Annotated in this window: 49 protein-coding genes, 1 tRNA gene and 1 riboswitch (1 of these 51 running past the window's edge); of the genes, 27 read left to right on the forward strand and 23 right to left on the reverse strand. The window is 72.2% G+C overall.

Translation table 11 applies throughout. From position 1 onward, the window contains the following. Positions 1-336: 336 nt before the first annotated feature. From AC1DUE_RS15365 to AC1DUE_RS15385, 5 genes are all read left to right on the forward strand, one after another. Positions 337-804 carry a hypothetical protein gene (locus AC1DUE_RS15365; protein WP_477040284.1) on the forward strand — a complete coding sequence of 156 codons (468 nt, stop codon included), beginning with the start codon at positions 337-339 and terminating at the stop codon, positions 802-804. 312 nt (positions 805-1,116) lie between these two features. Next, complete coding sequence (locus tag AC1DUE_RS15370; RefSeq protein WP_477040285.1) at positions 1,117-1,362, forward strand: hypothetical protein; 246 nt, start codon at positions 1,117-1,119, stop codon at positions 1,360-1,362. A 248-nt stretch (positions 1,363-1,610) separates the two neighbouring features. Then, positions 1,611-4,499: a MobF family relaxase gene (gene mobF / locus AC1DUE_RS15375; RefSeq protein ID WP_477040286.1), complete on the forward strand. Its 2,889-nt coding sequence runs from the start codon at positions 1,611-1,613 to the stop codon at positions 4,497-4,499. Between the two features lie 36 nt (positions 4,500-4,535). After that, positions 4,536-4,754, forward strand: a complete 219-nt coding sequence (locus AC1DUE_RS15380; protein ID WP_477040287.1) for a helix-turn-helix domain-containing protein — start codon at positions 4,536-4,538, stop codon at positions 4,752-4,754. A gap of 35 nt (positions 4,755-4,789) precedes the next feature. Then, on the forward strand, positions 4,790-5,887 hold the full coding sequence (locus tag AC1DUE_RS15385; RefSeq protein WP_477040288.1) for a tyrosine-type recombinase/integrase: 1,098 nt from the start codon (positions 4,790-4,792) through the stop codon (positions 5,885-5,887). A gap of 76 nt (positions 5,888-5,963) precedes the next feature. Here the strand turns inward: AC1DUE_RS15385 and AC1DUE_RS15390 are convergent, their stop codons facing one another. Both AC1DUE_RS15390 and AC1DUE_RS15395 read right to left on the reverse strand, forming a co-directional pair. After that, complete coding sequence (locus AC1DUE_RS15390) at positions 5,964-6,461, reverse strand: hypothetical protein (protein WP_477040289.1); 498 nt, start codon at positions 6,459-6,461, stop codon at positions 5,964-5,966. A 128-nt stretch (positions 6,462-6,589) separates the two neighbouring features. Further along, on the reverse strand, positions 6,590-6,913 hold the full coding sequence (locus AC1DUE_RS15395; RefSeq protein WP_477040290.1) for a hypothetical protein: 324 nt from the start codon (positions 6,911-6,913) through the stop codon (positions 6,590-6,592). 283 nt (positions 6,914-7,196) lie between these two features. On the opposite strand from AC1DUE_RS15395, the gene AC1DUE_RS15400 reads away from it, so the two are divergent. Beyond that, the gene (locus tag AC1DUE_RS15400; RefSeq protein WP_477040291.1) at positions 7,197-7,514 is read left to right on the forward strand and encodes a DUF6966 domain-containing protein; all 318 of its coding nucleotides are present in this window, start codon (positions 7,197-7,199) and stop codon (positions 7,512-7,514) included. A 54-nt stretch (positions 7,515-7,568) separates the two neighbouring features. Here the strand turns inward: AC1DUE_RS15400 and AC1DUE_RS15405 are convergent, their stop codons facing one another. Together AC1DUE_RS15405 and AC1DUE_RS15410 are read right to left on the reverse strand one after the other, a co-directional pair. Then, positions 7,569-7,925, reverse strand: a complete 357-nt coding sequence (locus AC1DUE_RS15405; RefSeq protein WP_477040292.1) for a hypothetical protein — start codon at positions 7,923-7,925, stop codon at positions 7,569-7,571. Between the two features lie 179 nt (positions 7,926-8,104). Then, positions 8,105-8,177, reverse strand: a tRNA-Arg gene (locus tag AC1DUE_RS15410). Positions 8,178-8,341: 164 nt separating this feature from the next. Between AC1DUE_RS15410 and AC1DUE_RS15415 the strand changes: the two genes are divergently transcribed. After that, complete coding sequence (locus AC1DUE_RS15415) at positions 8,342-9,664, forward strand: FAD-binding oxidoreductase (protein ID WP_477040293.1); 1,323 nt, start codon at positions 8,342-8,344, stop codon at positions 9,662-9,664. A gap of 114 nt (positions 9,665-9,778) precedes the next feature. Here AC1DUE_RS15415 and AC1DUE_RS15420 read toward each other — a convergent pair whose 3' ends face one another. Both AC1DUE_RS15420 and AC1DUE_RS15425 read right to left on the reverse strand, forming a co-directional pair. Next, positions 9,779-10,594, reverse strand: coding sequence for an LPXTG cell wall anchor domain-containing protein (locus AC1DUE_RS15420; protein ID WP_477040294.1), 816 nt, complete (start codon positions 10,592-10,594; stop codon positions 9,779-9,781). A 462-nt stretch (positions 10,595-11,056) separates the two neighbouring features. Then, a complete protein-coding gene (locus tag AC1DUE_RS15425; protein ID WP_477040295.1) occupies positions 11,057-13,699 on the reverse strand; it encodes a helix-turn-helix transcriptional regulator in 2,643 nt (880 codons plus the stop codon). A 253-nt stretch (positions 13,700-13,952) separates the two neighbouring features. On the opposite strand from AC1DUE_RS15425, the gene AC1DUE_RS15430 reads away from it, so the two are divergent. From AC1DUE_RS15430 to AC1DUE_RS15485, 12 genes are all read left to right on the forward strand, one after another. Next, complete coding sequence (locus AC1DUE_RS15430; protein ID WP_477040296.1) at positions 13,953-15,521, forward strand: phage tail sheath family protein; 1,569 nt, start codon at positions 13,953-13,955, stop codon at positions 15,519-15,521. A gap of 32 nt (positions 15,522-15,553) precedes the next feature. Then, a complete protein-coding gene (locus tag AC1DUE_RS15435) occupies positions 15,554-16,033 on the forward strand; it encodes a phage tail protein (protein WP_477040297.1) in 480 nt (159 codons plus the stop codon). Positions 16,034-16,110: 77 nt separating this feature from the next. Continuing rightward, entirely contained in the window at positions 16,111-16,524 is a 414-nt protein-coding gene (locus tag AC1DUE_RS15440) for a hypothetical protein (RefSeq protein ID WP_477040298.1), read from the forward strand. A 9-nt stretch (positions 16,525-16,533) separates the two neighbouring features. Continuing rightward, positions 16,534-16,707, forward strand: a complete 174-nt coding sequence (locus AC1DUE_RS15445) for a DUF6760 family protein (protein ID WP_196804605.1) — start codon at positions 16,534-16,536, stop codon at positions 16,705-16,707. Continuing rightward, positions 16,700-17,164, forward strand: a complete 465-nt coding sequence (locus AC1DUE_RS15450; RefSeq protein ID WP_477040299.1) for a phage tail protein — start codon at positions 16,700-16,702, stop codon at positions 17,162-17,164. Before AC1DUE_RS15445 ends, AC1DUE_RS15450 begins: the two co-directional genes overlap by 8 nt. Then, the gene (locus tag AC1DUE_RS15455) at positions 17,161-20,718 is read left to right on the forward strand and encodes a hypothetical protein (RefSeq protein ID WP_477040300.1); all 3,558 of its coding nucleotides are present in this window, start codon (positions 17,161-17,163) and stop codon (positions 20,716-20,718) included. Before AC1DUE_RS15450 ends, AC1DUE_RS15455 begins: the two co-directional genes overlap by 4 nt. After that, positions 20,718-21,407 carry a CIS tube protein gene (locus AC1DUE_RS15460; RefSeq protein ID WP_477040301.1) on the forward strand — a complete coding sequence of 230 codons (690 nt, stop codon included), beginning with the start codon at positions 20,718-20,720 and terminating at the stop codon, positions 21,405-21,407. The genes AC1DUE_RS15455 and AC1DUE_RS15460 overlap by 1 nt, the downstream gene beginning before the upstream one ends. Further along, on the forward strand, positions 21,404-23,170 hold the full coding sequence (locus AC1DUE_RS15465) for a phage baseplate assembly protein V (RefSeq protein ID WP_477040302.1): 1,767 nt from the start codon (positions 21,404-21,406) through the stop codon (positions 23,168-23,170). The genes AC1DUE_RS15460 and AC1DUE_RS15465 overlap by 4 nt, the downstream gene beginning before the upstream one ends. Continuing rightward, a complete protein-coding gene (locus AC1DUE_RS15470; RefSeq protein ID WP_477040303.1) occupies positions 23,167-23,595 on the forward strand; it encodes a GPW/gp25 family protein in 429 nt (142 codons plus the stop codon). Before AC1DUE_RS15465 ends, AC1DUE_RS15470 begins: the two co-directional genes overlap by 4 nt. After that, a complete protein-coding gene (locus AC1DUE_RS15475) occupies positions 23,595-25,541 on the forward strand; it encodes a putative baseplate assembly protein (protein ID WP_477040304.1) in 1,947 nt (648 codons plus the stop codon). The genes AC1DUE_RS15470 and AC1DUE_RS15475 overlap by 1 nt, the downstream gene beginning before the upstream one ends. 25 nt (positions 25,542-25,566) lie before the next feature. Beyond that, positions 25,567-26,115: a phage tail protein gene (locus tag AC1DUE_RS15480; protein WP_477040305.1), complete on the forward strand. Its 549-nt coding sequence runs from the start codon at positions 25,567-25,569 to the stop codon at positions 26,113-26,115. Continuing rightward, positions 26,112-26,609 carry a hypothetical protein gene (locus AC1DUE_RS15485; protein ID WP_477040306.1) on the forward strand — a complete coding sequence of 166 codons (498 nt, stop codon included), beginning with the start codon at positions 26,112-26,114 and terminating at the stop codon, positions 26,607-26,609. The genes AC1DUE_RS15480 and AC1DUE_RS15485 overlap by 4 nt, the downstream gene beginning before the upstream one ends. 18 nt (positions 26,610-26,627) lie before the next feature. Here the strand turns inward: AC1DUE_RS15485 and AC1DUE_RS15490 are convergent, their stop codons facing one another. The 6 genes from AC1DUE_RS15490 to AC1DUE_RS15515 form a co-directional block, all read right to left on the reverse strand. Then, positions 26,628-32,597 (reverse strand): carboxypeptidase regulatory-like domain-containing protein, encoded by a 5,970-nt coding sequence (locus AC1DUE_RS15490; RefSeq protein WP_477040307.1) that lies wholly within the window; start codon positions 32,595-32,597, stop codon positions 26,628-26,630. A 95-nt stretch (positions 32,598-32,692) separates the two neighbouring features. Then, complete coding sequence (locus AC1DUE_RS15495) at positions 32,693-35,218, reverse strand: carboxypeptidase regulatory-like domain-containing protein (protein WP_477040308.1); 2,526 nt, start codon at positions 35,216-35,218, stop codon at positions 32,693-32,695. 3 nt (positions 35,219-35,221) lie between these two features. Further along, positions 35,222-37,450, reverse strand: coding sequence for a carboxypeptidase regulatory-like domain-containing protein (locus AC1DUE_RS15500; protein WP_477040309.1), 2,229 nt, complete (start codon positions 37,448-37,450; stop codon positions 35,222-35,224). Then, positions 37,447-38,019, reverse strand: a complete 573-nt coding sequence (locus tag AC1DUE_RS15505; protein ID WP_477040310.1) for a Pvc16 family protein — start codon at positions 38,017-38,019, stop codon at positions 37,447-37,449. Before AC1DUE_RS15505 ends, AC1DUE_RS15500 begins: the two co-directional genes overlap by 4 nt. 178 nt (positions 38,020-38,197) lie before the next feature. Next, positions 38,198-38,590 (reverse strand): DUF4280 domain-containing protein, encoded by a 393-nt coding sequence (locus tag AC1DUE_RS15510; protein WP_477040311.1) that lies wholly within the window; start codon positions 38,588-38,590, stop codon positions 38,198-38,200. Between the two features lie 12 nt (positions 38,591-38,602). Further along, complete coding sequence (locus AC1DUE_RS15515; protein ID WP_477040312.1) at positions 38,603-39,085, reverse strand: septum formation family protein; 483 nt, start codon at positions 39,083-39,085, stop codon at positions 38,603-38,605. A 142-nt stretch (positions 39,086-39,227) separates the two neighbouring features. Here AC1DUE_RS15515 and AC1DUE_RS15520 point away from each other — a divergent pair, with 142 nt between their 5' ends. Beyond that, positions 39,228-39,695, forward strand: a complete 468-nt coding sequence (locus AC1DUE_RS15520) for an OsmC family protein (RefSeq protein ID WP_477040313.1) — start codon at positions 39,228-39,230, stop codon at positions 39,693-39,695. A 4-nt stretch (positions 39,696-39,699) separates the two neighbouring features. Further along, positions 39,700-40,488, forward strand: a complete 789-nt coding sequence (locus tag AC1DUE_RS15525; RefSeq protein WP_477040314.1) for a hypothetical protein — start codon at positions 39,700-39,702, stop codon at positions 40,486-40,488. A 1-nt stretch (position 40,489) separates the two neighbouring features. Here AC1DUE_RS15525 and AC1DUE_RS15530 read toward each other — a convergent pair whose 3' ends face one another. Continuing rightward, positions 40,490-41,482, reverse strand: a complete 993-nt coding sequence (locus tag AC1DUE_RS15530; RefSeq protein WP_477040315.1) for an aldo/keto reductase — start codon at positions 41,480-41,482, stop codon at positions 40,490-40,492. Positions 41,483-41,515: 33 nt separating this feature from the next. Between AC1DUE_RS15530 and AC1DUE_RS15535 the strand changes: the two genes are divergently transcribed. The 3 genes from AC1DUE_RS15535 to rocD all read left to right on the forward strand — a co-directional run bounded on the left by AC1DUE_RS15535 (position 41,516) and on the right by rocD (position 44,176). Next, positions 41,516-41,989 carry an SRPBCC family protein gene (locus AC1DUE_RS15535; RefSeq protein ID WP_477040316.1) on the forward strand — a complete coding sequence of 158 codons (474 nt, stop codon included), beginning with the start codon at positions 41,516-41,518 and terminating at the stop codon, positions 41,987-41,989. Between the two features lie 109 nt (positions 41,990-42,098). Further along, complete coding sequence (ddaH, locus tag AC1DUE_RS15540) at positions 42,099-42,932, forward strand: dimethylargininase (protein WP_477040317.1); 834 nt, start codon at positions 42,099-42,101, stop codon at positions 42,930-42,932. After that, positions 42,929-44,176 carry an ornithine--oxo-acid transaminase gene (gene rocD, locus AC1DUE_RS15545; protein WP_477040318.1) on the forward strand — a complete coding sequence of 416 codons (1,248 nt, stop codon included), beginning with the start codon at positions 42,929-42,931 and terminating at the stop codon, positions 44,174-44,176. The genes ddaH and rocD overlap by 4 nt, the downstream gene beginning before the upstream one ends. Positions 44,177-44,330: 154 nt before the next feature. On the opposite strand, the gene AC1DUE_RS15550 is transcribed toward rocD, so the two are convergent. Next, the gene (locus tag AC1DUE_RS15550; RefSeq protein WP_477040319.1) at positions 44,331-45,620 is read right to left on the reverse strand and encodes a CAP domain-containing protein; all 1,290 of its coding nucleotides are present in this window, start codon (positions 45,618-45,620) and stop codon (positions 44,331-44,333) included. Positions 45,621-45,773: 153 nt separating this feature from the next. Between AC1DUE_RS15550 and AC1DUE_RS15555 the strand changes: the two genes are divergently transcribed. Beyond that, complete coding sequence (locus AC1DUE_RS15555) at positions 45,774-46,247, forward strand: Lrp/AsnC family transcriptional regulator (protein WP_477040320.1); 474 nt, start codon at positions 45,774-45,776, stop codon at positions 46,245-46,247. 17 nt (positions 46,248-46,264) lie between these two features. Here the strand turns inward: AC1DUE_RS15555 and AC1DUE_RS15560 are convergent, their stop codons facing one another. The 4 genes from AC1DUE_RS15560 to AC1DUE_RS15575 all read right to left on the reverse strand — a co-directional run bounded on the left by AC1DUE_RS15560 (position 46,265) and on the right by AC1DUE_RS15575 (position 49,928). Next, complete coding sequence (locus AC1DUE_RS15560) at positions 46,265-47,203, reverse strand: universal stress protein (protein ID WP_477040342.1); 939 nt, start codon at positions 47,201-47,203, stop codon at positions 46,265-46,267. Between the two features lie 29 nt (positions 47,204-47,232). Then, the gene (locus AC1DUE_RS15565) at positions 47,233-47,694 is read right to left on the reverse strand and encodes an HNH endonuclease (protein ID WP_477040321.1); all 462 of its coding nucleotides are present in this window, start codon (positions 47,692-47,694) and stop codon (positions 47,233-47,235) included. A gap of 297 nt (positions 47,695-47,991) precedes the next feature. Continuing rightward, entirely contained in the window at positions 47,992-48,633 is a 642-nt protein-coding gene (locus tag AC1DUE_RS15570) for a C40 family peptidase (RefSeq protein ID WP_477040322.1), read from the reverse strand. A gap of 122 nt (positions 48,634-48,755) precedes the next feature. Then, positions 48,756-48,921: riboswitch (cyclic di-AMP (ydaO/yuaA leader) on the reverse strand. A gap of 302 nt (positions 48,922-49,223) precedes the next feature. Then, positions 49,224-49,928: an iron-dependent transcriptional repressor DtxR gene (locus tag AC1DUE_RS15575; protein WP_477040323.1), complete on the reverse strand. Its 705-nt coding sequence runs from the start codon at positions 49,926-49,928 to the stop codon at positions 49,224-49,226. Positions 49,929-50,021: 93 nt separating this feature from the next. On the opposite strand from AC1DUE_RS15575, the gene serC reads away from it, so the two are divergent. Further along, a complete protein-coding gene (serC, locus tag AC1DUE_RS15580) occupies positions 50,022-51,158 on the forward strand; it encodes a phosphoserine transaminase (protein ID WP_477040324.1) in 1,137 nt (378 codons plus the stop codon). A gap of 69 nt (positions 51,159-51,227) precedes the next feature. Here the strand turns inward: serC and AC1DUE_RS15585 are convergent, their stop codons facing one another. The 5 genes from AC1DUE_RS15585 to AC1DUE_RS15605 all read right to left on the reverse strand — a co-directional run bounded on the left by AC1DUE_RS15585 (position 51,228) and on the right by AC1DUE_RS15605 (position 57,204). Then, positions 51,228-51,953 (reverse strand): peptidase, encoded by a 726-nt coding sequence (locus AC1DUE_RS15585; protein WP_477040325.1) that lies wholly within the window; start codon positions 51,951-51,953, stop codon positions 51,228-51,230. A 192-nt stretch (positions 51,954-52,145) separates the two neighbouring features. Continuing rightward, complete coding sequence (locus tag AC1DUE_RS15590) at positions 52,146-53,972, reverse strand: DUF4012 domain-containing protein (RefSeq protein ID WP_477040326.1); 1,827 nt, start codon at positions 53,970-53,972, stop codon at positions 52,146-52,148. A 62-nt stretch (positions 53,973-54,034) separates the two neighbouring features. Beyond that, on the reverse strand, positions 54,035-55,360 hold the full coding sequence (locus AC1DUE_RS15595) for an MFS transporter (RefSeq protein ID WP_477040327.1): 1,326 nt from the start codon (positions 55,358-55,360) through the stop codon (positions 54,035-54,037). Beyond that, entirely contained in the window at positions 55,357-55,779 is a 423-nt protein-coding gene (locus AC1DUE_RS15600) for a MarR family winged helix-turn-helix transcriptional regulator (protein ID WP_477040328.1), read from the reverse strand. Before AC1DUE_RS15600 ends, AC1DUE_RS15595 begins: the two co-directional genes overlap by 4 nt. Before the next feature lie 99 nt (positions 55,780-55,878). After that, positions 55,879-57,204 carry a UDP-glucose dehydrogenase family protein gene (locus AC1DUE_RS15605; protein WP_477040329.1) on the reverse strand — a complete coding sequence of 442 codons (1,326 nt, stop codon included), beginning with the start codon at positions 57,202-57,204 and terminating at the stop codon, positions 55,879-55,881. Between the two features lie 116 nt (positions 57,205-57,320). On the opposite strand from AC1DUE_RS15605, the gene AC1DUE_RS15610 reads away from it, so the two are divergent. Continuing rightward, positions 57,321-57,671, forward strand: partial view of a VanZ family protein gene (locus AC1DUE_RS15610; protein WP_477040330.1) — the 5' portion only. Its footprint extends 93 nt past the window's final position; 351 of the gene's 444 nt are visible here — the first part of the coding sequence; it begins with the start codon at positions 57,321-57,323; the stop codon falls past the right edge of the window.

Genomic DNA, 57,671 nt, shown 5'->3' on the forward strand with positions numbered 1-57,671 from the left:
CAACGCTGCCTCGTCAGCGCTGACGGGACGGTGTGGCTTTTCGGTGCATTCGGATGTCGACGCGGTGGTCGCCGGGGTCGAGTCGCTTGACTCGGCCGTGGCAGCACACCCTGCTGCAAACGCGAGCGTGAGTGCGGCGCTGGCCAACGCGGCTACCAGCGGGTTCGTTCCCATGCGCACGGACGATATAGGTAGACCATGCTTCCCGCGGTCGGGGACGGCTCGGGACGCGGCTGGAGTCCGCTCGGCGGGAGAGGCCGATCCAGCTTGCCGGCGGACCAGTGGACTCGACGAAGCCGTTGAGCAACTGACGGGATGCGGACGAGGGTCGGGCTCATGCACTCGGCCCTGCCCTTCTCCGGCGACGCGGACGACGGCACCCAGGGACGAATCCAGTTCAGGCCGCCCGACAACGAGGCACGCACCCCTGTCAACGTGAGCGGAGCCATCGGGCGCTCCGCAGACGCGGGAGTCCTCCTTGTCGGCCTTGCTCGCTACACAATCGGACTCCAGATCGAGCTGGCCGACCGGTGTCGCATCGATCCCGATCTCGGCGATCGCAAGCACTCGACAGTCGACGCGGGACTGCTCCCCGGAGTGGGATTCGCCTACGGACGTACCGCCGTAGTCGCCGGGCGGCGCTACAGCTTGAAGCACTGGCCGGCGGCAAGCGAGCTGGTGCTCACCTCCTTGAGTGGTAGTGGTAGTGGCAGTGGCGGCGAGTGGTCGAGCGCCCCGTGGTTCACCCCAGCACCGCCGCTCGGAGACCTGGTGCTCACCGTCGCCGACCGGCCTCGGCGCTGACAAGTCGACTTTCACCGTGGATGCCGAAGCATTTTGAACTGCGGTCGAGACGGTCGAGGTCTTGTGACCGAGCGAGCCTTGTCAGGCGTATCCGACCATTCAGCCGCCGCCGCTCGATGTACCGCCCGGCGGCTAGTTCGCACGGGCACTTCCGACGGTGAAGCGCGACGAGACCAGCGCACCCTGCGGCAGAGCCGTGGTCCCCCTCTGCAATTGCGGTGAGATAGCTGCGGCACGCCGACGACTGTCGCCGCAAGCCCAGTGGTCCGCGCCTCCCGGCATCCCTTCGCCGGTAGTGCCACAGTGACCGACGTGACGAACGAGGAGCGCGGCCCGGAGGTGGTTGTACGGCTGACGCCGGATGAAGCCCTCGTGCTCCACGCCTGGCTTGCGGACAACAACGAACGCCGCGCTCTTCCCATCGGCGACCAGTCCGAACAGCGCGTTCTCTGGGACCTTGAGTCTGCGCTCGAGCCACAGCTTCCCGTGCTGTTCGGTCCTACCTACCAACAGGACCTCGGCATCGCCCGCGCCGCTCTGCGCGACCCGGAGGAGTAGCCACCCGCGGCAGAGCACCCTGGCTTTCCGGGGAAAGCTCGGGCGCGATCGGTGAAAGCTTCCGGGCCCACACACCGGAACCGCTCTTTCCGCGCTGCTTGATGGCGACGAAGGTTCGGGGACCTGTACTCGTCGCACCCACGGCAGTGGTTGCGCGCCGGTGGAGTCTCCCTCGCGTCTTGCACACATTTCCGCACACCTGTAGGTAGGAGCGCTCGCGCGAGGTGCTTCCACGGGAGGTGCTTGCGATGCTGTCGATGCACAAACTGACCGTCGGCGACGGGTACGCCTACCTGACACGGCACGTCGCGGCCGGCGACGCGGGGCTGTCCGCTGCAGACTCACTGACCGCGTACTACGAGCAGACGGGCAACCCGACGGGCCGGTGGATCGGCGGCGGTCTGCACGCGCTCGGCGGCGAGCGGCTTGAGGTCGGCGCGGCTGTGTCCGAGGCAGCGATGACGGCGGTCTTCCGTGACGGGCGCGACCCGGTCACGCTTGAGCCGTTGGGCACGCCGTACAAGCGGTTCGTGCCCGGCGAGAGCCGGCACACCGTCGCCGGGTACGACCTCACCTTCACGGCGCCGAAGTCTGTCTCGGTCCTGTGGGGGTTGGCCGACGACCGGACGCGAGCCACGCTCTACGACGCGCACCGCGCCGCCCTCTCCTCGGCTCTGCGGTTCGTGGAGCACTCGGTGATCCGGACGCGGGTCGGTGCGGCTGGCTGCCGGCAGGTCCGGACGCGTGGCATGGTCGCTGCCGCGTTCGATCACTGGGACTCCCGTGCCGGCGACCCCAACTTGCACACGCACGTGGTCGTCGCGAACAAGGCCCAGGGGCCTGACGGTGCGTGGCGGTCGGTGGATGGCCGCACGTTGCATGCCGCCGTGGTGACGGTCTCCGAGCTGTACGACGCGTTGCTTGCCGACGAGGTCTCGCGCCGGCTGGGTGCGACATGGTCGACGCGATCACGTGGAGAGCGTCGCAACCCGGCGTTCGAGGTGGACGGCGTCGACGAGGACCTGCTGGCCGAGTTCTCCGCACGGTCCGAGCAGATCCACTGCGCGGAGCAGCGCTGGGCCGACGAGTTCGCTGAGCAGCGTGGCCGGGTGCCCTCACGCGTCGAGACGACGAGGGCGCGCCAGCACCTGACCCGCGAGACTCGTCCCCCGAAGGTCGTCCGAGCGCTGCATGAGCTGCTGACCGACTGGGCGAGCCGAGCCCGTGCGGTGACCGGCGTCGAGCCGGTCGACCTGGCCGCCCGCGCGCTAGCCGGCCGCTACAGCCGTCCGCTGCGTGCCGGCGATGTCGGGCCGGAGGTCCGCGCCGCGATCGTCGCACAGGTCCTCGAGGACGTCTCGGCCCGCCGATCGGTCTGGTCGACCTGGAACCTAGGTGCGGCCGCGCTCCGGTCCTCCCTGGCGCTGCGCATGGCCTCATCCGAGGACCGGCTCCAAATGACCAACACGCTCGTGACCGAGGCCCGCAAGGCATGCGTTCGCCTCGACGACGACACCGAGCCGACTCGCCGGCGCGTCGGGGAGGAGACGTTCACGTCGGTCGAGCTGTTGGAGGCGGAGCGGACGTTGCTCGACGCCGCTGAGGCGACCGTGCCGCTGGGCATCCACCCGCTGGCTGCGCGTCTTGCAGACCGGCACATGGAGCACCTGTCCGACGACCAACGGGAGGCCGCCAAGTTTGTGCTGCTCTCGCCGCAGCAGCTCGACGTGCTCGTCGGGCCGGCCGGCACTGGCAAGACCACCACGCTGGCGGCGCTGGCCGACGAGTGGCGACAGACGCGCGGGACCGTCGTCGGACTCGCACCGTCGGCCAGCGCGGCCGCGACGCTCTCGACGGCTCTGGGGGCACGGTGCGAGACCGCGGCCAAGTGGATTTACGAGTCGGTCGGCGATGGGGCGGCGCAACGCACCGTGCGGTACGCGGCCGACCGGGCCGTACTGACGGATCCGACCGCGATGTACGGGGATCGGCGCGCAGCGAACGAGCGCTGCTACACGCTCGCTGCCGACCAGGAGCATTGGCGGTTCCGACGTGGAGATCTGGTCATCGTCGACGAAGCGTCCATGGCCGACACCCGCACCCTGGCCGGCCTCGTCGACCAAGCCAAAGAGGCCGAGGCGAAGGTGCTACTGGTCGGAGATCACCTGCAACGGGGAGCGGTTGATGCCGGCGGGGCGTTCGGGATGCTCGCCCGCCGGGGACCGACTGCCGAGCTGCGCACCCTGTGGCGGTTCAGCCAGCCCTGGGAAGCCCGGGCCACCCTCGAGCTGCGCCACGGCGACCCGTCCGCCCTCGACGCCTACGCCCGGCACGATCGGATCAGCCACGGCGCGCACGACGACATGCTCGACGACGCCCTCACCGCCGCGGCTGCGGCCGAGGACAAAGGACGGATCGTGCTGCTCGCTGCGGCGGACCGGCGCACCGTCAACGAACTCAACGCTCGCAGCCGTGCCGATCGCGTCCGCGTCGGCGAGGTTGGCACCACCGGGATCCCCCTGAGCGACGGACTGACCGGTGGCGTCGGAGACCGTGTAGTCACTCGTCGCAACAACCGGCGACTGCGCACGAGCGACGGATTCGTTCGCAACGGCGACCTGTGGCAGATCGCCGACGTCCTGCCCGACGGCGGCCTCCGAGTCGCACCCGCCGGCGATCCGACGAGCGGCACTCTGCGGCTTCCCGCGCGCTACGTGGCCGAGTCGGTCGAGCTCGGCTACGCCACGACCACCGCTCGCAGCCAAGGGATGACGGTCGACGAGACGCATACGGTCGTCACCGCTGGCATGGGCCGTGAGGACCTCTACGTCTCCCTCACGCGCGGGCGCCACCTCAACCGGCTGTACGTCGCCACTGAACGCCCCGACCCAGACTGCCTCCCCGGCGGCGAACGGGAGGGCGCAAGCGAACTCCTCGGCCGCATCCTCGCGACCACGCACGCCGAGACCTCGGCCACCGAGACCTGGGCGGCCCACCACCCTGAACGCCCAGACCCGCCGCACTGGCCGGGCCGTCCACAGTCCGCCATCCCGCCGCTGCGTCCACAGATCACGCGCAGCCCGTTGACGCCCCCGACCAGCCCGAGTCCCGATGGACCTGTGCTGGAGCGGTGGTGACCGCAATCCCCGTCAACCCACGCAAGGAGAACGACCATGACGACAACGACGCAGTCCGAGACGCCCGCACCCGTCATCACCCCCCGTCGGCAGTACTACCGCGTGAAGGACGCGGCGGCCGTCCTCGGGGTGCCGGTGCGAACGCTCTACCACCTGGCCGAGACCGAGCAGATCCCCTGCCGCCGGCTCGGCACCGTCATCCTCATCCCGGCCTCGTGGGTCGATCGGGAGCCCGCGCAGCCGCGCCGACGCTGATGTCCGTCACTCGGCGGACACTCCCCTCGGGCAAGGTGACCTGGCGCGCGAAGGTCTTCTTCGAGCACCGGGTGATCGCCGAGAAGTCGTTCCAGCGGAAGACCGATGCCAAGCGCTGGGAGGCCGACCAGCTGGTCAAGCTCCAGAGCGGCACCTGGATCGACCCGACCCGCGGCCGGGTGTCGTTCGGTTCGCTCGCCGAGGAGTGGCAGAACTCGCGACAGCACCTTGCGGTCCGGAGCCAGGAGACGACGCGGTTCCTGCTCGACTCCTACGTCATCCCTGTCATCGGGCGCCTCCCGATCGCCGTCATCTCCGCGACGGACGTCGAGCGAGTGCTCACGGCGATGACGGTCCGCGGGCTGGCGACGGCAACCCGTCGGCGGGTCCTGTCCGTCATGCGCGTGGTGCTCGACTATGCCGTCCGCGACCGGCGCATCTCGGTCAACGTCGCCCGCTCGATCCCGCTCCCGAAGGGCACGACCAAGCGCGAGCCGCACTGGCTGCGCGCGGAGCAGCTGGGCAAGCTTGCCGACGCCATGCCGCCGAACTGCCGGCCGGTCGTGCTCTTCCTCGGCCTGGCCGGCTGCCGGTTCTCGGAGATGTGCGCGCTGCGGGTCGACGACGTCGTCCAGACACCGCACGGCCTCGGAGTCCGGATCCACCGCGCGGCCCCACAGTCGAAGAAGACGAGCGGGGCGGTGTTCGGCCCGACGAAGACGCACCAGACCCGCACGGTGCCGGTCCCGCCGACGCTCGACACCTACGTCCGAGACCGCGTCGACAGTGCTCCGTCCGGCTCGTATCTGTTCCCCAGCCCGACGGGCGCGATCTGGACCAACACCAACTTCCGAGTCCGGTCGCGCTGGACCGAGACGACACAGACTGTCGGCCTGGCCGGCACGACGATCCACGACCTCCGCCACACCGCCGCTTCGCTGCTCATCGCCGCCGGCGCCGACGTGAAGGCGGTCCAGATGATCCTCGGTCACGCCACCGCGACGATGACGATGGACCTCTACGGCCACCTGTTCTCTGAGGCGCCGTGGGTGGCAATGGAGCGGATGCCGATGTTCCCGGACCCGAAGCCGGGCGGCGCGGAGGCCGCGGCGCCAGGAGGCTCGGTCCTCTGATCACATTGACGCGAGCACAGCCGCGAGAGACGGTCGGCGMGCGCGCTCGCCTCACTCTGATCAGACGTGCTACCGGCTACGAGGCACGATGCTGTGGCGCGTTGACGACCTCGGGCAGGCCGATCAGGTCCCGGACCCGACCGGCGGCTCGGGCCGCCGTGCGCCCCAGGCCCGTGAGTCCGTAGGCCTCCACAAGCTCGCCGTCCCGCGTGGTGAGCGCGACTGTGCAAAGCCACGAAGTACTGCTGTTCCAGGTCATGGCACCGTCGTAGTTGCGGACTTGGACTCGCTCGACATCTGCGAGCCGCACCCGGCGGGTACTCAGAAGGTTTCGGACGATCGCGTGCGAATCGGTGACAGTCACGCCCAGACGGGTGGCTCGAATGGCAGCAACGATCGAAGCGGCCACGAACAGCGACGCGAACAGGGAGAACGCGGGCTTCACCGGCGGAGGAGGATCGACCATTCCTCCTACCCAGGCAAGTGCGAAGACGGTCCACGAGCCGACCAAGACGGCGCAACAGATGGGCGCCCGGACGACGCCGCGCACCGTCTTGATCGGTTCCGTCGACACGCCAGCAAGTATCCGAGACGTTCTCAATCACGTGCGACCGAGTGTGTGGAGGAGCGCCGAGACCTGCTTCGCGAGCGCCATCTTGACCACGATCATCGTCTGGTCGCGCTGCTGCTCGACTGACTCACCTACCAGTACCGCTCCCACTCGGCGATCGCTGCGGACGCGGCGTCAGCCGCCCCCAGCAGCTTCGCCGTCGGGAACGGGGGCGGCTCTTGACGCTGCGACCACGTCGGATGCAGAAGCGCAAAGCTGCCGTCCGATAGGCGAACAATCACGTCGTCGCTGGCCCCGAAGAACGCCTCTACGCGATCGATCCGACCGTGCAGGGGATGCCCAGGCGCGATCTCCTTGGACAGTTCGGCACCGACGCCAGCTCTCTTGTCAGCCGCCGCCGGATCCGGAGGATCACCGAGGCCCCACCACCGCTCAGATAGCTCCAGATCCGCCATTGGCTGATCGTTCCACGGCGGTCAGACGAACAGCGGCCGTCCGGCTAACGTGTTGGTCCCGTCGCGCAGCGTGCCGCTGGCACGGAGTCGACTTCACCCGGGTCGGTAGGTGTGACAGACCCCGTAAGGTCCGCGTGCCTCGCCATGCCTCGCCCGCCGACCGCGCCAGGCGCCGACGTGAGTGCGGTCTAGAAGATCTTCGGACACGCCGCCACCGCGGGGCGGCCTGCCGGAGGGTGGCCTGGTCATCCTTCTTCAGGGCCGCGCAGATACCGTCTGCGGGGTGACCGAGAGCGACCTGACCGAGCGCCTGCAAGAGTCCATCGATGAACTGGCAAACATGCTCCGGCGGTACGGGGAGTCTCATTGGTCGGAATGGTTGCCTGCAGCGGCGGAGCGCATTGAGCAGGGTGACGCCGGAGCCCTGGATCAGCTCCTACGGTCCTTTGGTGGGATGGGCAGCCTGAACGACATCGTGCTCTCACAGCGAGACGGCAGCGACCTTCGCGCGGAGGAGTGGCAAGCCGTCAACCTCGGACTCCGAGAGCTCCTCGAGCTCGTCTACGAGCGTGCTAGCGCATTGCGCGGCGCCGGGCTGTAGACATCCGCCTCGGATAGTGCCATCCGCCGCGGCAACGACCGAAAGCAACTCCCACTAAGCCTGATCGGCTCGCTCCGCACGCACGGCCTCGAGATGTCGCGCCTGCCGCACGAGCAGCAGGTCGTCGATCACCGTCAGTACTTCATCCCACGCAGCTTCAGCATCGATCACGCCTAGCGCCGTCCTGGGATAGCGCCTGGTCGCATCGATCACCGCGTCGTAAAGCTCGCGCTCGCTATGGTGCGCGTCTTTCCGCTGTCGCGTCAGCACCCCGACCAGCCACTGGGTGTCGCGCTGCCACTCCGGGTTACCCAGAGACCGCACGCGCAGGTAGCCCAGTCCGTCCCAGCGTCGTCGCGAGTGCCACTTCCGTGAGTTCGCATCAGGCAGTCCGGCTGGCGGCTCTTTCATGCCGCCATGTTGCCCGACGACATCCCGTGTCCACTTCGGAATTCCGCGACGCGCTCTGATCGAGGGCCACGGACGGCGGACCACACTGCTGACCACATGCTGACCACGAGGCCCCTGCAAGCACCGCAGCGGACTCATCGGCTGCAGCCGCACCGGCCCTGACCTGCAACAACACACTGTGCGCCTGGGCAGATTCGAACTGCCGACACCCGCTTTAGGAGAGCGGTGCTCTATCCCCTGAGCTACAGGCGCCCGAGACCGCCGAAGTGGTCCTGGCGAGCGACGCGCGACCCTCTCCGGAGGGCCCCACGGCCGCTGGCAGCCTACCCGAGACGCGGTCGCGAACGCCCCGTCCTGACGGCAGATCCGCGTGATTGCCCTTGGCAGACCCGCCCCGGAGCCGCCAGAGTCGTGCCATGCCCACAGCCGCAGCGCTGACCGACAGGTTCGAGGGCGAGGTCCTCGTGCCCGACTCGCCCGGGTACGACGAGGCGCGTGCCGTCTGGAACGGCGCCGTCGACCGCCGCCCGGCCGTCGTCGTGCGCTGCGCCGGCACCGACGACGTGCGCGCCGCGGTCCGGCTCGCGCGGGAGCGAGGGTTGCCGCTCGGCGTGCGGGGCGGTGGGCACAGCGCCGCGGGATGGGCGGTGCCCGACGGCGGGCTGATGATCGACCTGTCGCGGATGCGCGAAGTAGAAGTCGATCCGGATGCACGCACCGCGCAGGTGCAGGGCGGGGCGCTGCTCGGGTCGCTCGACGCGGCGACGCAGCCGTACGGTCTCGCGACGACCGCCGGGATCGTGTCGCACACCGGCATCGGCGGGCTGGCGCTCGGCGGGGGCGTCGGCTGGCTCGGTCGCCAGGTGGGGCTGACCTGCGACAACGCCCTGGGGTACGAGATCGTCACGGCCGACGGCGAGCTGAAGCACGCATCATCCGACGAGAATCCCGACCTGTTCTGGGGCTTGCGGGGCGGTGGCGGCAACTTCGGTGTCGTCACGCGGTTCGACCTCCGGCTGCACGACGTCGGCACGCAGGCGCTCGTCGTGGAGGTGGACCTGGTCCCCGCGCACGGGCTCGATGCGCTCCGGACGTGGCTCGCGGGGTCCGACGAGGCATCGCGGCGCGCGACCTTCTTCGCGGAGGTCAGTGCGCACGGGCCGCTCACGCTCGGGTTCGTCTGGGTCGGCCCGCCCGACGACGCCGGGCCGCTGATCGCGCAGCTCGACGGGCTCGGACCTGTGCTGGCCCGCCGGGTCACACCAATCAGCTACCTCGACCTGCAGCGACAGTCCGACGTCGGCTCCGCGTACGGCTACCGGCGCTACGCCAAGAGCCACTACGTCCGGGAGCTGCCTGACGCGGCGCTCGAGGCGTTCCTCGCCCACACCGAGGCAGACGTCGGCGCCGCGAGCTTCGTCGCGTACGGCGGCGCCATCGCGGACGTCGACCCGGGCGCGACGGCCTTCGCGCACCGGGACACGCGGTTCGAGTACGACGTCGGCGCCAAGTGGGCGGACCCGGCCGACGACGAGCGGCACGCCGCGACGTGCCGACAGCTAGCCGCGACGATCGAGCCCTGGAGTCGCGGGGTCTACGTCAACGCGCTCGGGGTCGAGGGTGCCGCGGGCGTGCACCGGGCGTACGACGACAGCACCTACGCGCGGCTGCAGGACGTCAAGTCCGCCTGGGACCCGGACAACGTCTTCCGGCTCAACCAGAACATCCCGCCGGCCTAGGACGTCAGCCCGTGCCGCGGCAGACGAACCCCGTCCGAACCCTGACCCGACGGAGCAGGGAGCGCACCAACCATCCGGTGGGTGCGCTCCCTGCTCGTCAACGCATGACCGTCACTACGATGACCACGTCGTCGTACGCCGCCGGACGAGGACGAGCAGGGTGCCGATCGTGAGCGCCGCGATGCCCAGCGCGAGCCCTGTCGCCGTGTCCGAGCCGGTCGCAGCGAGCGTGCCGCTGTTCGCTGTGGTGTCGCTCGGCCCCGCAGCGAGGACCTCGGTGATCACCGGCGGCTCAGATGGGGCGACGAGCGCGGGCACCGACGGGTCCACCAGCACCACGTCGACCGGATCGGTCGGATCCGGGTCCACCACAGGCGGCGTGGTCGGGTCCGGGTCCACCACAGGCGGGCTGCTCGGGTCCGGGTCCACCACAGGCGGGCTGCTCGGGTCCGGGTCCACCACAGGCGGCGTGCTCGGGTCCGGGTCCACCACAGGCGGCGTGCTCGGGTCTGGGTCCACCACAGGCGGCGTCGTGCAGACCGGCGCCTGCTTGCCCTCACCAAAGTGCTCGTTGTACGCGGAGATCTGCACCCAGGTGATGCAGTACCCACCCGGGAAGTCGGCGGGGTCGTACCTGGGGTGGTCGGTCCAGGTGTAGACGGACTTCCCGATGTACTGACCCATCGGCCACTGACCGTTGTCCGGGACCGCCTGGTGCACGTTGAACTCACGCAGACCCGAACCGTCCAACTTGGTCATGCGGTAGTTGATGTGGCCGTTCGCCTCGAACGTGGTGCCGGCAGGCAGCGTCAGGTTCTGGGCGGTCACGGTGTAGGGGGTGGGGCTGTCGGAACCGCCCGCGTGGGCGGCGGTGGGGACGAGGATGAGTGCAGCGGCGAGCGCAGCTGCGCCCAGGATTCGGGAGCGCACGGGAATCACAGCTCTCAGGCAGGGTGGCGGGACGTCGTGGAAGTGACGACGTGTCGAGCGTTGTGGGATCCGCGTGGCGGATCCGGGTGGGGCGCGTCGCGGCGTGGCCGCGGAGTCGGTCGAGGGTGCTCAGCCCTGACGAGTCAGCCCGATACGAAGGGCGCAGCGGGATTCTCGGTGGTTCCTGGTCATCCGTCTCGCCTCCTCCGTCGTCGTTGAGGCAATTCTAAGTCCGGTGTTGGACATGCGTCCAGATCACGCACTGTTAGGTGCGACACGCGCCCGACCCCTGCACCTGCGGCCGTCGCCCGGGCCCGTCGTGTCCCGACCTAGCCGCACCTGTGACACACGTGCTCTCGTGGGGCGATGGGGGCGCCTCAGGAGCGCACTCGCGTCACAAGAGCGGCTAGGTAGACACGGCTGCCGAGCAGGGAGAGCCGGAGCAGTGACGCGGCCGCGGCGTCAGCGCAGGACGACCGACAGGCCCTCGCGCGAGTGGACGCCGGTCTTCGCGAACACGCGGGCCAGGTGGCTGTCGACGGTCCGCACCGACAGGGTCAGCCGGAGGGCGATCGCGCGGGAGGTCATGCCACCGGCGGCCAGGGCGGCGATCTCCTGCTCGCGACGCGTCAGGGCGACGGGCGCCTCGAGCGGCGGAAGCCACAGGCCGACCCGGTTCAGGGCGCGCTCGGCGATGCGGATGAGGTCGGGGTCGCCGACGGCGAGGGCGGACACATGGGCGACGAGGGCCTCGGCGCGAGGACCGTCGACGACGCCGGCGAGCTCGCTGACGCGGGCGAGCACGAGCGGGTCGACGACGCGCCCGCGGCCGTGCCGGTCGACGCAGCGGTGCAGGGCCTCGAGCTCGACGCGGACCAGACCGGCCGCGGCGGCCCACGAGGCCAGGGACGCGGCCTCGGCGGTGCCGCGCGGGTCCCTCATCCAGAGCAGGGCGTCGACGCGCAGCAACCGGACCTCGGGCTCGAGCCCGCCGAACGAGCGCAGCGGCGAGGCGTCGAGATCGGTCAGCAGAGCGCGCGCGGCGGAGCCGTCACCGGATGCGGCGGCCGCGACGGCCTCGGCGGCCTGTGTGAAGATCGAGACGCCGCCGAGCTCGGCGAGGCCGAGACGCGCGGACGCGGCGTGCAGGTCGGTGCGGGCCGACGACCACGAGCCGTGCGCGATGCCGAGCAGGCCGCGCGTCACGTGGGTGGTCACCCATTCGAAGGCGGGGTCCGCCGACCGGGCGAGCGCGAAGGCCTCGGCGGAGACGAGGTCGCCGGACCACAGGGTGGTGAGGAACGTCGCGACAGCCACCTCGCCGACGGCCCAGCGGTAGGAGTCGCGGTGCGCGACGGCCAGCTGCGCGTACCGGGAGGCGATCCGGTGCGCGTCGGCGAAGCGGCCCGACTGGGCCAGGCCGAGGATCGTCGGGCAGGCCAGCGGAAGAGCGATGCCGCCGACGGACGGGGACAGCAGCACCGCGAGCGCCGCGTCGAGGTCCGCTCGGCCCGCGTAGCCGAGGCGGGTCAGTCGAGCGACGTCGAGCTCTCGTCGGCCCAGCAGCGCGAGCCCGGGCGGCAGACCGTCCAGCCACCACTCGGTGGGGCCGAAGGCGATGAGCGCCTGGAGCAGGTCGCCGTCCTGGTAGTGCGCGATCCCGGCCTGCATCGCGGTCGCAGCGACCATGAGCCGCACGGCGCGCGAGCCGGGGCCCACCAGCAGGCGGATGGCGTCGACGGCCTCGGCCAGGTCGCGGGACGCCTGCGCGATCTCGTCCATGTGCCACCACGCGTCGGCCCGCTGCACCAGCAGCTCGATGCGGTGGATGTCCTCGATCAGGCCGCGGCGCAGGGCGGCCGTGATGATCCGGACCGCGGTATCGGGCTGCTGCATCTCGAACGCCGCGTCGATCGCGGCGCGCAGGCGCGACGGGTCGACGGGCATGTCGCAGTCGAGCGAGAGCGACACGGACCGCACCAGCGCGGGACCGCTGCGCTGGCCGTCGTGCGTGAGCTCGGCCACCGCGAGCAGCACCTGGCGACGCTGGGCGCGCGGGATGCCCGAGCGGACGGCCTCGGCGTAGAGGGCGTGGGCGAGGTCGACGAGCACGTCGCCGGACCCGGCCACCGAGATGCGCGGGGTCAGGGTCACCAGACCGACGCGCGTGAGCTCGTCGATGGCGGGCCGGGGCACCAGGTCGAGCAGTGCGCTGAGCGGGATCGGGCAGGCCAGCGAGGCGATCTCGAGCGCGGAGCGGGCGTCCGTGGACAGCAGCGCCATGTCGTGGGCGACGAGGTCCAGGAGCCGGCGCCCGGGGGTCGCGCGACCCGTCCACACCCACACGCCGTCGACCTGCCGCAGCGCTCCGCCCAGCCGGTCCGCGCGCACGACCTCGGAGAGGTGGAACGCGTTGCCACCGGTCTCGGCCCACACGCGGCGGACGGTGTCGATGGAGACCTGGCCCCCGAGCTCCGCGACGAGCCAATGCTCGACCTCGGCCAGCGTGAACGCGGGGACGTCGACGCGCTCGACCACGTCGTCCTTCCACAGCTCCAGCCACGGCGAGCCGGCCACGGCGGACGCCCGGGCGGTCGCGACGAGCTGGACCTCCCCCTGCTGCACCATCCAGCCGAGAGCCTGTGAGCTGGCGGTGTCGAGCAGGTGGGCGTCCTCGACGCGGAGCACCAGCGGGCCACCGCGGGCGCGACCGCGCAGCGAGGCGGCGACGGCGTCGACGGTCCGCGCGACGCTGCCCAGCGAGACGAGCGCGTCGTCACCCAGCAGCGGCTCCAGAGCACCGAGCGGGATGCCGCCGCGCGCCGAGGCGCCCGAGATCGTCACCACGTGCGGGACGGTCTCGTCGGCAACCCTCAAGGAGGACAGCGCCGCCGTCACCAGGTGCGTCTTGCCCACCCCGGCATCGCCGACGACGAGCACCGAACGACCCTCGGCGAGCTCGGAACGAACCTGGTCCACCACGGGGCGCGCGAGCATGGTGCGGCGCCGGCTGTGGTGCGGCTGGACGACAGCGGGAAGCTTGGGAAGGGGGAGGGAGAGCGACGTCACCGTCGACGTCGACGGATGCTCCTCACCTGCCACCATCGGCTACCCACCTCGTGCACGACACAGCGTCGGACTCGTGTCCTTAGCCTGTGTGTCGACACCGTGCAACTCGAACTTGAGCACTTGTGCCGGTTCGCACCCTATGGCTCCCGACGGGGGTTTGAAAACCTCGGTAGCGATTACCGATGCCCGCTACCGAGGCGCGTCCATACCGTGACGACGACACACCCGCGTCGCAGCGTCCCCGCGCAGGTCATGCCCGGGCGGGAGCGATCCAAGCTAAGGATGGCCAGTGCCCACATACACCGCGCCCGGCGTCTACGTCGAAGAGATCCCCTCGTCCCAGAAGGTCCTCGCCTCGGCGCCGACCGCTGTGGCTGCTTTCGTGGGGTTCACCGAGCGAGCGCCCCAGGACGACCCCAACGACCCGCAGGGCCTCGCGCCCCGGCTGGTCACCAGCTGGACCCAGTTCGAGGCCCTCTACGGAGGCTTCGTCGAAGGGGCGATCCTGCCCCTGTCCGTGTACGGCTACTTCCTCAACGGCGGCAGCCTCGCGTACATCGTCCGCGTGCCCAACGCCGAGCCGTCCGGTGAGCCCGCTCGCCTGGCCCTCCCGGCCGCGGACCGCTCGCTCGGCCTGCCGATCTCGGTGGAGTCCGTCGAGCCCGACGCCAACATCACGGTCGTCGTGGAGGCTGCCGAGGTCGCCGACGACCACGACGGTCCCGCGCCCTTCAGCATCACGATCGTCGACGGCGGCGAGGCCGTCGAGAGCTACGACGACCTGACGCTCGGTGGCCCGCGCGATGCCGCGACGGTCATCAACAAGACGTCCAAGCGCGTCAAGGTCGAGGTCAAGCTCGCCGAGGACGTCGACCTGACGAGCCAGCTCGAGCTGCTGAAGCCGGGCGCCTACACGCTCGAGCAGGCCGCCGCCAAGCCCGTCCCGGTCAACGGCCGCAAGTTCGCGGGCTCGGAGTCGGCACGCACCGGCATCGCCGGCCTCGCGATCGCCGACGACGTCACGATCGTCCTGGTCCCCGACCTGGTCACGGCCGCGACCAAGGAGGACGGGTCGCTCGACCTCGGCCTCTGGAAGGCCGTGCAGACGAGCCTCATCGCGCACTGCGAGCAGCACGCCAACCGCGTCGCCATCCTGGACGCCCCTCCCGGACTGACGCCGCAGGCCGTCAAGGAGTGGCGCACGGACACCGCGCAGTTCGACTCCGCGTTCGCGACGCTCTACTACCCCTGGATCAAGGTCGAGAACCCGACCGGCTCCAACGGCAACTCCGAGATCCTGATCCCGCCGTCGGGCCACGTGGCCGGCGTCTGGGCCCGGACCGACGAGACCCGCGGCGTGTGGAAGGCCCCGGCCAACGACACCATCCGTGGCGTCCTGGACGTCGAGCGGAGCATCACGCAGGCCGAGCAGGGCGTGCTCAACCCGCTGGGCATCAACGCGATCCGGCCGTTCGGCCAGCGCGGCATCCGCATCTGGGGCGCCCGCACGCTCGCGTCGGACACGGACTGGACGTACATCAACGTCCGCCGCCTGTTCAACATGATCGAGGCGACGATCCTCGAGGGCACCCAGTGGGCCGTCTTCGAGCCGAACAACGTGGCCCTGTGGGAAGGCGTCAAGCGCACCCTGAACGCCTACCTGCGCGGTCTGTGGTCGGCCGGCGCACTGTTCGGTCAGAGCCCGCAGGAGGCGTTCTTCGTCAACTGCGACGCGACGACCAACCCGCCCGAGTCGATCGATGCCGGCAAGCTCGTCGTCGAGGTGGGCATCGCGCCCGTCAAGCCGGCCGAGTTCGTGATCTTCCGCATCAGCCAGAACAAGCAGACCGCGTCCTGACCTTCTTCTCTTCCTGACCAAGGAGCACCTAGATGCCCAACGACCTCATTGCCACAGACCCACTCATCGCCCAGAACTTCTTCCTCGAGATCGACGGCGACGTCGTCACGATCCTCGCGTCCGTCTCCGGACTGGACGTCGAGATGGAGGTTGCCACCACGCAGCAGGTGGGCAAGGACGGCAAGTCCGTCCAGGTCAAGACCCTCGCCGGCCGCAACAAGGCCCCCGACCTCTCGCTCGTGCGGATGGCGCCGCCGGACTCCACGCAGGACAAGATGTGGGGCTGGTTCAACGACATCATGACCAAGGGCATCCTGCTGTCGGACCGCACCAACAACCGCAAGAACGGGTCGATCGTCATGTACGACTCCACCCACGTCGAGGTTGCGCGGTTCAACTTCACCAACGGCTGGCCGAGCAAGATCTCGACCGACCAGCTGAGCGTCGACTCGAACGACCCGGTGAAGGAGACCATCACCCTCACCATCGAGTCGCTCGCCAGGATCAAGTGACCCTCAAGACCCGCTACGAGTTCACGCTGCCCCGGGGGTATGTGGACCGGGACGGCGGACTCCACCGGGAAGGTGTCATGCGCCTCGCAACGGCGCGTGACGAGCTCGAGCCCCTGCGCGACCCCACGATCAGCGGCCCGGACGACCCGCGGCTGACGATCGTGGTGCTCGCGCGGGTGGTGGAGAAGCTGGGCACGTTGGTCATGGTCACGTCGCACGAGATCGAAGGTCTCTTCGCGGCGGACCTGGCCTACCTGCAGGACTTCTACGGCGTGATCAACTTCGGGTCGCAGGAGGAGTTCGACGAGTTCGTCGCTGCTCAGCAGCAGGCAGGACCCCTGCCCGGGTCGGCTCCGGAGCCTGTGGCTCCGGAGCCGGCTCCGGCCGCTGCTGGATCGTCGTCGGAGCCGGCGGGCCAGGCCACGACCCACACCACCACCTACCGGGCCGGTCGCGCGTCGATCGAGGAGATCCCGACCGAGGCACGGTAGGACCCGACGATGCTGCGCTACCCCACCGAGGCCCTGTGGCAGGAGATCGCGTTCCTCGCGTACCACCTGCACTGGCCGCTGAACGAGCTGCTCGACCTCGAGCACCTGGACCGGGTCCGGATGGTGCGCGCCGTGTCGGCAATGAACGCTCGAGCGTGGGAGGCGGTGAGAGAGAGTGCCTGAGGAGCCGTTGGGTGGTGACGCGCCCGTCGCCGCCAACTTCGTTTTCGAGGTGGACGGCGTCGAGATCGGCGCGTTCAAGGAGATCAGCGGGCTGCAGCTCACCGTCTCCGAGCACGAGTACGTCGAGGGCGGCCAGAACCAGTACCCCCACAAGTTCCCGGGGGTCATCCGCTGGCCGCACCTCGTGTTCAAGCGCGGCCTGGTGAACTCCGACGCGCTGTTCTCCTGGGTGGGCAAGTCCTCCGGCGAGGGCTTCGCGGCCGCGCAGAACAAGGTCACGCGCTCCACCGGCGCGGTGACCGTCCTGGGCAACAACGGTGAGCGCCTGCGCTCCTGGGAGTTCGAGGGCGTGTTCGCCGTCGCGTGGAGCGGTCCGACGCTGAGCGCCGACCTGGTCGACGCCCTGTCCGAGACCCTCGAGGTCGCGCACAACGGGTTCCGGGCGAAGACCCTGTGAGCCTGACGCCCCCGTCCGACGACGACCCGCGCACGCGCCTGGGCCGCTCGATCGGTGTGCGCATGCGCCGGCCCGGACCGACGCTCGGCCACCTGCGCCCTGCCCGCATCGGCTCCGTCGCGTCGTCGTCGGTCCGCTTCTCCGAGGGCTGGGGGCGCTCCGTCGCCGTCCGCCGCTCCCTCGTCGGCCCCGCCGCCTCCATCTCGGTGGGGACCGGGCCCGCGAACGTCGCGCCGCCGCGCTGGTGGTCCGACGTGTCCGCGGTGCGCTCCACCCACGAGCCGGTGCCCGCGCCCGAGGCGCGACGCGGCCTGCCGCGGATGCTCGAGCGCGTGCCGGACCAGTCCTCGTACCGCCCGGGCGGCTCCACGCAGCGCCTGGCACCCCAGACGATCCCCGTCCGCGTCGCCGAGGACGTGCGCGCGAGCGGGAAGATGACGATGAACTCGGACTCGCGGGTGATGCGCTCGCACGTCGCCGCACGAACGGCAGATCCCCCAGCACGCCCGGGGAACGACGGGGGGTCCGGACGAGCGTCGTCCGCCGTGACCGGTGACCGGACTCCCTCTGCCGCGACGCTCTCCTCCCGCCCTGTTCCTCCCTCCTCTCCCCTGCCCGGCGCAGGACCGCGCAACGCTCCCGCGCCGTCGAGTCGGCTCCTGCGTCGACGCGCCCTCGCGACGGCCACCGCCGACGCCCGTCGAGCCGCCGCCGCGCCCGCCCCTTCCCGGACGTCCGCCCCGGCCGCTGCCCGGCCCGCCGCCTCGGCCGTCCGCGCGTCCGGCACCACGGGCTCGACCTCCGTCGTGGGCGCCTCGAGCTCGGGCTTGCCGACGAACATCGCGCCGTCGGCCTCGACGGTCGCCCCGATCCGGCGGTCGCCGGTCGACACCTCGGCCGCACCCGCGCGCGCGGTGTCCGCACCGGCAACCGTTTCTGTGCCTGCGCCGAACCCGACGCACGGCACTCCTTCGGCCTCGACGGCCACACCTCCTGCCGGCGCAGCCCCGACCCCGACCGTCCCGAGCGGAGCCGCCGCTCCGGTCTCGTCGGCCCACCTCGCCGCGACGCCGCCGTCCGTCACGACGAGCAGCCCGTCCGGTCCGGTCATCGCCCGATCGTCGGCGGCACCCACCGGGACGGTGTCCTCGTCGGCTGCGTCGAGCGGGCTGCCCTCCGCGACGACGCCGCCCGGGCTCCCCGCCGGCTCCTCGAGCACGCCCGGTTCGCCGGCCGTCCCCGGTTCGTCGGCCTCGTCGTCGGTCCCGGCGGGTTCGCCTGCCTCGTCGGTGGCGGCCGGTTCGTCGGTCCCGTCGGTCGCCGCCGGATCGCCGGCCTCGTCGGCCTCTCCCAGCCCATCGGCCACCTCGTCCGACGGCGGCGGTTCCTCGGACGCGACGACCGGCGCCGCCGGAGCGGCCGCGGCGGCCGGGGCGTCGACGCCAAGCATGTCGATGTTCGCGGGCCCGCTCGGGGCGTCCGCGGACGGGCCGATGCAGGCCTCCGCCCACCGCCCGCTGGCCAGCGCGATCCGGCGCACGCTCGCACGCCCGCTGTTCCGACCGAACGGCACGCTGAACGACCCGACCCTCCGCGTGCGCCGCTCGGTCGCGCCGACGTCGGCCGCGGTCGCCGCCGTCGCGGCGGACTCGGCTGCGGCGTCCGCGGCTTCCGCGGCGGCTGCCGCCTCGTCGGCGATCTCGCGGTCCGCATCGGCGCCGGCGCGTCCGGTCCCGGCTACCTCGGGATCCGCGAGCTCGAGCTCCGCGACCTCGGGCCCCGCACCCTCGGGGTCTGCGACCTCGGGCTCGCTCGCTGCGGCCTCGGCCTCCGGCACCCCGTCCCGGCCGGCCGCCACTCCCCCGTCCTCGGCGGCGACCGCTCCCGGCGCGTCGGCAGCGGCAGTCGCGCCGGCGCCGGCAGGTACCGCGGCATCGGCCTCGGCCGCACCCTCAGGTTCCGCGCCCGGGTCGACCGGCTCCCTGTCGTCGAGCTCGCCTGCTCGGCCGGCATCCTCGGTCCCCGCCGCGTCCGCCGCCGCGCCTTCTGCAACCAGCTCGTCCTCGTCGCCGAGCACATCGGCGGCAGCCGCGACGGGCCCGGCGTCGCCCACGACCGTGCGCCGGTCGCTCGTCGGGTCGCACCCGGCCTCGTCGACCGGTGCCGCAGCGTCGTCGGCCTCGACCCACGCCGGCGGTCTCGCGCCCGACGTCGGCATCGACCTCACGGGGTCGGGAAGCGACACCGGCCTGACCGGGTACCTGCCCGGCACCGGTCACCGCCGCAGCGGGCACGCCCGCACGCGCCGCTCGTGGCGCGGGCTGGGCATCGAGGGCAGCACGGTCCGACGCGCCACGCGCGTGCCGGGCAGCTCGTCGCCGATCTCGGTCGGCGACCACCGCGGCAGCTTCGCCCCGCCCACCGGCGCCGCGGCCGTGTACGCGGCGGCCCAGCGTTCCGCCGCGACCGCCGGCACCTCCGCCGCCTGGACCCCGGGCACGGCCCCGTCGACCGGCGCACCGGTCGCCCAGCGGGCCGAGCTCGCCGGGCCCGGGCACGCCCTGCGCATGATGTCGCCGGTGACCGTCCGCACGGCGGGCGCGGCCGGCACCGGCTCGACCTCGATCCTGTCCGCCTCCGCGCCCGTGCGCCGACGGGCCACGGCGACGAGCGCGAGCCCGAGCCCGAGCCCGAGCCCGAGCCCGAGCACGAGCACGAGCGCTGCAGGCCCGGGCGCCGCGGCCCGAGGAAGCGCGGGCTCGACCGCAGCCTCGACGACCGGCGGTTCCACGATCCCGAACGCCCCCGGCTCGCGGACGGCCGCCGGCTCGTCCTGGTCGAACGGCGTCCCGACGATGAGCCGCGCGGGCGGGGCGGCACCCGGGGTCCCGACCGTCGGCCTCCCGCCGGGCGCAGCGGTCCGCCGCTCGACGTCGGGTGGCAAGGGCGATGCCGGAACGCACTCCACCGCGACCCGTCGCGGGCCCGGCGCCACCGGATGGGCACCGAGCACGGCCGCGACCGGCTGGGCGTCCGCGATCGGCGGGCTCAACGCGCCGCCTCCGCCCCGACCGGCCAGCGGCAGCAACCCGCCGCGGCTGCCGGAGGCGTGGAACGTGCTGCCGCCGCGGACCGTCGTGCGGCGCTCCCCCTCCACGCAAGGGCCGCCCGTGCCGAGCTCGGCAGCCGCGAACGCCCTGGCCACCCGGACCTCCGGGGGCTCACGCACCGCACCGTCCGGCTCCGGCACACCCGCCGGACCCATGACCTTCGGCGCTCCCGCCGGCACGCCGCACGTCGTGCGACGCTTCTTCGGAGAAGGGGAGGGGGGACGTGACATGAGCATGGACCTCGACTTCGCCCAGTTCGACAACTCGCACGTCGACAAGACGATCGGCGTCGGCGCGCTCGGCAGCCATGACGTCGGCACCGGCGGTCCGGACGCCTGGCTCGATGCCGACGGCTTCCGCTGGGCCGTGATGCGGATCATCGACGAGCGCCTGCGTGAAGAGACCGAGCGCCGCGCGTGGCGTCGAGGGACGGAGGTGTTCTGATGCCCACCCCGCCGCCCGCCGCACCGCCGGCGACCCCGTCGAGCCAGAAGGCGTTCCTGGAGACCGAGGACGGCACACGCGTCTCCTGCCTGTTCAACCCGGCGCAGCTCAAGATCAGCCGGAGCAACACCTGGGCCGGAGCCGCACTGCCCGGACGTGGTGTGAGCCGCCTGCGCTACACCGGTGCGAACTCGGGCGTCCTGCGGGTGGACCTGTTCTTCGACACCACCGACACGGGCACGGACGTCAGCGTCCACACCGGCAAGATCGTCTCGCTCATGGACGTCGACCCGGCGCTGCCCGGCACCGACGAGTCCAAGCACAGCCAGCGCCCGCCCTACGTGACGTTCCACTGGGGTGACCTCCACTCGTTCAAGGCGGTCATCGCCCAGCTCGAGCTCACCTACACCTACTTCTCGAGCACGGGCATGCCGCTGCGCGCGACGATGGCCCTCGTCCTGCGCCAGTACGAGGAGTCCCAGGCGTTCGGCAAGCAGAACCCGACGTCCGGGACGCCGCGACCGCACCGCGTGCACCGGGTACAGCCGGGCGAGACGCTCGACCGGATCTCCGCGCAGTACTACGGCGACTCGACCCGGTGGCGCACGCTCGCGTCCGCCAACTCCATCGCCGACCCGCTCGCCCTCAAGCCCGGCGCGCTGCTGACGATCCCGAAGCTCGACTCATGACGAGCCCGATGCTCGAGTCGGACGCCATCGTCCGGATCGATATCAAGTCCGACGGCCAGGCGGTCCCCGAGACCCTCCAGCTCAGGCGGGTCCGCGTGCACCGGGGCCTGCGCACGATCGGCCGTGCCACGCTGACGTACATCGACGACGCCTTCACCGTCGTCGCGTCCGGCAAGTTCAACATCGGCAAGAGCATCTCGATCGAGGCCGGGTACGGCGACAAGACGGACCCCGCGTTCGAGGGCAAGGTCACCTCCGTCACCAGCGAGCTGGACTCGTACGGCGGGCTCAGCCTGACCGTGGTGGTGCAGGACGGCGCCTACGAGCTGCTCCGCAACACCGACGTCGAGTCGTTCACCGACATGTCGCTCAAGGACATCGTGTCCCAGCTCGTGCAGACCGCGGGCCTGAGCCTCGGGACGATCGACCTGCCGACGACCCCTGTGAAGTACGTGCTGCGCAACGACACCGCGCTGGGCATGATCGACGAGATCGCCGAGCGCACCGGGTGCGACTGGAGCATCCTCGGCACCACGTTCTCGATGTGGTCCGCGGCCACCGGGAGCGCACCCGGCGCCCAGCCCGTCTCCATCACGATGGGGATGGACGTCATGTCGTTCTCGGCGCGGCAGGTCGGCGACGGCGCCACCTCGGTCACCGTGCGCGGGTGGGACCCGGTCGCGCAGTCCGCGGTGGTCGGCACCGCCCAGACGCCGACGTCGCGCGCCGGCTTCGACGCGACCACGGGCGGGGGCACCACGTACACGCGGGTCGACGCCCGGGCGGCGACCACGTCGCAGACGGAGGCCACGACCGCCGCGAAGGCGCTCGCCGCGCGCACCGGACGCGTCACCGCGGAGGGCGAGTGCCAGTACACGGCCCTGCTCGTCCCCGGGGGCCGGCTGACGGTCAACGGCGCCGGCCCGTCGAACGGGAACTACTACATCCGCGAGGTCGACAACACGTGGATGGACGGCAACGCCGTCTCGCGGTTCGTCGCCGGCGACCGCGACCCGGTGCAGCTGTCGGACCCGTGGGAGAAGTCCTCGCCCGTGTCGAGCTTCCGGCGCAGCGGGCTCGCCGTCGGGATCGTCGACAACGTCAAGGACCCGGACGGCGTCGGCCGCGTGCGCGTCTCGCTGAGCACCGCGTCCGACCAGCTCTCCAGCGCGTGGGCGCGCGTGCTCGCCATCGGCGCGGGCGCGAACCGCGGCCAGGTCGTCATCCCCGAGGTCGGCGACGAGGTGCTCATCGGCTTCGAGGACGACGACGTCACGCGCCCGGTGGTGCTCGGGGGCCTCTACGGCAACAAGTCGACGACGCCGACGGCGGGCGCCGTCGACGCCAACGGCGCCGTGGTGACCCGCGCCCTGACGTCGCGCCTCGGGCACACGCTGACCATGAGCGACGGCACGACGCCCGCCACCCAGCACGTGCAGCTGGCCCTGGCCGGGCTCGAGCACTCGCTGCGGATCGGCAAGGACCGCGCCGACCTCAAGGTTCCCGCCGGCGTCCCGCTGAAGATCGCCGTGGGGTCGTCGTCCATCGAGTTCGACGGCAACGGCGCCATCACGATCGACGCCACCAAGATCACGATCAAGGCCACGACGAAGGTCGCGATCAGCGGCGCGGACGTCGAGGCGACCGCGACCACCGGGCTCAAGCTGCAGGGCACGCAAGCCTCGCTCAAGGGCACCGGGATGGCGACGGTCGAGGCGAGCGGCGTCCTGGAGGTCAAGGGGGCGATGGTGAAGATCAATTGAGCGAGGTCACCACCACCGGCGCGCAGACGCCGGACTTCGTCGGCCGAGGCTTCGCCTGGCCGATGGGAGTGGACCACACGGGCTCCATCGCACTCACGGCCCAGGGCGGTGACCTGGAGGACTCGATCCGCATGGTCCTGCTCACGGCGCCCGGCGAGCGGCTCATGCGACCGCAGTTCGGCTGCCGCATCTGGGACCTGCTGTTCGAACCCGTCAACGCCAACCTGATCGGCCTGATCAGCCAGGCCGTGCGCGACGCGCTCGCGCAGTGGGAGCCGCGGATCGAGGTCGACGAGGTGACGCCCGTGCAGGACGACACCAGCTCCGGCCTGGTCCGGATCGGCATCGCCTACCGGATCCGCGCGACCAACGACCGGCGCAACCTGGTCTACCCCTTCTACGTGATCCCCCGCGAGGACGTCTGATGCCGCTCGACCCGCCGAACCTCGACGACCGCACCTTCCAGGACATCGTCGACGAGACCAAGCGCCTGATCCCCCGGTTCACGCCGGAGTGGACCAACCACAACGTCTCCGACCCCGGCGTCGCGCTGATCGAGCTTTTCGCCTGGGTCAGCGAGATGGTGCTGTACCGCGTGAACCAGGTGCCCGACCGCATGTACGTCGAGTTCCTCAACCTGGTGGGCATCGAGCCCTTCCCGCCGGCCGTGGCGCACACCGACCTCACGTTCTGGCTGTCCGCACCGGCCGAGCGCATCGTGCGCGTGCCCACCGGCACCGAGGTGTCCACGGCGCTCGGCGACGCCGACGCCATCGTGTTCAGCACGTCGGCCGAGGGTGTCGTCGGCCCCCCGAAGCTCGTCGCGGCCTACACGTCCGACGCCGAGCTCGTCGCGACGAACGACGTCTGGGACGACCTGACGCTCCCCGGCCAGTCGGCGAAGTGCTTCCCGTCCGACCCGCTGGTGGAGGGCGACGCGCTCTACTTGGGCACCCGTGAGTCCCTCGCCGGCTATGCGGTGCGCCTCGACCTCGCGGCGCGCGCCGAGGGCATCGGCGTCGACCCGCTGAACGCGCCGATCGTCTGGGAGGCGTGGAACGGGGCCGCCTGGGTCCGCGCGCTCGTCGAGTCCGACGGCACCGGCGGCCTGAACAAGCCCGGCTCGGTGGTGCTCCTGGTGCCCGAGCAGCACGAGCCGCTCATGCTCGGCGGCACGCTCGCGCACTGGCTGCGCGTCAAGCTGTTGCGGCCCCAGCCGGGTCAGCCGACCTACCAGGCGTCGCCGCGGATCGCGTCCATCGCGCTGCACGCCATCGGCATCACCGTGCCCGCCGAGCACGCCCGCGCCGAGCCCGCCGAGATGCTGGGCCGCTCCACGGGCGTCGCCGGGCAGACCTTCCAGGTGTCGGTCGCGCCCGTGGCCGAGCGGCGTGGCGACGAGCACGTGTTCGTCGTCGACCGTCGCGGCACGCAGATCTGGACCGAGGTCCCGGACTTCTCCGCGTCCGGAGAGAACGACCTGCACGTCGTCTGGGACTCGAACACCGGCGAGGTGCGGTTCGGGCCGACGATCCGGCACCCCTCCGGCACGCTGCGCCAGCACGGCGCGATCCCGCGCGACGGGGCCGAGATCCGGGTGTCCGGGTACCGCACGGGCGGCGGGAACTCGGGGAACGTGGGCGTGCGCACGCTGACGGCGCTGCGCACCGCGCTCCCGTTCATCGCGTCCGTCACCAACCTGGTGCCGGCCAAGGGCGGTGTCGACGCCGAGACCGCCGCCGAGGCCAAGGTCCGCGGCCCGCTGACCCTGCGCACCGGCCAGCGCGCCGTGACCGCGTCGGACTTCGAGGCGATCGCCCGGCAGGCGTCCATCGAGGTCGCCCGCGCCCGCTGCCTGCCCGCGACCCAGACGGGCTCGTCGGTGGTCCGCGTCCTCGTCGTGCCCGCGCTGCGCTCCGACCCGCGCACGCACAAGCTCGACGACTTCGCGCTCCAGCCCGAGCTGTTCGACGCGGTGAAGAAGGCCCTCAACGAGCGCCGGATGGTCGGCGTGCCGCTCGAGCTCGGCACGCCGTTCTACCAGGGCGTGAGCGTCGCCGCGCTGATCCGGACGCTGCCCGGACGCCCCGCCGCGATGGTCCGCCAGCGCGTGGTCGACCAGCTGACCCGGTACGTGCACCCGCTGACCGGCGGCGCCGACGGTGCCGGCTGGCCGTTCGACGCGTCCCTGACGTCGGGCGCCGTGACCCAGGTGATCGAGGCCGTCGAGGGCGTCCTGGCCGTCGACGAGCTCCAGCTGTTCGAGTACGACCTGCGCACCGGGCGACGCATCGGCGGCGGGCGCGAGTCCATCCCGCTGGCCAAGTACGCCCTGTTCCTGTCGGCGGACCACAAGGTGGTCGTGCGATGAGGCGTACGACCCTGAGGAACCCGGCATGAGCCGGCACGACGACTGGCTGCTCAACCAGCTCCCGGCCGGCATGCTCACGGAGGACTTCTTCGTGCGGTTCGTGCGCATCTTCCAGGAGCAGGCCGGCACGCTGCTGGCGCACGCCGACAACCTGCCCTACCTGGCCGACCGCACGATCACCCCGCTGGCCATGGTCCGCTGGATGTCGCAGTGGCTCGGCCTGTCCGGCATCGACGACTCGTTCTCCGACCCCGTGCAGCGGCGGATCCTCGCGACCGCCGGGGCCACGCTGCAGTGGCGCGGGACGACCAAGGGCCTGCGCCTGCTGCTCGAGCTGTTCTCGGGCGGCCCCGTGACGGTCAGCGAGGGTGGCGGCGTCTTCGAGCGCGGCACCGCGCCGGTCGGCCCTGCGTGGGTGGTCATGGAGGTACAGTCCACCGGGCTGCTGGAGGAGACCGACTTCCTCCGCCTGGTGCTGGACGAGGTGCCGGCGCACGTGCACGCTGAGATCTGGGTCGGGGAGCGCCGCGCGTGGCCCCTGCCCGAACGCATCGCCGAGGGAGTGGCGTCATGACGGATGTGCTCGGACAGCCGGCCGGGACGCAGGCGGGCGACCCGTCCGACTCGCTCGTCCTCGCGTGCCCCGAGTGCGGCACCGTCTCGGCCGTCCACGCCGACCGCCGCCTCGCCAGCGACTTCTGCCCGACGTGCGACTACCCGCTGTTCTGGGCCCGTCCGTCGTCGGGCGCCGGTCTCGGGGACGGCTCGTCGGACGACGCCCTGCGCCGCGCCCCCGGCGCCTCCGGCAACGCGCTCTCCGCGACGCTCGCCTGCCCGGCGTGCGCCGAGCTCAACGTGCCCGGCGCCCGCAACTGCGTCCGCTGCGGCTCCCTCATGGACCCGCCTCCGCCGCCCCCCGAGCCACCGCTCCCGGAGCCGGTGCCCGCGCCGGTGATCATCACGCAGACGGTCACGGAGCCCTGCGATCACCCGCCGACGTGGCTCGTCGTGCTCTGCACGGCCATCGTCTCGGTCGGGCTCACCCTGATGTTCGTCTGGATGGTCTGAGGTCCCGACCGCCGGGTGTCACGGCACGACGACGCTGATGTTCGCGCTGTTCGAGTCGGCGTAGACGCCGGAGCCGTTCAGGTTCGCGTGCACCGAGGTCGTGCCGGTCGGCGCGGTCCAGGTGCACGTCGCCGTACCGCCGCTGACGGCCACGTTCCCGCAGCCCCCGATCGGCGTGTTTGTCCCGGTGAAGAACGCGACCGTCCCGGTCGCCGCCGTGGGGGTGACCGTCGCGGTCAGCACGTTGGCGGCGAACGCCACGGTGGTGGTCGTGGGCGTCTGCACCGTGACGGTGATGTTCCCGCTGGTCGACGGGCCCCAGACGCCACCCCCCGAGTAGGTCACGCGCAACGTCACGGCGCCGGTACCCCACGCTGCGTCGGCCACGGCGGTCAGCGTCTGGTTGCTGCCCGTGGCGGTCGCTGACGAGCCGACGTCCGTCCACACGTCGGGACCGGTGGACGTCCGGCGCTGCAGCTGCACGGTCCCGACGTTCGGGTTGCTGCCCGTGGCCGTCACCTGCGTCGTCACCGAGACCGTGGCACCCGTGCTCACGGTCTGGTTCGCCGGGGAGGCGGACGTGGCACTGCCGCGGCCCGCGACGTCGAGCGTGACCAGCTGGTAGGTGGCCCCCGAGGCGACCGCACCCCCGGAGACGTTCACCGAGAAGCCGCCCGTCGTCGCGCCCGTGACCGTCGCACCCGTGGCAGGCACGAAGACCACGGAGTCGCCGCCACCGACGAACACGACGACATCCGTGCCCGCTCCACCCTGCGTGACGGTGGCGGTCACCGTCGTCGGTGCGCCGGTGGCGGACGTCGTCGCGCGCAGGGCGATCTGGGTCTCGGTGACCGTCACCGCGGCGTTCACGGCGCCCGTACCGGTCGAGGGCACGTTCACCGACCCGGTGGTGGAGCCCAGGTGGCCCGACGGACCGGACACCGTGATCCCCCAGGTGCCGGCCGCCACCTGGTTGAACGTCGTGCGGAAGGTGTTCGCGCCGGCCGCGGTGCGGACCACCGGCTGGGCTGCGGGCGGAGCGGTGCCACCGGTCAGAGCGACGAGCGCGCCGGAGAGGTCGGTGCCGTTGGCCGACGTCACCGTCACGACGACCTGCCGCGTGACGTCCTGCAGCACGAGGTCGACGACGAGACCCTGACCAGGCAGGACGGTGACGGTGCGCGTGGCCCCGAGGCCGTTGTCCGTCGTCGACAGGGTGTAGCTGCCGGGGACGACGGACGGGAACTTGTACTGCCCGTTGGCGTCGGACACGTTCGTCACGGCCGTGCCGCTGGCCGGCGTGAGCGTCACCGTCGCGCCCGTGACGGGGGTCGTGCCGCCGCCCGCGGCCTGGTGCAGGACGACTCCCTGGATCGAGCCGGCGGGCGTCGTGATCGGGACGGTGACCGACTTGGTCTCGCCGGGGGCGACCGCCACCGGGAGCGTGAGCGGGGAGTAGGCGCCACCCGAGATGTTCAGGTTGTACGTCAGCGGCAGGACGTCGTTGAACTCGTAGAGACCGTCGGTGCCCGGGCAGCCGCCGGCCGTGCTCCCGGGCACGCAGCTCGGCGCCAGGGTGACGTTGTTCAGCGCGTCGCGGTAGGTGATCTGCATGGTCAGGCCGTTGACGGGGTTGGCCCCGGCGACCGCGAACACCCGCAGCGCGCCCTTCTGCGCGACCATCTGGATCGGCGCCACCGGGACCTCGAGCGAGGCCGGGTTCGTGAAGTCCGGATCCGGGACGGTGGCCGAGCCGGTGCCGTTCGCGTGGCCCGGCGCGGTCGTCGTGATGCTCCACGTGCCGCCGACGAGCCCGTCGTTCACGGTCGTGCCGGTGATCCGGTAGGAGCCGTCGGCGCCGGTCGTCGCGGGGAACGACTGCCCGTTGCGGGTCGCGGTGACCGACGCCCCCGGCAGCGCCTCGGTCCAGCCCGCGGTCAGCTGCGACTCGACGATGCCGTTGAGGGCGCCGAGCTTGACCATCGGCACCTGCTGCGCCTGGACCGCGGTCTGCCCGGGTGAGACGTTCACCGACGAGGTCAGCGCGCGATACCCGGGGGCTCGCACGTCGATGGGGTACGACCCGGTGGGCAGGTCGCCGAAGTCGACGAAGCTGTCGCCCGGGTGGGCCTCGATGCGCTGCGTCACGCCGCCCTGGAGAGTGATCGTCATGATCGTGCCCTGGACGGGGGTCGTGAAGTCCTGCGCGGTGATCGCGGACACCCGCAGGAAGCCGAACCGCTTCAACGTGAACGTGATCGGGTCCATGGCCTGGCCGGGCTGGACGACGAAGGAGATCTCCGCGGTGTCGTAGCCGGGCAGGGAGGCGGCCACCGTGTACGAGCCGGGGCGGATGAGCCGGGCGCCGTTGAGCGCGGGGTCGGTGCCTTGGGCGGAGTCGGACCACACGACCGTCGGGACGGTGCCGACCATCCGTGCGGTCAGCGACAGCTGCCCGACGCCGGGCGGTGCGGCGCGGACGTCGAAGCGCACCTTGTCGAGCGTCGTCGTGGTGTCGGCCAGGCTCAGGGTCGGGTCGAAGGCGACCGAGCCCTTGAACGACGTGCCCAGCGGCGACAGCGTGATCGTCTGCAGCGCGCTGGTCGGCACGTCGGTGGCCGAGTACGCCTGGTAGCCGTTCGCGGTCACGCGCACGTCGACCCGCGCCTCGACGAGCGCGAGGTTGGTCGCCGAGCCGTCGGTCGGGCAGCCCGTCGTCGTGGTGCAGACCGTGAAGTCGCCGTTGCTCGTCGTCGTCGCGGGCGGCGTGCTCGTGGTCCGCAGCGGCGAGAGCCCGTTGAACCCGGTGGTCCCCGTGACCTCGACGTGCGCTCCGCCGACGGGCGACGAGACGCCCGACGACAGCTGGCTCACGACGCGTCCGGCCACGTTGGAGACCGGCGTGGTGATGACGAGCTGAGCGGAGACCTCCTGGTTCAGCCCGACCGTGATGTTGGCGAGGGAGGCGCCCGGGCTGCCGTTCGAGGGATTGGCCGTGACGGTGTAGACGCCCTGCGCCAACCCACGCACCTGTGCCAGCCCGCTCGCGTTCGTCGTCGGCGGTGTCGGTGGGGTCAGCTGCGCGGCCGGGCTGGTGACGATCGTCGCGTTCTGCTCCGGCAGGACCTGCGACGTGCCGTCGGAGCGCATCACGGTCACCGACAGCACACCGAGCCGGTCGAGGATCGCGTCGAACCGTCGCGACGACCCCGGCACCAGCGCGACCGTCCCGCGCTCGGGTGCGATGTACTCGCTGTTCGCCGGCGGGACGACCCAGACGTCGTAGGTGCCGGAGGTCAGTCGGTTGACGCTGTAGGACCCGTTGATCCCGATGAAGCTGCACGCGGCACCAGTGACGACGCACCGGGTCGCATCGGCCGGGTCGGGCCCGCACGGAGCGGTCGGCCGGGTCGATCCCGGTCCGGGCACGGCGATCACGCAGGTGGTGCTCGGCACCGCGCCGACATGCGCCTGGACCGTGCCGACGACGGACGGGGACTGCTCGAGCGCGACGGTCGTGGCCTCGACCACCTGCCCCATGGGCACGGTGACGTTGACGTGCCCGGGTTCGTAGCCCGGGGCGGCGATCGTGAGGCGGTAGAGGCCGGGCAGGAGGCCCGACGAGAGCGCCGGGTTGGGGAACTGGTAGTCGGTGTCCGGGTCGGCGCGCACCTCGATGGGGGTCGTCGTGCCCGTCTCGTCCTTGGTGACGCCCGTGACCGTGACCTCACAGGTCTCGCCGGGGAAGATGTTCGGGCAGGTGATCTGACCGCCGGTCGACGCGTCGCGCACCCCGCCGCGGATGAACGACGTGGCGGTGAGGCCACCGCCCGGCGTCGGGACGAGGACGAGGTCCGCCGTCGCCGAGCCGCCGCTGACGACGGCGACCTGGGTGGACGCGGGGTCGTGCGCGAACACCACGGCCGTGAGCACGTACTGGCCGGGCGCGATCCCGCTGAACCGGAACGTGCCCGTGGCGTCGGACGCGGACATCGTCTTGTAGGTCCCTGCCGGTCCGTCCAGGACGAGCCCGGCCCCGGCCACGCCCGTGCCGTCCGGCTCGGTCACCGTGCCCTGGACCGTGCCGCCGGTGCTGGTCATCGAGATGTCGAGCGGGGAGACGCCGGCGGACGTGAGGTCGATCTGCCGCGTCTGGGTGGCGTAGCCGTCGCCCGAGATCGTCAGCGTGTACGACGCCGGGACGGGCAGGTCCGGCAGGACGAACGTCCCGGCGCGGTCACCGGTGACGGTCGTCGCGGTGCGCGTGTTCTCCCCGGCGGTCGCGGTGACGGTCAGCCCGCCCAGCCCGCCGAACCCGCCGAGCGAGTCGATACCGCGGACCGTCCCGGACAGCGTGGCGACCCCGGGTCGCAGGGCCAGGTTGACCGTGCGTGTGGCCGCCGCGCCGAGGGTCACCAGTGCCGACTCCGCGCCGAGCTTTTCGCCGCTCGCCGTGACCAGGTAGGTGCTCGGGGTCGAGAGGCCGTCGACCTCCCAGTAGCCGACCCGTCCGCTCGTCGCGCTGCGTGTGGTGACGGTCGTGGTCCCGTCGGACAGGGTCACCTCGACGCCGCCGACGGCGCCCGACGGGCCGCTGATCAGGCCGGACATGGTGCCCTTGCCCGGGACCATCGCGACCTTCATCGACGCGGCCGCGGCCTGGGCGCCCGTGACGAGGAACCGCTGCGTCTGGAAGCCGGGCTTGGCCAGCACGATCAGGTAGCGCGCGGTGGGCGACAGGTCGGCGAACGCCCACGTGCCGTCCTCCTGGGTGGTCGTGCTGCGGCGCTGGGAGATCTCGTCCGTGCGCTCGACGGGCAGGCTGGTGCCCAGGACCTTGCCGGCGCTGGACGGCTCCTTCTTGGCGACCACCCGGTCCGCCAGTGCGGCGGCCAGTGCACGCTCCGGGTGCACGAGCGTCGCCACCGAACCCTCCAGGCCCGAGGCCGTCGACGGCGGGGTCGTCGTGTCGTCCGCCGGAGGCGCTGCCAGGGCGGACGCCGGCTGGACGGCGACCGTGACGCCGGCCGGGGCCGAGCCGGTCACGATGCCGGAGACCCGGACGCCCGGAGCCGCGTCGGCGTCACCGGTCCCGGGCGCCGTCCCAGCGTCGCCGTCGCCGTCGCCCTGGGTCCCGCCCCCGCCCTGGGTACCGTCCGTGCCCGTCGTCGGCGGCTGGCTCGGGGCGGTCGCGGTCTTGTCGCTCTTGTCCGACGAGAACTGGTCCGACACCCACGGCAGCACGGCCAGGACGCCGGCGATCCACAGCACGGCCACCATCGTCACGGCGACGAAGCGCAGCAGCGCGGGCGTGAGCACGGCGCGCAGCGACACGGTCCCGTCGAACCGCTGGGGCGCCCGGGCCCCGGTCGCGGTGACGTGGAACGCGGTCCGGCGCGCGTGTCCGACGAACTTCGGGCGCCTGGCCCGCACGCTGCCGGGGATGCGGACGGTCTGGTGCGGCCCGATGTCGAGGTCGCCGTCGCCGAGGTCGACGTCGAGCTCGGGGTCGGACGTGGCGTCGAGGCGGACGCGGACGGGCTGGTCGCCGGTGTTGGCCAGGACGACCTGGACCTTGCGGCGCCGCAGCGCCTGGGAGTCGGCCGGCTCGACGGTCAGGACCAGGTCGCTGACGCCGTCGACGCGCAGCGAGCCGTCCGCGAGCGTGGTGGCCGCCGGGACACCGGGCGCGTGGCGCGCCTCGACCGTGACGACGAAGGGGTAGTCACCGGCGGCGGCACCGACGGGCGGCGTGAGCGTCAGCTCGACGGTGGCGGTCGCGTCCGCGGGGACGTTCGGGACGGCGACCGGGATGGGCAGCCAGGACCCCTCGAGACCGACGGCCGAGACGGTGAAGTCCTGCGTCGTTCCGGAGATGTTGCGCGCGTGCACCCGCAGGACGGCGGCCTGTCCGGCGGACGCGTGCGAGCCCGGCTCGACGAGCACGCTCGGCGAGCCCTGCGCGGTGCGTTGCGGGGCGACGGCCACGGCCGGGTCCTTTCGAGGGTTCTTGATGGTTGTCGGCCTGTCACGGGCCCGGGCTGAGGTTCGAGGTCAGTTCGTGACCTGTGAATCTGCGGCTGTCAGGGTGGCGTGATGTCGAGGGTGACCTCGAGCTGCTCGCTCGCCGCGATCGTCACGGGCGGGGACGTCACGAGGACCGACCCGTTGGGCGAGCTGCGGACCTCGAGGATGTAGTGCTCGGGGGCGTCCACGTCGTCCAGCTGGTACAGCCCCTCCTCGTCGGTCGTGGTCGTCGCGACGGGCGGCGCGGCCGTCCCGTACTGCGAGGCGAGGTACAGCGCGACGGTGCGCCCGGCGGCAGGGACCTCCTGGTTCGTCGTCACCCGGCCGAAGATCCGCGCCGGCGCCACGAGCACCGGGCTGAGGATCTTGTCCTGCGACGCGGACAGGATCACGATCGTCGACGTCGGCCTCGTGCCGGCGCGCGAGAAGGTCACCGTGTACGTCCCGGGCGGCAGGGCCTCGACGATGTACCGGCCCACCTGCGACGTGGGCGTCGACGCGGTGGTCACCGTGCGCTGCGTGATCCCGGAGCTGACGGTCACGGTGACGTTGCCGACGGGGACGGCCGTGCCGGTGGTGCCGGCCTGGCTGACGACGCCCGAGATGCTCGCGTCGGCGGCCCGCATGGTCGCGTTGACCTGGGTCGCGCTCGGCGCCCCGGACGTCACGTTGCCGAACCCGTCGACACCCACCGAGAGCACCTGCGACTCGAGGTCGGCGCGCGAGAACGTGACCGTGTAGGTGCTCGGCACGCGCAGGCCCGTGACCTCCCAGTGCCCCGCCGGCGCCGTGGACTGGGTGACGGTCTGGGCAGTGACCGCACCGTCGGTGACCGTCACCGTGACGCCGGCCGGGTTGCCGCCCGGGACCGAGACCTGACCCGCCAGGGTCGCCTGGTCACGACCGAGCACCACGGAGACCCCGGTGAGCTGCTGCGCGGCGGTGAGCGTGAGGTTGAGCGTCGCGGGCGAGTAGCCGTCGGCCGACACGACGACCGTGTAGGTGCCGGGCGTCGGCAGCCCGCGCAGCACGAACGAGCCCACCGCGTCCTGCGTGAGGGAGACGGTCTCGACCGTGATCTGCCCGGTCGTCGCGACGACGGTCGCGCCGCCCACGGGCCCGTCGAACCCGGAGACCGTCCCGGCGATCGACCCGTCGCCGGTCAGCAGCGACAGCACGACACCGGTGCGGTCCTCACCGGCGCCGACGTCCACGCGCTGGACCGTGCTGGCGAACCCGGCCTTGGAGACGACCAGGTCGTAGAGCGCCGGCGACGGCAGACCCTCGACCTGGAACGTCCCGTCGGCCCCGATGGGGACGGTGCGAACCACGGCACCCGAGCCGACGGGCGGCGGGGCCTCGTCGGGCTCGGGCGTCACCGAACCGGCGAGCGGCGGGCTGTCGAGCGGCATCTCGACGGTCAGCGTCGCGCCCGCGACGTCGTCGCCGACCACGGTCCCCGCGATCGTCGCAGGCACGCCACCGACGACGACGGTGAGCCCGGAGACGGTCTGGCCCGCGGTCACGGTGATCGCCGTCGCGTCCGCCTGGGTGGCCGACGCGGCGTACCAGACCTCCGTCAGGCCGGCGCCGGTGACGCGCAGCGTGTACTCCCCCGCCGGGAGGCGCAGGATCGAGAACGTCCCGTCGTTCACGGTCGCGGTGGTGACGAACGGGTCCGACGGGTCGTCCGAGGTGAACAGGGCGACGCTGACGTTGGGCACGGGCGCGCCGGTCGACAGGTCGATCACCGTGCCGCTGATCGCGCTGGTGCCCGTCTGCGCCGCGGCCTGCCGGGCCTGCGCCACCTGCAGCGCGAGGTCGCGGTCCGCGGCCGAGCGGCCGACCACCGAGCTGAGCGCCAGGGTGATGATCACCGCGAAGAGCGTGAGCGCGAGCAGCAGGCCGAGCAGGCCGAGCAGCCCGCGCGAGAGCCGGGACTTCTGGATGAAGACGCCCGCGGCGGCCGGCGGTGCCTCCGGCGACGCCGGCGTCGCGGTGCTGTCGACGCGCAGCTCGAACGGCCGCAGGATCGGGTCGCCGACCCACGGGCGCTTCGCCGACGTCTCCAGCGCGACCGACGCGCTCTCGCCGGGCGACAGGCTGAACGTGGGCGGGGCGAACGTGTAGGTGGTCTTGGCCTCGGGGTCGCTGGCGACGAGGCTGCCGTGCTGGACGGTGTTTCCCTCGTTGAGGACGAGCACCGTGAACGCGGCGGCCTTGCCGGCGGTGACGGTGGTCGGTTCGAGCTTCACCGAGGTCCGCGGCTGCGCGGGGACGTCGAGCGTGACGTCCTCGATGGCGATCGCCGCCTCGTCGGTGACGTCGCGCACCTGGATGGCCACGCGCCGCTCGCCCGCCGGCACCCCGACCGGCAGCGTGATCATCACGGCGACCGACACCGACTCGCCGGGGAACAGGCGCGGCGACGGGTCCTCGATCTCCACCCACGACGGGTCCGCGCCCAGCACCCGCAGCACGTACCCGGCGATGACGTCGGACGCGTTGGTGACCACGACGCCCAGCAGGGTCGGGATGCCGGGGGTCGCGGTCGCGCGCTGGGGCTCGACGTTCAGGCGCATGGGTCAGGGACCGCCGATCGGCAGGTCCTGGGTCGCGACGGCACCCGACCTGATGGTCACCACGGCCGTCGAGACGACCGCACCGCCCGTCGTCACCGAGAGTGTGTACGTGCCGGCCGGCAGGTCGGCCAGCAGGTACGTGCCCGCGCCGAGCGGACCTGCCGCGGTCGAGGTGGTCGACCGCGTGATCACGCCGTCGGTCGCCTGGACGGTCGCCGAGGCCACGCCCACGCCGTTCTGGTCGGTCACCCGACCCGTCACCGACCCGAGCGCCGACGACAGCGTGACCGTCACGGGTGCGGTCGGTCCGGACTCGGTGAGCGTCACCGGCACGCTCGCCGGCGTGTAGCCGGTCTTGCTGAACGTCAACGTGACCGACCCGGGGTTCAGGCCCGTGAGCGTGAACGTGCCGACCGCTCCGGAGGTCAGGGTGGTGGTGCTGAGCGTGGTCGCGGAACCGCCGGCGGTGACGGTGACGCCTCCCAGCCCGGCGCCCGAGGAGTCCAGCACCGTGCCCGTCACCACGCCGGCGCCGCCGGACATGACGATGTTCAGGTCGCCGCGGATCTCCCCGGCGCGCAGGTCCACCACCACGGTGCGGGTGCTGAAGCCGACCTTGGTGAACGTCAGGACGTAGGTGGCCGGGGTCGGCAGGTTCGGCAGCACGAACTGGCCCACCTGCCCGACGGTCGGGGTGCCGACGACGAGCTCCTTGCCGTTCGAGGTCGTGCTCACCTGCACGCCGCCGAGCGGGCTGCGGCCGTCGGTGACCATCCCCGAGATCTGCCCCGTGCCTGCACCGAGCCGCACGTCGAGAGAGAACCGGTTCTGCCCACCGAGCACGCGCTCGGTGACCGTGGAGGGCTGGTACCCCTCGGCGACGAAGCTGAGCTCGTAGGTGCCCGGCGCGGGCAGGCCGCTGAACACGTACGCGCCGGAGGCGTCGGCCGTCGTCGTGTAGACCGTCGCGGGGTCCGCGCCGTCCCACGCCGGCTTCGCGGTCACCGTGACCGCGACGACGCCGGGCGCCTCGCCCGTGTCCACGTTCCCGTTGATCGACGCCGGCAGCCCGGTGATCGGCATGTTCACGCCGGCCTTCACCTGCTGGGCGGGCGCGCTGACCGGCGTGGAGCCCTGCGGGGTCGTCGAGCCGCCGTAGTACGCGGTCTCGTAGCCGTCGGCGCTGACCCGGATGATGTAGCTGCCAGGGAACACGCCCGCCATCGAGTAGGTGCCGTCGGCCTGCGTCGCCGCCGACGAGACCACGACGAGCCCCTCGGTCGGCGACTCGCGCAGCGCGTCGACCGTGATCCGTCCGACGCCCTGGTCGTCGGACGCACCCGTGACCACGCCCGTGATCGTCGCGCCGACGCCGGCCGGCACCGGCCCGTCCTTGGCCAGCGCGCCCGCGGGCGGACCGTTGGGGCTCTCGTCGGTCCCGGTCGTCCCGTCCTCGCTGACGGTGGCCGCGAAGAACGACGCCGGCGCGACCTTGGTGAACGGGTCCGTGCCGAACACCTGCTGCATGCCGAGCAGGAACGCGAGCGCCCAGGCGGCCAGGATCGCGAGCAGGATCAGCGCGGTGAGCAGCCCGCGGCTGATCGTCGAGCGCTGCCGCAGGACGAGCTCGACCTCGGCCTGCGTGTCCGTGGCCAGCGCGGCGACCTTGAGCGGCCGGTCGCGGTCCGAGCCGAGCAGCTGGCGCGGCCCCTTGACCAGGACGGTGCTGGACGTGGACGCACCCGGCACCACCGAGAGCGTCGACGGGGTCAGGGTGGTGCGCAGCGTGCGGTCGCTGTCGACCGCCCGCAGGGCGACGTCGAGCGGCACGTTCCCGTCGTTGCGAACGTCGACCGTGAACGCCGCGCGGCCTCGCGTGCGCACGCGCGACGGCGTCGCCGTGAGCGCGAGGTGGGGGTGCGGCGGAACGACGAGGTCGAGGTCGTGGAACGCCTCGGTCGCACCCGGCGCGCTGCCGGTGATCACCAGCGTCACGGGGTAGGTGCCGGCGGGGAACGCCTCCGGCAGCGCGAGCGTCATGGTCAGCGCCCCGGACGCCTCCGGGAACAGGGCGAGCGCGGTCGGCTCGGAGCGGAAGAGGTCGTCGGGAAGCCCGATCACCCGGACCGAGAGCGACTCGATGACGGCCGAGGTGTTGATGACCTCGAGGGGCACGACGCCGCTCCCGCCGGGCGGCACGTCGAGCCGCTCGACCGTGCTGCTGACTCTCACGGACGCAGGCCCGCCGGCATGGGGACGGCCGTGCCGACGACGGAGGTGACCTGCGGTGCCTCGGTCTCCCAGTCGTAGGCGTCCGCCGCGACGGTCACCAGGAGCGTGAACGAGGCCTTGAGCGTCCCGCCCAGGCCGCCCCAGACGTCGCGCGGCCGCACCTTCTCGTCCTCGGCGAGCGAGAGCTGGACCGAGGACTGCAGGGCCGGGGAGGCGTGCTGGGCGGGCAGGACCTGGTGCGCGAGCAGGCGGGTCAGCGCGTCACCGAGCAGCAGGTGCTCGTCACGGGTCGAACCGGCCCACGCGCTGACCATGTACGACAGCTCGACCATCGGCAGAGCATGACGTCGCTCGGCGACCCCTGCGGCGTTCGTCCGCAGCGCGGGACCACGGTTCGGCTGGCTGCTGCGCGAGACCCCGTACAGGAAGAGGTTGACGGTCAGGCGGTTGACCTGCGCCGACCACGTGGTGCTGGGCGAGTCGAACGAGATGTCCCCCTGCTCGACCGGCAGCGGGAGCGTGCTGCGCAGGAGCTTCTCCAGACCGTCCTCGACCGCTGGGATCAGCACGCACTGCCTCCTCGAGCGATTGCGGGTATCGGGCGTGCAGGAACCGGTTCACGCCCACGTGCTCTCGCGCGCGCGACCCTGCGCCCGGATACCGGCAGGACATCCGCAGGCTATGCAGGGCGGCCTGCGGGGAGCATCGGTAATCGCTACCGATGTTGATCCTGTGCGTGTGCGGGGGTCAGCCCTCGAGGGTCTTCATGGCCCCCGGGTTGAGGATCTGGATCACCCCGCCGAAGGCGCAGTTGCACATCGCGCCCATGGTGAGCGCCGGTTTTCCGCCGATCAGCGTCTGGGCCGCCGGCGGCGCCCACGGTGCGACGACGGTCGGCATGCACGGCATCGGCGTCAGCACCCCGAGGGCCGCCGCCGTCGCCGCCGCCACGGTCGGGTTGGCCAGGCTGGTGCACATGCCGAAGGGCGGGATGTTGGCCCCCGGCAGGATGTCGGTGATCGTCGCCGCCGGCTTGCCCTCGATCAGCACACGGCTGATCGGGATGACGTTGAGCGTGGACGGTGCCAGCCCGAAGCTGCACTGCAGGGTCGCGGTCGCGACCGCGGCGGGCTTGCCCATGGTTCCCCCTCGCTACATGCCGGAGTCGGCGACGGACTTCGTGAGCGTCTGGCCGGTGGTGGTGACGAAGCAGATCACCGTCGAGTCGCTGTCCTGCTGCCAGCTGCGCGCCGACGGCACCAGGTACGTGAAGAACAGGCTCGAGTCGCGGTAGTCGACGCCCACGTAGCCCTGGAACTCCTCGGCGCACGAGCCGTCGGCGAACGACTTCAGCGCGGCGTCGCCGGGGAAGGTGTCGGGCGTCTTGTCGGTGCCCGGGTCGGTGTAGGTGAGCAGCGCGTACGACTCCTGCTGGTGCGGCGTCTCGCACGTCACGCGGTTCAGGTCGGTCAGCTCGACCGTGATCTCCTCGGGTGCGAGGAAGCAGTCGCCGATCTTGACGTCGAACACGGAGGTCGAGGTCGCCTTGTCGTCGTTCCGGTCGAAGAACGAGCACCCCGAGACGACGAGCGCCACGACGACCGCGAGCACGCCGAGGCTTGCCGAGCGCCTCACGAGCGACACCACGCACGGACCTCCACCCTGCGAGCGGTCAGGGGCGACCGCGGGTGCAGCCTAACCAGCAGCCCTGGGCGCCCCCATCCGTAGTCGCTGCGCAACTTCGGCCCGATCGCGCGACGCATGGCAGGATCGCGGGATGACGACGGAGCAGGCAGCGCCTCAGGGGGCGCCCGACGTGACGAGCAACGCCGACGAGACCCGGCTGTGGGTCGAGCGCACGGGCGTGCGCCGCTACACCGGGCGGAACTCGCGGGGCGCCGAGGTGCTCATCGGAAGCGTCGGCGACGAGGCCGCGTTCAGCCCCGGGGAGCTGCTGAAGATCGCGCTCGCCGGCTGCAGCGGGCTCGCGTCCGACTCGGCGCTGCGTCACCGGCTCGGCGACGACGTCGACGTGACCATCAACGTGTCGGGCATGAGCGACGACGACGAGGACCGCTACCCCGCGTTCCTCGAGGAGCTCGTCGTGGACCTCAGCGCGCTCGACGCGACCGCCCGCGAGCGCCTGCTGACGGTCGTGCACCGCGCGATCGAGTCGCACTGCACCGTCGGGCGCACGCTCGAGGCCGGCGCGACCGTGCAGCTGACCGTCACCGGGGAGCGCTGAGCGCATGCCGGGCGTCGTCGACGCGGCTCTCGCCAAGGCGGTGACCATCCCGTCCTCGACCATCCACGCCCACGTGGCGTCCCTGCGCCGACGCAACCCCGAGGCGAAGCCGGAGCAGATCATCCGGCTGCTCGAGAAGGAGTACCTGCGGGTCGTGCAGAGCACCGGCGGTGCGGTCGGCGCCGTCGCAGCGGCGCCCGCGGTCGGCACCGGCGTCGCCCTCGCCCTCACCGCCAGCGACATCGCCACGTTCTTCGGTGCCTCCGCGGCGTTCGCGCTGGCCGTCGCGTCCGTGCACGGCATCGAGGTCGAGGACGCGGACCGGCGCACCGCCCTGCTGCTGACCACGATCCTCGGCGAGAACAAGGCCGTGATCGTCGCCGACGGGGCCGAGCTGACCTCGGTGAGCGTCGCGCGCGCCCTGCTGACGCGGATGCCGATGGCCACGGTGCGCAAGGTGAACACCACCATGACCCGCCGGTTCGTCCGCACGCAGGTGGGCAAGCAGACCGGCTTGGCGATCGGCCGCATCATCCCGTTCGGCATCGGCATCGTCATCGGTGTGGCCGGTGCCCGCGGGCTCGGGCGCACGGTGATCGACGGCGCGCGCAAGGCCTTCGGGCCCCCGCCCGCCCAGTTCGCGCGCGTGTTCGAGATCGCGGGTCCCGACGACGTGCCGGTGATCCTCCCGGCGCAGCGCCGCCTGCCGTCCGGGCTGCGCGGTCGCAAGGCCCGCCGCGCCCTGACCGCCGTCCCGGACCAGTCCCCGGCGCCGTCGGCCGAGGACCTCTAGCTCACCACCGCTGGTGCACGAGGGGCCTGATCCGTCCGTCGTACACGCCGCGCAGCCCGTCCAGGGTCTCCTCGTCGATCCGGGGCTGCTCGGCCGCCGCGGCGTTGGCCCGCGCCTGCTCCGGGCTGCGCGCGCCGGGGATCACCGTCGAGACGCCCGGCTGGTCGACGACCCACCGCAGGGCCAGCTGCGCGGTCGTGGATCCCGGGGGCGTCAGCGACGCCACCTCGCGCGCGGCCTGGACACCGACCTCGAACGGCACGCCGGCGAACGTCTCCCCCACGTCGAAGGCGTCGCCGTTGCGGTTGTACGAGCGGTGGTCGTCGGCGGCGAACTGCGTGTGCTCGTCGTACTTGCCGCTCAGCAGCCCGCTGGCCAGGGGGACGCGCGCGATGATGCCGACGCCGTGCCGCACGGCGAGCGGCAGCACCTCCTCCAGCGGCTTGCGACGGAACACGTTGAGGATGATCTGCACCGTCGCCACGTGCGGCCGGACGATCGCGTCGAGCGCCTCGTCGACGGTCTCCACCGAGACCCCGTACGCCGCGATCCGCCTCTCCTGCACGAGGGTGTCCAGGGCGTCATAGGTGGACTCGCGGCGGTAGACCTCGCTCGGCGGGCAGTGCAGCTGGACCAGGTCGAGCGTCTCGACACCGAGGTTCGCCCGCGAGCGGTCCGTCCAGGCGCGGAAGGCGTCGAGCGTGTAGGCGTCGGCGGTGTGCGGGTCGGCGCGGCGGCCCATCTTCGTCGCGACGGTCAGGCCGGCCGCGGCCGCACCGGACTCGGCGCGGAACCGGCCGATCAGCCGTTCGGAGCGGCCGTCGCCGTAGACGTCGGCGGTGTCGAGGAACGTCACGCCCGCGTCGACGGCGGCGGAGAGGACCCCGAGAGCCACGTCGTCGTCCACGGACCCCCAGTCCGCACCCAGCTGCCAGCACCCCAGGCCGACCACGCCGACCGACCGACCCGTACGCCCCAGCTGCCTGCTCTCCATGCCGCCGACGCTACCGGGGTCCACCATGGGGTCATGACCACCGACGCCGTCGTGCGCGTGTTCCCCGTCGATGCCGCGACCGCGTGGGCCCTGGTGGCCGACCCCCGCAACCACGGACGGTGGGTGCCGCTCACGCGGGTGGGGCTGTCGACGGACGCGCCCGAGGTCGGGTCGGTGTTCACGGCGGTGTCCGGTCCGTTCGCTCGGCGGGGCGCTCTCGGGCTGGCCGACGTCATGCGCATCGACCGCTACGACCCGCCGACCGACACCCGTACCGGCGTCGCGGAGTTCACCAAGACCGGGCACGTGCTCAAGGGCACCGCGTCGATCGTGGTCGTGCCCGCCGGTCCCTCGTCGTGCCGGGTCCTGTGGAGCGAGCACGTGTGGCTGGCGGGACCGGTGCCGCGCCGACTCACCGAGCTCGCCATGCGTCCGTTCCTCGGCGGCATGGTCCGATATGCACTAATGCGCGCTCTGGGCGAGGTTCGCGCAACAGATCACCACTGACTGCTCCGACAACGCAACGGATCGCGCCCAGATGCGCAATCCGAGATCCGGCCGTCGGACCGTACCGGCTCGTACCCTCGTGGGAACGACACGCCACGAGGAGCCACCCATGCCCCCCACTGCCCCCGGACGTACCGCTCGCCACTACCTGATGTGCGAGCCGGTCCACTACACGGTCTCCTACGAGATCAACCCGTGGATGGACAAGACCAAGCACACCGACGCCGGTCTTGCCGTCCAGCAGTGGCGACGTCTGCGCGACACCTACCTGGAGCTCGGGCACACGGTCGAGACGATCGACCCGATCGACGGCCTGCCGGACATGGTCTACGCCGCGAACGGCGCGACAGTCGTCGACGGCGTCGTCTACTCGGCGCGCTTCCGCTACGCCGAGCGTGCCGCCGAGGGCCCCGCGTACCAGAAGTGGTTCGCCGATCGTGGGTACGTCACGCACACCGCCGCCGAGACCAACGAGGGCGAGGGCGACCTGCTCGTCGTCGGCGACCTGATCCTGGCCGGCACCGGGTTCCGCACCGACCGGCTCGCGCACGCCGAGGCCCAGGAGCTGTTCGGCCGCCCGGTCGTCTCGCTCGAGCTGGTCTCGCCGCACTACTACCACCTGGACACGGCCCTCGCGGTCCTGTCGAGCTCGGCCGACGACCCGCAGATCGCCTACTACCCGCCCGCCTTCTCGGCCGGGTCGCGGGCCGTCCTGGAGCAGCTGTTCCCCGACGCGATCCACGCGACCTCCGACGACGCCCGCGCGCTCGGCCTCAACGCCGTGTCCGACGGGCAGAACGTCGTCGTCGCGCCCGGTGCCGTCGACCTCGCCGGAGCCCTGCGCGAGCGCGGCTACAACGCGATCCCCGTCGACACGAGCGAGCTGCTCAAGGGCGGCGGCGGCGCCAAGTGCTGCACCCTCGAGATCCGCGCACCGCGATGACCCTCGTCTCGCCCGTGGCCGTGCCTTCCCGGACGTCGTCCGAGGCGTCCGACGTGCTCGCGCACAACTACCACCCCCTGCCGGTCATGCTCGTCGACGGGCTGGGGTCCTGGGTGACCGACGTCGACGGGCGCCCCTACCTCGACCTGCTGTCCGGGTACTCGGCGCTGAACTTCGGGCACCGGCACCCCGCGCTCGTCGCCGCGGCGCACGCGCAGATCGACCGGCTCACGCTGACGTCCCGCGCGTTCGACCACGACCTGCTCGTGCCGTTCGCCGAGGCGCTCGCCGGGCTCGTCGGACCCCTCGTCGCCGGGCCCCCGATGGTGCTGCCGATGAACACGGGCGCCGAGGCCGTCGAGACCGCCATCAAGGCCGCCCGCAAGTGGGGCTACGACGTCAAGGGCGTGCCGGACGGCCGGGCCACGATCATCGTGGCCGACGGGAACTTCCACGGCCGCACGACGACCATCGTGTCCTTCTCGACCGACGAGGACGCCCGCCGCGGGTTCGGCCCGTACACGCCGGGCTTCCGGATCGTCCCGTACGGCGACGCCGCAGCGCTGGCCGCCGCGATCGACGAGACGACGGTCGCCGTCCTGATCGAGCCGATCCAGGGCGAGCAGGGCGTCGTCATCCCGCCCGCGTCCTACCTGCCCGCGGTCCGTGCCCTGTGCACCGACGCCGACGTGCTCCTGATCTGCGACGAGATCCAGTCCGGCCTCGGCCGCACCGGGACCACGCTGGCGTCCGAGCTCTGGGGCGTGAAGCCGGACCTCGTGACGCTGGGCAAGGCGCTCGGCGGAGGCGTGCTGCCGGTCTCCGCGGTCGTCGGCCGGTCCGACATGCTCGGCGTGCTGACCGCCGGCACCCACGGGTCGACGTTCGGCGGCAACCCGCTCGCGTGCGCCGTCGCCCTCGCGGTCGTCGACCTCCTGTCCGACGGCTCGCTGCAGGCCTCCGCCGCGTCGCTCGGCGCCCGCTGGGGCGAGCGGCTCGACGGGCTCGTCGCCGACGGCCTGCTCGCCTCCGTCCGTCGCGCGGGCCTGTGGGCGGGGCTCGACGTCGTGCCCGGATCCTCGTCGGGACCCGTGGACGGCCGCGACCTCTGCGAGCGGCTCCTCGCCCGCGGCGTGCTGGCCAAGGACACCCACGGCTCGACCATCCGGCTCGCTCCCCCGCTGACCATCACCGAGGCCGACCTCGACCTCGCGACGGACCACCTGGAGCACGCCCTGCGCTGACCCGGCCAGTGCGCCGGCGAGCGCACCCCTGAACGTCCGCGTCCGTGTGGCCCCTGACCCGCACGGGCGCGGACCTGCCTCCGACGAGGAGACGCAGCGACGCCCAAGCCGGGGGTCGCCTGGGCGGCCGTTGGCTCGGACGTCGCGGAGCGGATCAGCTGAACTTGACGGCGCCGAACAGCCAGCCGTTCAGGCTCGCGCCGCCGACGGCCATGCTGGAGACGTCGGTGCGGCGCATCTGGGCGTCGTGACCGGGCGAGTTCGACCAGGCCGAGACCATCGTCGACGCCGAGCCGTTGCTGACGCAGGCGACGATGTTGTCGCTGCCCGAGTGCCAGATGCCCCCGGCGTTCGCCATGGTGATCGCGTGCGACGTCAGGCTGCCGCTGGTGGACACGGAGAGCTGCGGCAGGCCGAGGCTCGCGCGGTAGGAGTTGATCGCGGCGCCGATGGCTCCGGCACTGGAGGCACCGGCCCCCGAACCACCCGAGCCGCTGCACACCTTGCCCCCCGCGGGGATGCCCGAGGGAGCAGCGGCCGGGGCGCCTGCGGCAGCACCCGCGCTCGACCGGGGAGCCGTGGTCCGCGAGGCACGTGCGCTCTTCGTCGAGGCGCGGGCGGCAGCGGCAGCGGCGGCCTGCTGAGCGGCGGCGGCTGCCGCGGCCTGCTCGGCGGCGATGCGGGCGGCCTCGGCCGCCTCCCAGGCGGCCTGGCCGTCGATCGCGGCCTTCGCGGGTGCGGCGACGCCGCCGGTGACCTTGCGCAGCGACGCAGCGCTCGTGGCGGGCGCGACGAGGGTCGCGGTGACCGCGGACGACGCGGCGGTCAGAGCGGCACGCGGGGCGTCGCCGGCGTTCGGGGTCGCACCCAAGGTCGCGTTCGCCTGGTCGACGACCGACTGCGCCTGGGCGGCGGCACGGGCGCGGTTGGCGGTGAGCGCCGCGGTCGCGACCGCGAGCTCGGCGGCCTGCTCGGCGGCCGCGTCGCGGGACGCGGCGACGACCGGCCCGTCGACCCGCAGCCCGGCGGCGAGAGCGGCGTCCTGGGCCTTCAGGCGGTTGGTCTCGGAGGCATAGACCGCGCTGCCCGAGGAGAGGGCGACGACGACGACGGACGCGACAGCCATCCACACGGCGCGCCGCGCAGAGCGCTCCCGGACCGGGGTCGCGGGAGGGGCGGACGCGGGCGCGCTCGCGACGAGCGGGGACGGCGCCGACGGCTGGCGAGGCACCTCGACGGCCGGGGCGGCCGGCGGCTTCAGGGAGCGCGCGGCGGGTCCACGTCGGGGCTTGACCGCGGTCTGGGCGGCGGCCTCGGAGGCGGCTGCGGCGACGCTCACCAGATCGACTTCCAACACGCCGACGGGCTCGGTCTCGGCCACGTCCACGACCGACGCGCGCGGCGTCGGTACGGTGTCGATGCGCTTCTTGGTGTCTCTTGCCACGTCGCCTCCATCACGAAACTGCGAGGACGCTCCGATAGACCGTCCCACAGGTCCTCTCGGCATGCCCGCTGTCCGGCTTGAGCACTCTTGGGGCATTGGCATTCGGGCGACGCCGGCACGTCACGGACCCGCGGCCTCGGCCATGATGAGCGGGTGACCGACGACACCGGGCTCGACTCCCTGGACACCGCCATCCTGCGCGTGCTCGGCCAGGACGCTCGCGCGACGTTCGCGCAGGTGGGCGAGCAGGTCTCGCTCTCGGCGCCGGCCGTGAAGCGTCGTGTCGACCGGCTGCGCGACCGCGGCGTGATCCGCGGCTTCACCGTCCGGCTCGACCCCGCGGCGATGGGCTGGCAGACCGAGGCGTTCGTCGAGCTGTTCTGCCAGGGGTCGACGAGCCCGGCGACGATGCGCGCGGCCGTCGAGCACTACCCGGAGGTCGTCGCCGCCAGCACGGTGACCGGCGACGTCGACCTCATGGTCCAGGTGCGGGCGCGCGACATGCGGCACCTCGAGCGCGTGGTCGAACGGCTGGCCGCCGAGCCGTTCGTGTCCCGGACGCGCTCGACCGTGGTCCTGTCCGCGCTGGTGCGGCGCCCCGACGTCCCGCCGGACCCGGAGGCCTGAGACCTTCCGCCGCCGGCCTAGCTCGCGGCGGCCGCGTCCGCCGCGCAGCGGTTGGTGACCACCATGACCGGGCAGTCGGCGTGGTGCAGGACCGCCTGGCTGGTCGACCCGAGCAGCAGCCCCGCGAACCCGCCCCTGCCGCGTGACCCGACGACGATCAGGTCCGTCGCGGCGGAGAACTCGGTGAGCAGCTCGGCGCCCGTGCCGTCCAGGGCGTGCCGTTTGACGGTCACGCCCGGGTGGTCGGCCAGCGCACGGTCGACGACGACGTGCAGGCCCTCGGTGACGTCGCGCAGCACCTGCTCGCGGTCCACGGCCGCCGGCAGCCAGGCCAGGACGCCGGTCATCGATCCGACCGGCACGCCCGCGACGGCGGTCAGCTCGGCGTCCCACTTCTCCGCCTCGACGATCGCGTACCGCAGGGCGTACTCCGCCGCGGGTGACCCGTCGACGCCCACGACGATGCGGCGCACCGGCCGGACGGGCGGGATGGCGACATCGTCGGGGAGCGGCTTGCCTCCACGCCGCAGCGGGACGACGACCGTCGGGCAGTACGCGTGCGCGGGCAGGGCCGACGAGACGGTGCCCAGGAGCCGGTCGGCGAACCCGCCGCCCCCGCGCGTCCCGACGACCACCGCGCGGACGGTGTGCGACATGTCGACGAGGACGCCCGCCGCATCACCGGTGACCACCGTCGCGGTGACGGGCAGGCCCCGGCCGGAGACGCGCGCGGTCGCCTCGGCGAGCACCGCTCGTGCGCCCTGCTGGATGGTGGAGTCGTCGAGGGCCGCGTAGCCGCCGTCGAGCGAGGCCGCGGTGAAGGACGGCAACGAGTAGCTGCAGACGATGCGCAGGCCCCAGCCGTGCGTCACCGCCTGCGCGGCCGCCCAGTCCAGGGCGTGCAGGCTGGCCGACGACCCGTCGACCCCCACGAGGACCACGTCGTCTCTCATCAGGGACCTCCCGACTGCTCCTCAGACCACAGTCACGCGACGACGTACTGCGACCAGAGCGGTTCCGTGCGAACCGAGGTGGTCCCGAAGGCTACCGACCATCGCGGCGCCCTGGGGACGAATCCGAGCTCCCAGCCGATCTCGTGCAGGAGCCTGTCGGCCTTGCGGTGGTTGCAGCGGACGCAGGCCGCGACGACGTTGGTCCACTCGTGCCGCCCGCCACGCGAGCGCGGGTGCACGTGGTCGACGGTGTCCGCTCCCCCGCCGCAGTACGCGCACCGGTGGTTGTCCCGCTGGAGCACCGTGCGGCGTGTGGGCGGCACCGGACGACGGACCGGCACGTGCACGTACCGCGTCAGGCACAGGACCACGGGCAGGGGCACCGCGACGTGCTCGGAGTGCAGCAGCCGGCCGTCGGACTCGAGCACCGTGGCCTTGCCCGTCATCACCAGGACGACCGCGCGGCGCAGGCTCACGATGCACAGCGGTTCCATGCTCGCGTTCAGCAGGAGGGTTCTGGCTGCAGAGCCAGGTGCCGCAGTTCCGGCCAACGGGGCGGGGGCTTCCGCTCCCCCGGTCGTCTCAGCGGTCAACGTGTTCACGAGCACGGCGTTCTCCCGACCTCGGGCGGTCGGACCGGCTGGCTGCCGGCCCGGCGAAGCGAAGCAACAGCGTGGTGCACGGCCAGACTACGCGCCGCTCATCGGCGGCTGGGGGACAACGGGCCCGGACGTGGCGAAGCCCCGACGACAGCGGTGTCGTCGGGGCTTCGTCGTGCGGTGCGGCTGAGGTCAGCCGATCCGGATGAAGACAGGCGCGCTCTGCCAGATGGCGCGGAACTGGATCGTCTTGCCCGGGCGGGGCGAGTCGATCTGCGAGTCGCCACCGGCGTAGATCGAGATGTGCCCGGGGCTCCAGATCAGGTCGCCCGGCTGCGCGTCGGCGCGGGAGATGACCGTGCCGGCCGCCTTGATGCCCCCGGACGTGCGAGGCAGGCTGATGCCGAGCTGACCGTAGACGTAGGAGACGAAGCCGGAGCAGTCGAACCCGGCCGGGGTGCTGCCACCGGACACGTACGGAGTGCCGACGTACTGGGCGGCGATCTCGAGGACCGCGTTGCCTGCGACCGACTGCGGGACGGCGGCGGCCGGGGTCGTCGCGGCGGCGGCACGTGCTGCGCTGCGCGAGGCGGCCTTGGCCTTGGCCTTGACGGGCGGGGGCGGCGGCGGGGGCGTCTCGGCCGTGACGGCCGGGATGTCGACCGTCCACGTGGCGTCCGCCGGCGAGGTGACGATGGGGGCGGTGTCCAGCACGGCGCGCGCCGAGGCGGTCAGCGCTGCGGTGTCCACTGCGGGGAGCGCGCCTGCGTCACCGGCGGTGGCCGATGCGGGCGAGCTGAGCATCGAGACGACGAGTCCCGACGACGCGGCCACGACGGCTGTACGACGACCGACGGTGCCGATCTGACCCGTGGCAGCAGCTGCCAGTTCCGTCAGTGGCGTCGAAGGACGCCGCGCCGCACGGTGGCGGGCGCGAGTAGTGCTCACGGTCACGCTGTGCCTCTCCTGAGGCCTACGAGGTCAGCTGTCGGGTTCGGATGGGAGAACACCCGGCCGCGTCCCCGGCGAACCGGATCTGCGACTTCACCCCAAGGACACCGAACTTCCGGTGCCCGCAATTGGGTCCCCCGCCCCTGCCGGCGGTTAGAGCGAACCTCGGAGCAGCGGCAGGGTTAGGCGTTCTGCTCGAGGGCTTCTCCGGAGGAGGGTTCTGGAGAAGCAGGACGAACGTACATGACGCTCGCAGCGATTGTCACGTTCCGGTCACGAGAATCTTCCCTCGTGTTGGACGGCCGTCCTGTACTCGGTGGGAGAACCGCCGAGGTGACCTGCGAAGACGCAGGTGGGAGCCCGTGCCGCATGGTCGGCAGACGTCACCCACGGGCCCGCAGGAAGATCACGGACCTATCGGACGAACGTGCCGACGACCAGAAGCACGGACGGGGCCGTCCGGTCGGAGGCGTTCAGCGCGCCCCGACGAAGATGTGCCGGGCGACGTCCTCGGGCAGGTCGAGCAGGATGTCCGACCCCGCCGACGAGACCGTGACGACGCCGTCGGAGCGCTCGATCGAGATCTCCTGGTGCGGCTGCACGCCCGCCTCGGCCAGCCGCGTCAGCAGCTCGACGTCGACCTGCAGCGGCTCGGCGATGCGGGCCACGACGGCCCGCTCGACCCCGTCGGGCCCGATCTCGCCCTGGAACACGACGAGCGACGTGACGCCGTCGAGGAAGCCCTCGTGCGTGGTCTCCTCGCCGATCTCTCCGAGCCCGGGGATCGGGTTGCCGTAGGGGTCGAAGTGCGGGTGGTTGAGCAGCTCGGCGAGGCGGATCTCCACGCGCTCGCTCATCACGTGCTCCCAGCGGCAGGCCTCCTCGTGCACGTACGGCCACTCCAGGCCGATCACGTCGGTGAGGAGCCGCTCCGCGAGGCGGTGCTTGCGCATGACCCGGGTGGCCTTGGCCTCGCCCGCACCGGTGAGCTCGAGGTGCCGGTCGCCGCTCACCACGACGAGGCCGTCGCGCTCCATGCGCGCCACCGTCTGGGAGACCGTCGGGCCGGAGTGCCCGAGCCGCTCGGCAATACGGGCACGCAGCGGGGTGATGCCTTCCTCGGTGAGCTCGTAGATCGTCTTGAGGTACATCTCCGTCGTGTCGATCAGGTCGCTCACTGCTGCAGCCTCCAACGTCGCGTCACCGTGCTGCTGCACAGGCTAGTTGCTCGCGCGGACATCGGGGGCCGACGACCGCCTATCCTCGGGCACGTGCCCGACGAACGCGCCCCGTTGACGATTCCCGCTCACCTGCTGCCTGCCGACGGCCGCTTCGGCTCCGGCCCGTCCAAGGTCCGCGCCGCACAGCTGGAGGCGCTGGCCGGGACGTCCGCGGCGCTCATGGGCACGTCGCACCGGCAGGCGCCGGTGCGCGCGCTCGTCGGGCGCGTGCGCGCCGGCCTCTCGGCCCTGCTCGACCTGCCCGACGGCTACGAGGTCGTGCTGGGCAACGGTGGCTCGTCGGCGTTCTGGGACGTCGCGACCCTGTGCCTCGTCGACGACGTCGCGGCGTTCGGGACGTTCGGTGAGTTCGGCGCCAAGTTCGCGGCCGCGGCCGGCCGTGCGCCCTTCCTCGGCACCCCGGTGGTCACCGCCGTCCCTCCCGGCGAGGTCTCGGTGCCGGCGTTCGTCGACGGAGCCGACACCTACGCGTGGCCGCACAACGAGACCTCGACCGGGGTCGTCGCTCCGGTGCGACGCGTGGCCGGGTCGCGCGAGCAAGGTGCTCTCGTGCTCGTCGACGGGACCTCCGGTGCCGGCGGCCTCGCCGTCGACGTCAGCCAGACCGACGTCTACTACTTCGCCCCGCAGAAGTCGTTCGCGTCCGACGGCGGGCTCTGGCTCGCCGCGGCCTCCCCCGCCGCGATCGAGCGCGCCGCACGCATCGAGTCCGGCGACCGGTGGGTGCCCGAGTTCCTCTCGTTCACTGCGGCCGTCACCAACTCGCGCCTGGACCAGACGCTCAACACCCCGGCCATCGCGACGCTCGTGCTGCTGGCCGACCAGCTCGACTGGATCCTCGGCCAGGGCGGCCTGTCCTGGGCCGCCGAGCGGACGGCGACGTCGGCCGGACACCTGTACGGCTGGGCGGACGCGCGCGACTGGGCCACGCCGTTCGTCGCCGATCCCGCGATCCGGTCGAACGTGGTCGGGACCATCGACCTCTCGCCCGAGATCGAGGCGCCGACCGTGGCGAAGGTGCTGCGCGCGCACGGCGTCGTCGACGTCGAGCCCTACCGCAAGCTCGGCCGCAACCAGCTCCGGGTCGCCATGTACCCGGCGGTGGACCCGGACGACGTGCTCGCCCTCACGGCCTGCGTCGACCACGTGGTCGACCAGCTCCTCTGACGGGCGCCCTCCGCAGACGACGACGCCCGCCCCCCGGTCAGAGAAGGGGGCGGGCGTCGTCGCGTGCTGTTACTGGGTCGCGCTCCGGCGGCGACGCGAGATCGCGACGAAGGTGACGGCACCGGCGCCGATCACGATGAAGCCGATCGCGGCCGCCAGCAGCGGCGCGTCGTTGCTACCCGTGGCCGACAGGACGGACGCGCTCTGACCGGGATCGGCGAGCACCTGCGTCACCGTCGTCACCGACGGCGTCGGGTCCGGCGAGTCGAGCACCTCGGTGTTGGGCGGGTTGCACGCTGCGGTGGCGCCCGGGTACATGGCGGTGGCGTCGGCCTCGGGGTTCACCTTGAAGTGGATGACCATGCCCTCACGGACCCAGTTGTACTGGTCACCCTTGACCCAGGTGCCGTCCGGGTTCTGGGTCCAGCCCGGCCAGTCGACGACCTTCCCGCCGGTGACCACAACACCCGGGAACGTCAGCGTCCCGCTCAGCGGACGGTCGGGGAAGACCAGGTCGGGGCCGCTCGGGTTGACGAACGTGATCGTCACCGTCTGGTTGGGCGTACCTTCCGGCACCGCGTTGTACGTCAGGGTGGGGACGTCCTCGGAGCAGAACGTCTGGACCTTGACGGTCAGCACGCAGGGTGCGGGGTACTCGCCCGTGTCCGTGCAGCCGGTCGTGTTGACCGTCGGCGAGGGGGCGGGGTTGTCGGCGGCGACCGAGGCCGGCGCCATGACGAAGCCCAGGAGGGCTACCGCCAGCACCACGATGATGCCGCGGAGTGTTCTGACCATGATCTCGCCTTTGCTCGCGAATCGGACATTTCAGACGGCCATCATCGCCCGCCGAAACCCGGAAACGTCAGGGCAGATCGGGTGAAGCGGGATAAACCGGACAGATTCACCCACACTTCATCCCTTGGAGTGAACGTGTGTCCAACTCCCGGACGCGCGTCCGCAGCGAACGGGTAGGTCAGGGTCAGGGGGTCACGGGCAGGTGGCCGTGGCAAGACCGGAGTCGGTCAGCGTGGGTGTCGTCCACACGCTCACGGCGCCGTCCTCGACGGGGACCGTCACCGTGTACGACTCGTGGCCGCCGGGCGGCAGGATCGACGTCACGATCTCCACGTCGCGACCCGTCGCCGTGCCGGTCTTCCCGCCCACCGTGCCCCCGTCCAGACCCAGCGGTGCGAGCTTGTCGCCGACCGCGGAGTAGACGCTGATGTTCGTCGCGAGGGTGCCGAGGGGCAGCCCGTTGACGCCCGGCCCGATGACGTACGCGGGCAGGCCCGCGATGTTCGTCGGCGGGGCGTAGTCGAGGTCGAGCCGGACCGTCGCGCTCGGGTCGGGCCCGCTGCACCGCAGGTCCTCGATCGTCACCTGGGTGCTGAGGTAGAAGTCGAGCTTGCCGCCGGTGCCGTCGTTGAGGAACACGCCCGTCGCGTCCGGGAAGTCGCCCGAGAGGAAGGCGCCGCCGAGCGGCGTGGCGGCGAGCGTCCCCTGCTCGTCGGCGTCCGCCGACCAGATGCGGATCCGGCCCTCGGAGCCGGCGGTGGACAGGGCGGTGACCAGGTCGTGCGTGTTCCCCTGCCCCGTCCCGACGGCGCCGAAGATCGCGGCGGCCACGTCGGCGTAGAACTGGTCGACCTTGGCGGGGTCGACGATGTTCAGGTAGGCGTCGTGCAGGAGCACGTCCACCACGTCGGCGGCGTTCACCGTCGTGCCGCCCTTGGCGGTCACCGGACCGGTCGCCTGCAGCAGGTAGCGGGCGCCGACCGGGTCCGCGGCGATGACCCCGTCGACGTGCTGGCCCATGTCGCGCTCCCAGCGGGCCGAGAGGAGCTGTGCCGAGCGGGGGAAGTCGGGGGTCATGACCGAGTCCTGCACCCAGCGGCCCAGCCGGTCGGTGTCGAGGTTCAGCTCCTCGTCAGTGAGCGGGAGGATCGGCTCGGGGATGCCGGACAGGTCGAGGGTCGAGCGCTGGTCGACGAGCGTGATCGCCCCGTCTTCCGCGTGCAGCACCGCGAAGGCGCCGACGATGCCGCCCGCGCTGCGCAGCTCCGCGCTGTTCAGCGACACCATCAGGTAGGTGCGGGGGCCGTCCGCGCCGAGCATCGGGGGCACGAGCGTGGCCACCTGGGCACCGGCGTCGAGCGCGCCCGTCACCGTGTCGAGCGACGTGCTCAGCTTCTCGACGGGCCCGGCCAGCTGCGAGACGAGCGCACCCGTGTCGATCTGCGCGACCGCGTCCTGCGCGTGGTGCGCGCTCGCCGCGGCGGCGATGATCTCCGGAGCGGCGTCGATGAGGGGCGCGAGGTCCACCCGACCGTCCTCGCCGCGCGCGCCCTCGATGTTCAGCAGCGCGTTGAGCTTGCTCACCGCCGGGAGCGCGTCGGTGGTCACGCCCTCGAGCGACGTCGAGACGATGCGGACCGCCTCGAGGTTGGCACCGAGGAACGGGACGTGCTCGGCCGCCCGCCAGACCGGGTCGTTCGTCGCATCGACCGCGCGCCCCAGGTCGTCCCGGACGGCCGGCAGCTGCTCCGCGATCTTGTCGGTGCCGCCGGTGTTCAGGTCCTGCTGCATCGCGACGAAGCCGCTCTGCGCGGCGTACAACGCCTGCGACGCCTGGATGGCCCGGTACGCCAGCCACGCCCCGAGCAGGACGAGCACCAGGATCAGCGCGAGCACCGACCAGACGATCGTGCGCGTCCGGCGCGCATGCGGTGCGCCGCGGGAGTGCCGCGCCTGCTCGGCGAAGGGCTCGTCGAAGAGATCGCCCGAGTCCGGGGGTCCCTTGACGGTTGTACTCACGGACAGATCGTCACATGCCGGACATCGCCCGCGACACGTCGCGCCTGCGATTCACCCGACCGTCAGGCGGCCGCCKGGCGGTCCGCCGCCTCCTGGGCGCCCAGCCGGGCGGCCGCGTCGTCGCGCAGCACCCGCAGGTTGACCACCTCGAGGTGCGGCCGGGTGCGCACGCTGTAGCGGACCCGGACGTCCCACTTCGCACGCGCCCAGAGCGCGGCACCGGTGGCGACGAGCAGCGCCGTGATCGACCCGATGCCGATGGCCCAACGCGGGCCGTACGTCTGGCCGATCCAGCCGACGATCGGGGAGCCGATGGGCGTCGCGCCCAGGAACACCATCATGTACAACGCCATGACCCGCCCTCGTACAGCGGGGTCGGTCGTCATCTGGATGGTCGAGTTGGCGGCCGTCATCATGGTCAGGCTCGCGAGGCCGACCGGGATGCACGCGACCACGTACGACGGGTACGTGGGCATCAGCGCCATCACCCCGGTCGCGATGCCGAACCCGAAGGCCGAGCCGATGACGAGCCGGACGCGCGGCCGCTCCCGTCGCGCGGCGAGCAGCGCGCCGGTCAACGAGCCGATCGCGAGCACCGAGCCGAGGATCCCGTACTCCCCCGCGCCCCGGCCGAACTCGGTGCGGGCCATCATCGCGCTGGTCAGCTGGAAGTTCAGGCCGAAGGTCGAGACGACGCCCACCACGACCATGATCACGAGGATGTCGCTGCGGCCGCGCACGTAGGCGACGCCCTCGCGCAGCTGCCCCTTGGCGCGCACGACGGTCGGCATGGGCCGCATCTCCGACGAGCGCATCTGGGTCAGCGCGAAGATCGTCGCGGCGAACGTGGCCGCGTTGATGAGGAACACCCAGCCGGTGCCGACGGCCGCGATGAGCAGCCCCGCGACGCCCGGGCCGATCAGGCGCGCGGCGTTGAACGAGGCGCTGTTCAGGCCGACCGCGTTCGAGAGCTTGGCGGCAGGCACGAGCTCCGCGACGAACGTCTGCCGGACCGGCCCGTCGATCGCCGTCACGCAGCCGAGCGCGAGCGCGAACAGGTACACCATCCAGAGCTCCGCGCGCCCCGAGAGCACCAGCACCCCGAGCCCGGCGGCCAGGATCCCCTGGCCGACCTGCGTGGCGATCAGGAGCTTGCGGCGGTCCACGCGGTCGGCGAGCAGGCCGGCCCACGGGGACAGCAGCAGGACCGGCGCGAACTGCAGGGCCGTCGTGATGCCGACGGCGACGCCCGACTCGTCGGAGAGCTGCGTGAGCACGAGCCAGTCCTGCGCGACCCGCTGCATCCAGGTACCGATGTTCGCGACCAGCGCCCCGGCGAACCAGAGGCGGTAGTTGCGGAACTGCAGCGAGGAGAACGTGGGGCTCATGCCTGGGCGATCCTCCGCAGCAGCTCGGTGGCGTCCGTCAGCAGCCGTCGTTCGTCGGGTGTCATCGCGTCGAGCTGGCCCGCGAGCCAGATGTTCCGGCGCCGCCGGGTCTCCTCGACCTCGGCCTTGCCCGCGTCCGTCAGCGTCACGACGACCTGCCGGCCGTCGGTCGGGTGCGGGGCCTTGGCCACCAGGTCCAGGTCGGCGAGACAGTTCACGGTCCGCGTCATCGACGGCGGCTGGACGCGCTCGAGGTCGGCCAGCTGGCCCGGCGTGAGCGGCCCCTTCTTGGTGAGCCAGAGGAGCACCGTGTACTGCGGGTCGGCCAGGCCGGCACCGCCGCGCTCGGCGCGGATCCGTCGCGCCGCCTGGCCGATGGCGATGCGGAGGTCGCCGGTCGGGTCGGAGGTCGTGGTCACGATCGTTAGCATACGTCATTACCTTGCGTAACGAAAATCAGATGCAATGACGAAGGCCGCCACCCGGTGCGGGCGACGGCCTGTCCTCGTCGGGAGACCTCAGGGGCGGCCGAGCGCCCGGTAGGTCCAGCCGGCTGCGCGCCACTGGGCAGGCTCGAGCACGTTGCGCCCGTCGAGCATCCGTCGGTGCGCGACGACCTCGCCCAGCTGGTCGGGGTCGAGCGCTCGGTACTCGGCCCACTCCGTGGCCAGCAGGACGACGTCCGCACCGGTCGCGGCCTCGATCGCCGTGTCCGCGAAGTGCAGGTCCGGCCACTTGGCGCGGGCGTTCGGGATCGCCTGCGGGTCGGTGACCGTGACGTGCGCGCCCTGGAGCTGCATCTGCGCGGCGACGGACAGCGCCGGGGAGTCGCGCACGTCGTCGGAGTCGGGCTTGAACGCCGCACCGAGCACCGCGACGCGTCGGCCGACGATCGAGCCGTGGCAGACCTCGCGGGCCAGGTCGACCACCCGGACGCGACGACGCATGTTGATCGAGTCGACCTCGCGCAGGAACCCGAGGGCGTCGCTGACGCCGAGCTCGCCGGCGCGGGCCATGAACGCGCGGATGTCCTTGGGCAGGCAGCCGCCCCCGAAGCCGAGCCCCGCGTTGAGGAAGCGGCGGCCGATCCGGTCGTCGTAGCCGATGGCGTCGGCGAGGCGCGTCACGTCGGCGCCCGTCGACTCGCACAGCTCGGCCATCGCGTTGATGAACGAGATCTTCGTCGCCAGGAACGAGTTCGCGGCCACCTTGACCAGCTGGGCGGTCGCGTAGTCCGTCACGACGAGCGGGGTGTCCTCCGACAGCGGGGTCGCGTAGACCTCGTCGAGGACCGACTGCGCCTTGGTGCCCTCGAGCGTCGGCTCGCCGTCGCTGTTCGTCGGCAAGCCGTAGACGAGGCGGTCGGGGTGCAGCGTGTCCTGGACCGCGAAGCCCTCCCGCAGGAACTCCGGGTTCCAGACGAGGACGGCGCCCGTGCCGGCGAGCACCTCCGCGATCGCCTCCGCGGTGCCGACGGGGACGGTCGACTTTCCCGCGACGACGTCACCGGGCCGCAGGTGCGGGCGCAGGGCCTCGACGGCCGAGTTGACGTAGGTGAGGTCGGCGCGGAACTCGCCGTGCACCTGCGGCGTGCCCACGCAGATGAAGTGGACGTCCGCACCGGCCGCGTCCGCGATGTCCGTGCTGAACGACAGGCGTCCGGTCGCGCCCGCCTCCGTGAGCAGCTCGGGCAGCCCCGGCTCGTAGAAGGGCGCGCGGCCCTCCCGCAGCGCGTCGATCTTGCGCTCGTCGACGTCGATGCCGATGACGTCGTGACCCAGCTGAGCCATGCTCGCCGCGTGCACGGCCCCCAGATAGCCGCAGCCGATGACGGAAAGTCGCACGAATTGCCCCTTTGTGGTGGATTCCGACGAATGTACCCGGCGGACCTCGGACCTCGGCGGGTGATCCTTGGCGCCCACCGCCGGACGGGTGAACGCGGTCGGCTACGGTTCACCGGGTGTCGCAGATCACCTTCCGTCGTGGCCTTGTCACAACGCTGGTGATCTACCTGGCCGTCGTCGCGCGCCTGACGCTCTGGCCCGCACCCGCCTCGCCGTCCACGTTCGACCTCGTCCGCGCGGTCCTGTCGTGGCTGTCGCAGATCGGCGTCCCCCTCACCTACGCCGGCCTCGAGGCCGTCGCCAACGTGATCATGTTCGTGCCGTTCGGTGTCCTCGTGGGCCTGCTGCTGCGCCGATCCTGGCTCGTCGTGCTCCTCGCGTTCTGCCTGTCCGCGGCCATCGAGCTGGCGCAGCTGCTCTTTCTCCCGACGAGGGTCCCGACCGTCCAGGACGTCGTGCTGAACACC

Source organism: Cellulomonas sp. P4_A2 (assembly GCF_056402515.1).

Excerpts from the sequence above, each read along its gene's own strand:
- AC1DUE_RS15365 (WP_477040284.1), top strand. The coding sequence starts at position 337 with ATGCACTCGGCCCTGCCCTTCTCCGGCGACGCGGACGACGGCACCCAG.
- mobF (WP_477040286.1), top strand. The coding sequence starts at position 1,611 with ATGCTGTCGATGCACAAACTGACCGTCGGCGACGGGTACGCCTACCTG.
- AC1DUE_RS15380 (WP_477040287.1), top strand. The coding sequence starts at position 4,536 with ATGACGACAACGACGCAGTCCGAGACGCCCGCACCCGTCATCACCCCC.
- AC1DUE_RS15395 (WP_477040290.1), bottom strand. The coding sequence starts at position 6,913 with ATGGCGGATCTGGAGCTATCTGAGCGGTGGTGGGGCCTCGGTGATCCT.
- AC1DUE_RS15405 (WP_477040292.1), bottom strand. The coding sequence starts at position 7,925 with ATGAAAGAGCCGCCAGCCGGACTGCCTGATGCGAACTCACGGAAGTGG.
- AC1DUE_RS15415 (WP_477040293.1), top strand. The coding sequence starts at position 8,342 with ATGCCCACAGCCGCAGCGCTGACCGACAGGTTCGAGGGCGAGGTCCTC.
- AC1DUE_RS15425 (WP_477040295.1), bottom strand. The coding sequence starts at position 13,699 with ATGGTGGCAGGTGAGGAGCATCCGTCGACGTCGACGGTGACGTCGCTC.
- AC1DUE_RS15435 (WP_477040297.1), top strand. The coding sequence starts at position 15,554 with ATGCCCAACGACCTCATTGCCACAGACCCACTCATCGCCCAGAACTTC.
- AC1DUE_RS15440 (WP_477040298.1), top strand. The coding sequence starts at position 16,111 with ATGCGCCTCGCAACGGCGCGTGACGAGCTCGAGCCCCTGCGCGACCCC.
- AC1DUE_RS15445 (WP_196804605.1), top strand. The coding sequence starts at position 16,534 with ATGCTGCGCTACCCCACCGAGGCCCTGTGGCAGGAGATCGCGTTCCTC.
- AC1DUE_RS15460 (WP_477040301.1), top strand. The coding sequence starts at position 20,718 with ATGCCCACCCCGCCGCCCGCCGCACCGCCGGCGACCCCGTCGAGCCAG.
- AC1DUE_RS15465 (WP_477040302.1), top strand. The coding sequence starts at position 21,404 with ATGACGAGCCCGATGCTCGAGTCGGACGCCATCGTCCGGATCGATATC.
- AC1DUE_RS15475 (WP_477040304.1), top strand. The coding sequence starts at position 23,595 with ATGCCGCTCGACCCGCCGAACCTCGACGACCGCACCTTCCAGGACATC.
- AC1DUE_RS15480 (WP_477040305.1), top strand. The coding sequence starts at position 25,567 with ATGAGCCGGCACGACGACTGGCTGCTCAACCAGCTCCCGGCCGGCATG.
- AC1DUE_RS15485 (WP_477040306.1), top strand. The coding sequence starts at position 26,112 with ATGACGGATGTGCTCGGACAGCCGGCCGGGACGCAGGCGGGCGACCCG.
- AC1DUE_RS15495 (WP_477040308.1), bottom strand. The coding sequence starts at position 35,218 with ATGCGCCTGAACGTCGAGCCCCAGCGCGCGACCGCGACCCCCGGCATC.
- AC1DUE_RS15510 (WP_477040311.1), bottom strand. The coding sequence starts at position 38,590 with ATGGGCAAGCCCGCCGCGGTCGCGACCGCGACCCTGCAGTGCAGCTTC.
- AC1DUE_RS15520 (WP_477040313.1), top strand. The coding sequence starts at position 39,228 with ATGACGACGGAGCAGGCAGCGCCTCAGGGGGCGCCCGACGTGACGAGC.
- AC1DUE_RS15525 (WP_477040314.1), top strand. The coding sequence starts at position 39,700 with ATGCCGGGCGTCGTCGACGCGGCTCTCGCCAAGGCGGTGACCATCCCG.
- AC1DUE_RS15530 (WP_477040315.1), bottom strand. The coding sequence starts at position 41,482 with ATGGAGAGCAGGCAGCTGGGGCGTACGGGTCGGTCGGTCGGCGTGGTC.
- AC1DUE_RS15535 (WP_477040316.1), top strand. The coding sequence starts at position 41,516 with ATGACCACCGACGCCGTCGTGCGCGTGTTCCCCGTCGATGCCGCGACC.
- ddaH (WP_477040317.1), top strand. The coding sequence starts at position 42,099 with ATGCCCCCCACTGCCCCCGGACGTACCGCTCGCCACTACCTGATGTGC.
- rocD (WP_477040318.1), top strand. The coding sequence starts at position 42,929 with ATGACCCTCGTCTCGCCCGTGGCCGTGCCTTCCCGGACGTCGTCCGAG.
- AC1DUE_RS15565 (WP_477040321.1), bottom strand. The coding sequence starts at position 47,694 with ATGGAACCGCTGTGCATCGTGAGCCTGCGCCGCGCGGTCGTCCTGGTG.
- AC1DUE_RS15585 (WP_477040325.1), bottom strand. The coding sequence starts at position 51,953 with ATGGTCAGAACACTCCGCGGCATCATCGTGGTGCTGGCGGTAGCCCTC.